This is a genomic window from Avibacterium gallinarum, from assembly GCF_002921135.1.
Taxonomy (GTDB): Bacteria; Pseudomonadota; Gammaproteobacteria; order Enterobacterales; family Pasteurellaceae; genus Avibacterium; species Avibacterium gallinarum.
Genome location: NZ_PQVJ01000011.1, coordinates 346,030 through 386,831, shown reverse-complemented (window position 1 = coordinate 386,831; position 40,802 = coordinate 346,030). Strand labels below are relative to the sequence as shown.

At 41.2% G+C, this 40,802-nt stretch carries 41 protein-coding genes (1 of these 41 running past the window's edge); 26 read left to right on the top strand and 15 right to left on the bottom strand.

What is annotated here, in order from left to right:
* Positions 1 to 369: 369 nt before the first annotated feature.
* Positions 370 to 1,335, bottom strand: a complete 966-nt coding sequence (gene cmoB / locus C3007_RS05375) for a tRNA 5-methoxyuridine(34)/uridine 5-oxyacetic acid(34) synthase CmoB (protein WP_103853460.1) — start codon at positions 1,333 to 1,335, stop codon at positions 370 to 372.
* 133 nt (positions 1,336 to 1,468) lie between these two features.
* Between cmoB and rng the strand changes: the two genes are divergently transcribed.
* Both rng and tldD read left to right on the top strand, forming a co-directional pair.
* Positions 1,469 to 2,944 (top strand): ribonuclease G, encoded by a 1,476-nt coding sequence (rng, locus tag C3007_RS05370; protein ID WP_103853459.1) that lies wholly within the window; start codon positions 1,469 to 1,471, stop codon positions 2,942 to 2,944.
* Between the two features lie 131 nt (positions 2,945 to 3,075).
* Positions 3,076 to 4,524: a metalloprotease TldD gene (tldD, locus tag C3007_RS05365; protein WP_103853458.1), complete on the top strand. Its 1,449-nt coding sequence runs from the start codon at positions 3,076 to 3,078 to the stop codon at positions 4,522 to 4,524.
* Between the two features lie 46 nt (positions 4,525 to 4,570).
* On the opposite strand, the gene C3007_RS05360 is transcribed toward tldD, so the two are convergent.
* A complete protein-coding gene (locus tag C3007_RS05360) occupies positions 4,571 to 4,906 on the bottom strand; it encodes a carboxymuconolactone decarboxylase family protein (protein WP_103853457.1) in 336 nt (111 codons plus the stop codon).
* Between the two features lie 153 nt (positions 4,907 to 5,059).
* Between C3007_RS05360 and C3007_RS05355 the strand changes: the two genes are divergently transcribed.
* The 3 genes from C3007_RS05355 to rsmC all read left to right on the top strand — a co-directional run bounded on the left by C3007_RS05355 (position 5,060) and on the right by rsmC (position 7,607).
* The gene (locus tag C3007_RS05355) at positions 5,060 to 5,968 is read left to right on the top strand and encodes a helix-turn-helix domain-containing protein (protein ID WP_103853456.1); all 909 of its coding nucleotides are present in this window, start codon (positions 5,060 to 5,062) and stop codon (positions 5,966 to 5,968) included.
* Positions 5,961 to 6,467, top strand: coding sequence for a DUF2301 domain-containing membrane protein (locus C3007_RS05350; RefSeq protein ID WP_103853455.1), 507 nt, complete (start codon positions 5,961 to 5,963; stop codon positions 6,465 to 6,467). Before C3007_RS05355 ends, C3007_RS05350 begins: the two co-directional genes overlap by 8 nt.
* Positions 6,468 to 6,614: 147 nt before the next feature.
* On the top strand, positions 6,615 to 7,607 hold the full coding sequence (gene rsmC / locus C3007_RS05345; RefSeq protein ID WP_103853454.1) for a 16S rRNA (guanine(1207)-N(2))-methyltransferase RsmC: 993 nt from the start codon (positions 6,615 to 6,617) through the stop codon (positions 7,605 to 7,607).
* 94 nt (positions 7,608 to 7,701) lie between these two features.
* Here the strand turns inward: rsmC and fbpC are convergent, their stop codons facing one another.
* Genes fbpC through C3007_RS05325 form a run of 4 tightly spaced genes read right to left on the bottom strand, consistent with a single transcriptional unit; the run spans position 7,702 to position 12,938 of the window.
* A complete protein-coding gene (fbpC, locus tag C3007_RS05340) occupies positions 7,702 to 8,751 on the bottom strand; it encodes a ferric ABC transporter ATP-binding protein (protein ID WP_103853453.1) in 1,050 nt (349 codons plus the stop codon).
* 12 nt (positions 8,752 to 8,763) lie between these two features.
* The gene (locus tag C3007_RS05335; RefSeq protein WP_103853452.1) at positions 8,764 to 10,821 is read right to left on the bottom strand and encodes an ABC transporter permease; all 2,058 of its coding nucleotides are present in this window, start codon (positions 10,819 to 10,821) and stop codon (positions 8,764 to 8,766) included.
* Between the two features lie 21 nt (positions 10,822 to 10,842).
* Complete coding sequence (locus C3007_RS05330; RefSeq protein ID WP_103853451.1) at positions 10,843 to 11,871, bottom strand: ABC transporter substrate-binding protein; 1,029 nt, start codon at positions 11,869 to 11,871, stop codon at positions 10,843 to 10,845.
* A gap of 26 nt (positions 11,872 to 11,897) precedes the next feature.
* Entirely contained in the window at positions 11,898 to 12,938 is a 1,041-nt protein-coding gene (locus tag C3007_RS05325; RefSeq protein WP_103853450.1) for an ABC transporter substrate-binding protein, read from the bottom strand.
* A 270-nt stretch (positions 12,939 to 13,208) separates the two neighbouring features.
* Here C3007_RS05325 and udk point away from each other — a divergent pair, with 270 nt between their 5' ends.
* The 4 genes from udk to C3007_RS05305 are packed head-to-tail and all read left to right on the top strand — an operon-like array spanning position 13,209 to position 17,005.
* Complete coding sequence (udk, locus tag C3007_RS05320) at positions 13,209 to 13,850, top strand: uridine kinase (RefSeq protein WP_103853449.1); 642 nt, start codon at positions 13,209 to 13,211, stop codon at positions 13,848 to 13,850.
* A gap of 8 nt (positions 13,851 to 13,858) precedes the next feature.
* The gene (dcd, locus tag C3007_RS05315; protein WP_103853448.1) at positions 13,859 to 14,443 is read left to right on the top strand and encodes a dCTP deaminase; all 585 of its coding nucleotides are present in this window, start codon (positions 13,859 to 13,861) and stop codon (positions 14,441 to 14,443) included.
* A 3-nt stretch (positions 14,444 to 14,446) separates the two neighbouring features.
* Positions 14,447 to 15,757, top strand: coding sequence for an AsmA-like C-terminal region-containing protein (locus C3007_RS05310; RefSeq protein WP_103853447.1), 1,311 nt, complete (start codon positions 14,447 to 14,449; stop codon positions 15,755 to 15,757).
* Between the two features lie 57 nt (positions 15,758 to 15,814).
* Entirely contained in the window at positions 15,815 to 17,005 is a 1,191-nt protein-coding gene (locus C3007_RS05305) for a sugar transporter (RefSeq protein ID WP_103853446.1), read from the top strand.
* A gap of 71 nt (positions 17,006 to 17,076) precedes the next feature.
* Here C3007_RS05305 and der read toward each other — a convergent pair whose 3' ends face one another.
* On the bottom strand, positions 17,077 to 18,606 hold the full coding sequence (gene der / locus C3007_RS05300; RefSeq protein WP_103853445.1) for a ribosome biogenesis GTPase Der: 1,530 nt from the start codon (positions 18,604 to 18,606) through the stop codon (positions 17,077 to 17,079).
* A gap of 291 nt (positions 18,607 to 18,897) precedes the next feature.
* Between der and C3007_RS05295 the strand changes: the two genes are divergently transcribed.
* From C3007_RS05295 to C3007_RS05280, 4 genes are all read left to right on the top strand, one after another.
* On the top strand, positions 18,898 to 20,493 hold the full coding sequence (locus tag C3007_RS05295) for a lactate permease LctP family transporter (protein ID WP_103853444.1): 1,596 nt from the start codon (positions 18,898 to 18,900) through the stop codon (positions 20,491 to 20,493).
* 75 nt (positions 20,494 to 20,568) lie between these two features.
* Complete coding sequence (locus C3007_RS05290; protein WP_103853443.1) at positions 20,569 to 21,300, top strand: (Fe-S)-binding protein; 732 nt, start codon at positions 20,569 to 20,571, stop codon at positions 21,298 to 21,300.
* A gap of 1 nt (position 21,301) precedes the next feature.
* Positions 21,302 to 22,714, top strand: coding sequence for a LutB/LldF family L-lactate oxidation iron-sulfur protein (locus tag C3007_RS05285; RefSeq protein ID WP_103853442.1), 1,413 nt, complete (start codon positions 21,302 to 21,304; stop codon positions 22,712 to 22,714).
* Positions 22,714 to 23,415 carry a LutC/YkgG family protein gene (locus tag C3007_RS05280; protein WP_103853441.1) on the top strand — a complete coding sequence of 234 codons (702 nt, stop codon included), beginning with the start codon at positions 22,714 to 22,716 and terminating at the stop codon, positions 23,413 to 23,415. Before C3007_RS05285 ends, C3007_RS05280 begins: the two co-directional genes overlap by 1 nt.
* Before the next feature lie 195 nt (positions 23,416 to 23,610).
* Here the strand turns inward: C3007_RS05280 and typA are convergent, their stop codons facing one another.
* Positions 23,611 to 25,461, bottom strand: coding sequence for a translational GTPase TypA (gene typA / locus C3007_RS05275; protein WP_103853440.1), 1,851 nt, complete (start codon positions 25,459 to 25,461; stop codon positions 23,611 to 23,613).
* 315 nt (positions 25,462 to 25,776) lie between these two features.
* Here typA and glnA point away from each other — a divergent pair, with 315 nt between their 5' ends.
* Positions 25,777 to 27,195 (top strand): glutamate--ammonia ligase, encoded by a 1,419-nt coding sequence (glnA, locus tag C3007_RS05270; protein ID WP_103853439.1) that lies wholly within the window; start codon positions 25,777 to 25,779, stop codon positions 27,193 to 27,195.
* Positions 27,196 to 27,267: 72 nt separating this feature from the next.
* Here glnA and C3007_RS05265 read toward each other — a convergent pair whose 3' ends face one another.
* The 3 genes from C3007_RS05265 to arsC all read right to left on the bottom strand — a co-directional run bounded on the left by C3007_RS05265 (position 27,268) and on the right by arsC (position 28,275).
* Complete coding sequence (locus tag C3007_RS05265) at positions 27,268 to 27,561, bottom strand: DUF5377 domain-containing protein (RefSeq protein WP_103853438.1); 294 nt, start codon at positions 27,559 to 27,561, stop codon at positions 27,268 to 27,270.
* Positions 27,533 to 27,844, bottom strand: coding sequence for an alternative ribosome-rescue factor A (locus C3007_RS05260; RefSeq protein WP_103853437.1), 312 nt, complete (start codon positions 27,842 to 27,844; stop codon positions 27,533 to 27,535). The genes C3007_RS05265 and C3007_RS05260 overlap by 29 nt, the downstream gene beginning before the upstream one ends.
* 80 nt (positions 27,845 to 27,924) lie before the next feature.
* Positions 27,925 to 28,275, bottom strand: coding sequence for an arsenate reductase (glutaredoxin) (gene arsC / locus C3007_RS05255; RefSeq protein WP_103853436.1), 351 nt, complete (start codon positions 28,273 to 28,275; stop codon positions 27,925 to 27,927).
* Between the two features lie 73 nt (positions 28,276 to 28,348).
* Here arsC and C3007_RS05250 point away from each other — a divergent pair, with 73 nt between their 5' ends.
* From C3007_RS05250 to C3007_RS05240, 3 genes are all read left to right on the top strand, one after another.
* Positions 28,349 to 29,416, top strand: coding sequence for an AI-2E family transporter (locus C3007_RS05250; protein WP_103853435.1), 1,068 nt, complete (start codon positions 28,349 to 28,351; stop codon positions 29,414 to 29,416).
* 231 nt (positions 29,417 to 29,647) lie between these two features.
* Positions 29,648 to 30,628, top strand: a complete 981-nt coding sequence (dcm, locus tag C3007_RS05245; protein ID WP_103853434.1) for a DNA (cytosine-5-)-methyltransferase — start codon at positions 29,648 to 29,650, stop codon at positions 30,626 to 30,628.
* A gap of 3 nt (positions 30,629 to 30,631) precedes the next feature.
* Positions 30,632 to 31,420, top strand: coding sequence for a PDDEXK family nuclease (locus C3007_RS05240; RefSeq protein ID WP_103853433.1), 789 nt, complete (start codon positions 30,632 to 30,634; stop codon positions 31,418 to 31,420).
* On the opposite strand, the gene C3007_RS05235 is transcribed toward C3007_RS05240, so the two are convergent.
* Together C3007_RS05235 and C3007_RS05230 are read right to left on the bottom strand one after the other, a co-directional pair.
* The gene (locus C3007_RS05235) at positions 31,401 to 31,706 is read right to left on the bottom strand and encodes a hypothetical protein (protein ID WP_103853432.1); all 306 of its coding nucleotides are present in this window, start codon (positions 31,704 to 31,706) and stop codon (positions 31,401 to 31,403) included. The genes C3007_RS05240 and C3007_RS05235 overlap by 20 nt on opposite strands.
* Complete coding sequence (locus C3007_RS05230; protein ID WP_243397666.1) at positions 31,699 to 32,703, bottom strand: DNA cytosine methyltransferase; 1,005 nt, start codon at positions 32,701 to 32,703, stop codon at positions 31,699 to 31,701. The genes C3007_RS05235 and C3007_RS05230 overlap by 8 nt, the downstream gene beginning before the upstream one ends.
* A 173-nt stretch (positions 32,704 to 32,876) precedes the next feature.
* Here C3007_RS05230 and artP point away from each other — a divergent pair, with 173 nt between their 5' ends.
* Genes artP through artM form a run of 4 tightly spaced genes read left to right on the top strand, consistent with a single transcriptional unit; the run spans position 32,877 to position 35,708 of the window.
* Positions 32,877 to 33,614 carry an arginine ABC transporter ATP-binding protein ArtP gene (gene artP, locus C3007_RS05225; RefSeq protein ID WP_103853474.1) on the top strand — a complete coding sequence of 246 codons (738 nt, stop codon included), beginning with the start codon at positions 32,877 to 32,879 and terminating at the stop codon, positions 33,612 to 33,614.
* Positions 33,615 to 33,625: 11 nt separating this feature from the next.
* A complete protein-coding gene (locus C3007_RS05220) occupies positions 33,626 to 34,348 on the top strand; it encodes a lysine/arginine/ornithine ABC transporter substrate-binding protein (protein WP_103853430.1) in 723 nt (240 codons plus the stop codon).
* 5 nt (positions 34,349 to 34,353) lie between these two features.
* On the top strand, positions 34,354 to 35,025 hold the full coding sequence (gene artQ, locus C3007_RS05215) for an arginine ABC transporter permease ArtQ (RefSeq protein ID WP_103853429.1): 672 nt from the start codon (positions 34,354 to 34,356) through the stop codon (positions 35,023 to 35,025).
* Positions 35,025 to 35,708, top strand: coding sequence for an arginine ABC transporter permease ArtM (gene artM / locus C3007_RS05210; RefSeq protein WP_103853428.1), 684 nt, complete (start codon positions 35,025 to 35,027; stop codon positions 35,706 to 35,708). Before artQ ends, artM begins: the two co-directional genes overlap by 1 nt.
* A gap of 138 nt (positions 35,709 to 35,846) precedes the next feature.
* On the opposite strand, the gene grcA is transcribed toward artM, so the two are convergent.
* On the bottom strand, positions 35,847 to 36,230 hold the full coding sequence (gene grcA, locus C3007_RS05205) for an autonomous glycyl radical cofactor GrcA (RefSeq protein ID WP_103853427.1): 384 nt from the start codon (positions 36,228 to 36,230) through the stop codon (positions 35,847 to 35,849).
* A gap of 281 nt (positions 36,231 to 36,511) precedes the next feature.
* On the opposite strand from grcA, the gene ung reads away from it, so the two are divergent.
* From ung to pfkA, 5 genes are all read left to right on the top strand, one after another.
* Entirely contained in the window at positions 36,512 to 37,180 is a 669-nt protein-coding gene (gene ung / locus C3007_RS05200) for a uracil-DNA glycosylase (protein WP_103853426.1), read from the top strand.
* 21 nt (positions 37,181 to 37,201) lie between these two features.
* Positions 37,202 to 37,978, top strand: coding sequence for a peroxide stress protein YaaA (yaaA, locus tag C3007_RS05195; protein ID WP_103853425.1), 777 nt, complete (start codon positions 37,202 to 37,204; stop codon positions 37,976 to 37,978).
* A gap of 34 nt (positions 37,979 to 38,012) precedes the next feature.
* Positions 38,013 to 38,573 (top strand): hypothetical protein, encoded by a 561-nt coding sequence (locus C3007_RS05190; protein WP_172459849.1) that lies wholly within the window; start codon positions 38,013 to 38,015, stop codon positions 38,571 to 38,573.
* Complete coding sequence (locus tag C3007_RS05185; RefSeq protein WP_103853423.1) at positions 38,573 to 39,487, top strand: cation diffusion facilitator family transporter; 915 nt, start codon at positions 38,573 to 38,575, stop codon at positions 39,485 to 39,487. The genes C3007_RS05190 and C3007_RS05185 overlap by 1 nt, the downstream gene beginning before the upstream one ends.
* A gap of 113 nt (positions 39,488 to 39,600) precedes the next feature.
* Complete coding sequence (gene pfkA / locus C3007_RS05180; protein WP_103853422.1) at positions 39,601 to 40,566, top strand: 6-phosphofructokinase; 966 nt, start codon at positions 39,601 to 39,603, stop codon at positions 40,564 to 40,566.
* A gap of 70 nt (positions 40,567 to 40,636) precedes the next feature.
* Here the strand turns inward: pfkA and ndk are convergent, their stop codons facing one another.
* Positions 40,637 to 40,802: the 3' end of a nucleoside-diphosphate kinase gene (gene ndk / locus C3007_RS05175; RefSeq protein WP_103853421.1), read on the bottom strand. Its footprint extends 260 nt past the window's final position; the window shows 166 of its 426 coding nt (coding positions 261-426); its start codon lies off the right edge, out of view; its stop codon occupies positions 40,637 to 40,639.

The window sequence follows — 40,802 nt, the reverse complement described above, 5'->3', positions numbered from 1 at the left end:
TTTTAAATGAAAGAAGAACGCCATTGAGGGAACTTGATGGCGTTTTTTTATTTGCTTTATTTTATATCTCCTATTTTGGGTTTTATTTTGGGGCGTCTTTTTTCGCTTAATTTAATCTTGGCTATCTTAATTTATCTTCTCTTTCGTTTTTTTGTTGGTTGAATAATGATGTCAGTGAATTTTACCATTTATGCTGTAAGCAAGAATAAAATTAAATAAGACAGAAAACATATAAAAACTTAGTAAAATTACACCGCACTTTGGTTTTATGCTTTTTAAGAGAGAGCCTTAGTAAGCGATAAATAAGAATGAAGCATTTTCACTCTTATTTATATTTTTGCATTATTGTAAGCGCGGTATTTTTTCTAATTATTTATTCGCCAAAATCACTGCTCTTTTTGGTGCAGGATAGCCTTCAATGGTTTTGCTATGATCGTTTGGATCAAGAAAATCAATTAAGCTTTCATTTTCTAGCCATTCGGTTTTACGCTGTTCTTCAAGGCTGGTTACTGCTACATCTACACAGCGCACATTGTGGAATCCGCTTTTTTCTAGCCATAAAATCAAGGCCTTGACCGAAGGGATAAAATACACGTTTTTCATTTTGGCGTAGCGATCTTGTGGCACAAGCACGGTGTTTTCATCACCATCAATAACTAAGGTTTCAAGCACCAATTCACCGCCTGCTCTTAACTGATTTTTCAATTGCGCAAAATGTTCAAAAGGCGATTTTCGATGATACAGCACGCCCATTGAAAACACGGTATCAAACACGCCTAAAGGCTGCATTTGCTCAATGCCAAGGGGAATTAAATTGGCGCGTCGGTCATTATTTAGTAATTTACGCACCGCTTCAAACTGGCATAGAAATAATTCAGTAGGATCGATGCCCACCACCATTTTTGCGCCTTCGCCCACCATTCGCCACATATGATAACCACTGCCGCAGCCCACATCTAAGATTACGCGATCTTTGAGTGGGGCAAGGTGTGGTAGCACGCGATCCCATTTGAAATCAGAACGCCATTCGCAATCAATATGAATGCCATAAAGATGATAAGGCCCTTTGCGCCAAGGCATTAATTGCTTGAGATGATAAATAATGCGCTGACGCTCGCCTGCGCTGAGTTCAAAATCGCCCTCAGATTGCACCGCACTTTTTAAATTAATCTGATTGGCGTGCAAATCAGGCAGAAAATCCACAATTTTTGCCCATTTGGCGTAATCGCCGTGGGTTTGCTTTTCCCACTGTTTAAGTTGAGCGGGTAGTGTTTCGAGCCAAGCAGAAAGCGGGCTAGTTGCAATTTGTTGATAAAAAGGACGAAAATCGATCATAATTTATAAACTGAACATTCCAAAAGAAATGGTTAAAATTTGAGAAAGGTCATATTTTACCTGATTTGGTACTGTTATTCTATTTCCCTTTTCGCTAGACTAGCCAGCAGAAAAATAAGCAAATAAGATTAATATGGAAACCGTAGAATTATTAGTTAATGTAACGCCAAGTGAAACCCGCATTGCCCTTGTGGATACGGGGATTTTGAAAGAAGTGCATATCGAACGCCAAGCCAAACGTGGCATTGTTGGTAATATTTATAAAGGGCGAGTAACGCGCGTGCTGCCCGGAATGCAATCGGCTTTTGTGGATATTGGCTTGGAAAAAGCGGCCTTTTTGCACGCTTCTGACATTGTTTCGCATACAGAATGTGTAGATGAAAACGAGAAAAAACAGTTCATCGTCAAAGACATTGCGGAGCTTGTGCGTGAAGGGCAAGATATTGTGGTGCAAGTGGTGAAAGATCCTCTTGGCACGAAAGGTGCAAGGCTGACCACGGACATTACGCTGCCTTCTCGCTATCTCGTGTTTATGCCAGAAAACAGCCACGTTGGCGTGTCTCAACGGATTGAAAGCGAAGAAGAACGTGCGCGCTTAAAAGATCTGGTATTGCCATTTTGCGATGAATTAGGCGGCTTTATTATTCGTACTGCGGCGGAAGGGGCGCGAGAAGAAGATCTGCTGCAAGATGCCGAATTTTTAAAACGCTTATGGCGCAAGGTAATGGAGCGCCGCGCAAAATATCCAACACGTTCAATGCTTTATGGAGAACTTGCACTTCCGCAGCGTATTTTGCGCGATTTTATTGGGGTCGATTTAGAAAAAATCCGCATTGATTCCCATCTTTGCTTTGATGAAGTGAAGCAATTCACCGAAGAATTTATCCCAAGTTTGACGGACAAGTTAATGTTGCATTCAGGCAAGCAACCTCTGTTTGATGTCTATGGGGTGGAAAATGCTATTCATACCGCATTAGACAAGCGTGTTAATCTTAAATCGGGCGGCTACCTCATCATAGAACAAACGGAAGCAATGACCACCATTGACATCAATACTGGCGCATTCGTGGGGCATCGTAACCTTGAAGAAACTATTTTCAATACCAATATTGAAGCCACCAAAGCCATTGCGCAACAGCTTCAGCTACGCAATCTCGGCGGCATTATCATCATTGATTTTATTGATATGCAAAAAGAAGAGCATCAAACCCGCGTGCTGGAATCCTTACAAGAAGCGCTCGCGAAAGATCGCGTAAAAACTAGCGTGAATGGCTTTACTCAGCTCGGTTTGGTGGAAATGACGCGCAAACGCACCCGCGAAAGTTTAGAACATATTCTATGTGATGAATGCCCTGAATGTAGCGGACGTGGACGGGTGAAAACCGTAGAAACCATTTGCTACGAAATTATGCGTGAAATTATCCGCGTACACCACCTTTTCGACAGCGAAAAATTTGTGGTGTATGCTTCAAGAGCCGTAGCGGATTATTTGATCAACGAAGAAAGCCACGGACTTGTGGCAGAATTAGAAGTGTTTGTCGGCAAACAAATTCAAATAAAAACTGAAGTGTATTACCACCAAGAACAGTTTGATGTGGTAGTAATGTAAAACTTCACCAAAAAACACCGCACTTTGTTTGAGAGTAGATTAAGGCAGATCAAAGTGCGGTCGAAATTTTAGAGATTTTTTAACTAGGGCGAGCAGTCTTGTTCGCCCCTTAATTATTTATAGAGAAAACAATGCTAAATAAAGTAACCCAATCCCTACTTGCGCCGAGTCAGTTGGCAACGCAAGATTTAATGAATGTGTTTAACCTAATGGATCACCGCAATATTGATTATGCGGACTTATATTTCCAGCTTAGCCAAGATGAAAGTTGGGTGTTAGAAGACGGTATTATTAAAGAAGGTGGTTTTCATATTGATCGCGGTGTGGGCGTGCGTGCGGTGAGTGGTGAGAAAACAGGTTTTGCTTATGCGGATCAAATCAACTTGGCGAGCTTGCAGCAATGTGCCAATGCAGTGAAAGGCATTGCGCAGCCTACGCAACAAAGTTTTATTTTGCCACAGCCGTTCACGCCAGTTTCTGCGGTGCAACGCTATGCGGCGATTAATCCACTGGAAAGCCTTAGTAAAGAAAAGAAAATTGAATTATTGCATTTGGTGGATCGTACCGCGCGTTCGGCTGATCCGCGTGTTACCAAGGTTTCTGCTAGTTTAAGCGCAATTTATGAAGAAGTGTTGATTGCTGCCACTGATGGCACATTAGCTGCGGATATTCGCCCTTTAGTACGTTTGTCTATTTCTGTTTTGGTGGAAGAAGATGGTAAGCGTGAGCGTGGTGGCGCAGGCTGTGGCGGACGCTTTGGATTAGATTGGTTCTTTGAGATAGACAATGGCGAAATGCGCGCAGTGGCGTTTGCAAAAGAAGCGGTGCGACAAGCTTTGGTGAATCTTAATGCGATCCCAGCACCTGCTGGATTAATGCCTGTTGTGCTTGGTGCGGGCTGGCCGGGCGTGCTATTGCACGAAGCGGTCGGACACGGTTTAGAAGGGGATTTCAATCGTAAAGAAAGTTCCTTATTTACGGGCAAAGTGGGGGAGCTGGTAACTTCACCGCTTTGCACCATTGTTGATGACGGCACATTGCCAAATCGCCGTGGCTCGCTCACCATTGATGATGAAGGCGTGCCAAGCCAATGTAACGTATTGATTAAAGACGGCATTTTGCAAGGCTATATGCAAGACAAAATGAATGCGCGCTTGATGGGCGTTGCACCTACGGGCAATGGCCGCCGTGAAAGTTATGCCCATTTGCCAATGCCAAGAATGACTAATACTTATATGCTTGCAGGAAAAAGTAAATTTGACGATTTAATTGCTTCCGTAGATCGTGGCATTTTTGCACCGCACTTTGGGGGCGGGCAAGTGGACATCACTTCAGGCAAATTTGTGTTCTCAACCTCTGAGGCCTATTTAATCGAAAACGGCAAAATCACCAAACCAGTCAAAGGCGCAACCCTTATCGGCAGCGGCATTGACGTGATGCAAAATATCTCAATGGTGGCCGACAGCGTAGAAATCGACCACGGCATCGGCGTATGCGGCAAAGAAGGCCAAAGCGTCCCCGTTGGCGTTGGGCAGCCCGCATTAAAAATTGAAGAAATTACAGTGGGTGGGACGAGTTAGTTTACTTTTGTAAAAAACCTAGCACTATCGCTAGGTTTTTTATTAATTATTTATTAACGTTAAACGCCTCTAAAGCTCTTAATGAATAAGTATAGGCAGCGCCAGCGTTGAGGGCAATTGCCGTAGCTAATGCTGCGGCAACTTCTTCTTCCGTTGCGCCTGCTTTGACAGCTTCATCTGCGTGTACTGCAATGCAGCTTTCGCAGCGTGTGGTTACGGCAACGGCAAGAGCAATGAGCTCACGGGTTTTGGCATCGAGTGCGGAGGCTTCCATTGCACTTGATAATGCGCCATATGCCTGTAGCATTTTCGGGTATTTTTTGCCAAGTTCACCGAACGATTGTTTAACGTGGGCCTTTTCTTGTTTCCAGTCTTTAAACATTGTTTACTCCTATTTAATCAACAAATCATAGCTGTTTAACTTGTGTTATTATGAGATGATTTGTTAGAGTTATCTTGCAAAATCATCTCAAGTTTTGGTTAAAAAAGTCTAACAAAATACGTTATGATGCTGGTTTAGCATAAGGAGAAAGCATTGGATATTTTGGATCATTTAATTGAACTGGCTCAAATTGAAGGGGAAATTCACACCCATTGTTTGTTTCAGGGGGATTGGCAGTCGCTACAACCAAGTGCGGGGCAAAATATGGGCGTTTTTCATATTATTGTGCGCGGTGAGTGTGAAGTTATTGTCAATAAAGAAAAAATTTTGCTGAAAGCGGGAGATATTTTCTTTTTACCTGAGGGGGATTTGCACTATATTCAAAGCCGAAAATTTGCGGAAAATACACAAACCTTAATTGATAAGCGTCAAAATGGACTATTTCAAGTGGCGAGCAATAGTGTAGAAAAAAGTGATTTTGAAATGTTCTGTGGGGCGTTTTATTACGATAAGCAGTCTATTTTATTCAAAATTCTGCCGCATATTTTGCATTTTTCGATGTATCAAACGCCGATTGAGCAACTTGTTGCATTATTCCGTATTGAAGCTGAAGGGAAAGCGCAATTTGCAGGCAGATCTATTATTAATGCCCTTTCATCGGTGCTATTTTCCTACATTTTACGGCATTATATTGAAAAGCACGAAAGCAAAATGGGGCTGCTTGCGGTGCTACAGGACAAGCGTTTAGCGGTAGCGGTGCGAGCAATTTTGCAGAATCCAGAGAAAAATTGGAATATGGAAACCTTGGCAGAAATAGCGAATATGTCGCGTGCCAATTTTATTCGAGTTTTCCAAAAGAAAATGGATACGACACCCGGGAAATTTCTTTCCCAAGTTCGTATGCAGCAGGCATCAATGCTATTAAAAACAACGCAGAAAAACATTCTTACCATTGCTTTGGATATTGGCTATCAGTCAGAGGCTTATTTTAGCCGCGTCTTTAAGCAATATTACGGCATTTCGCCAAATCAATATCGTAAACAAGGAGAAACAGATGGCTGATCCACATATTCAATCACCGATGGATTGGTGTGATTATTTTACTGTCATCATTTATCGTTTAGGTTTTGTCTTAGCGGCAATAATGACAGCGCTTTTGCCTTATTATCCAGAGGTGGCTTATTTAGGATTACTCAGTGCGGCGTTATGTTGTGCTTCATCATTACATATTTATTTGAAAAATATCCGTTTTCTACTGCAATTTGGCACTTGGGCGGCATTGTTATGCCATTTATATGGAATGCCGCAACTGGCTATGGGCGGCGCTTTGCTGACACTTGGCGGTTTGGCATTTAAAGAATATTTTTGTTTTCGCATTTGGGGATTAAATTGGCAACCTGTTTTTCTTGCTTTATTGTGGTTTGCAAAAGTGCTGAATTATTCCTTATTTCTCAATGGATTATCAGTGATTTCTGGATTACTTTTTGCCGTGCTTGCGATCCAAAAATGGCGAATGCCGTTACATTTTGATATTGGCGATAAGCGTAAATATCAAATTTAATTGCCAGCAAAATCAAATGCAGGGAAAAATTTTATTTACAAAGAGATTATTGTCTTGGCTGATTTCGCATTATAGAATTCAGCAGTTTCATTCCTGCTTTTATCAACGTAGGACTTTATTGATATTTTTTAAGAATAGGATAAACCCGTGATTTCACCTGAAAGCCAAGTGCTAGAACGCCATCTTTCTTTATTTGAAAATCGAAATGTATTATTTGCTGGTGCGTTGAATGATGATTTTCCACAGCAATTACGCAACAAAGCGCAATCAGTCCATTGCTGGACTTGGTATTTTGACTATGCTGAAAACAAAAGTGCGGTGGATTTTTGCGTAGATTTTGTGCCAAAGGCAGATTTAATCGTTTATTATTGGACGAAAAATAAACAAGAAAATCAGTTGCAATTAATGCAGCTTTTATCACAATGCGCGCCTGAGCAAGAAGTACTGATTATTGGTGAAAATCGCAGCGGCGTACGTTCAGCGGAAAGAATCCTTTCTCCGTTTGGTGAGATTGGCAAAATTGATAGTGCAAGACGTTGTGGGCTTTATCATTTTTGTTTGAAAAATCCACCGCACTTTGATTTAGCCAAATATTGGAAATCTTATCAGCACGCGCAACTTGGTGATTTGACGATTTTCAGCTTGCCGGGAGTATTCAGCGCAGCGGAATTAGATGTGGGAACGGCATTATTGCTTTCAACATTAGATCGTCCGATCAAAGGTCGTGTGCTAGATATGGGCTGCGGTGCAGGTGTGATTGGAAGCTATATTAAACAGCATAATCCAAGTGTGAATCTTGTGATGACGGATATTCACGCTTTAGCTATTGCTTCAGCAGAGCGTACTTTGATAGAAAATCAACTTGAAGCAGATGTGTTAGCAAGTAATGTATTTTCACAAATAGAGGGCAAGTTTGACTTGATTATTTCTAATCCGCCTTTTCACGATGGCGTAGATACTGCGTTTCGCGCAGTGTCTGAGCTTATTCAGCAAGCCAAATGGCATTTAAATGAAGGGGGTGAGTTACGCATTGTTGCTAATGCTTTCTTACCTTATGCGGATTTGTTGGATCAGCATTTTGGCTCGCACCAAGTGTTGGTCAAAACCAATAAATTTAAAGTGTACTCAGTGCATTATTAAGATAAATAAAGTGCGGTGGTTTTTTGCTAAATTTTAACAGATTTTCCACCGCACTTTTTTAATCGGCTGTTGTAAGCCATTGCAACGAAATGCACTATTCTTTTTTCAGCAAGAACACGCCATAGTCAGCAAAATGCACATAGGCTTGTTTGATAGAAGGATCAAAACTATCAGGTTGGCAGTTGATGAGTAGCGGTTTGCCGCCCCATTGCGCTACAATTTCCCAGTGATTGCCCATATACACCGCGCTTTGAATTTCACAGCGTTGAGCCGCATCGCCTTGCGCTGAAAGGCGTACCGCTTCAGGGCGAATGCCGACTAAACATTCTCCGTCTTGCAAACCGAAGGATTGCACATTTGGCAAGGTGAACGCATATTGATTAACTGTTATCGTGCCGTTTTCAAGTTTGCCGTCAAAGATGCTACTTTCCCCCATAAAATTCGCTAAAAACAACGAGTTAGGGTGCTGATAAAGTTCTTTTGCAGAAGCCTTTTGCATAATTTTACCTTTGTGCATTACGATCACTTCATCAGACACGGCGAATGCTTCGCTTTGATCGTGGGTAACATAAAGGGAAGTGATGCCAAGGCGTTGTTGCAGCTCGCGGATTTTCTCACGCATACTACGGCGTAAATTCGCGTCAAGGTTGCTCAGTGGTTCGTCAAACAATAGTACTTTAGGTTTTAGCACCAGCGCACGCGCCAAAGCGACACGTTGTTGCTGACCACCTGAGATTTGATCCACATAGCGATCTTCAAAACCCGCCAAATCCACCAATTCCAAGGCTTCTTTAACTCGCTGTTTGCGCTCTGCTGATCCCACGCCCTGCATACGCAAACCGTAGCCCACATTATCTCCAATCGACATATGCGGAAACAGCGCATAAGACTGAAACACGATGCAAATATCACGATTTTGAATGGAGGATTTAGTGACATCTTCTCCATCAATAAAAATCTGCCCAGAAGTAGGGCTTTCTAGCCCTGCTACAAGGCGTAGCACGGTGGTTTTTCCGCAACCAGAAGGCCCGAGCAGGGTAACCATTGAGCCTTGTTTAATGGAAAGATTCAGATCATCGATCACCACCGCTTTACCAAAGGATTTGGTCACATTTTTTAACACTAAAAAATCATTATTCTTCATTTTTACAACCTATTAATTCATTTTTTTCGCTTTAGAACGAGCAATTCGCGTGTCGCCCACCAACCAGTCAAATAGCAAAATAATTGCCATCATTACCACGATTAAAATTGAGCCATAAGCAATGGCAACGCCGTATTCGCCGTCTTCTACGCGGTTTAGAATATAAGAAGTGGCAACCCTTGTATCTGCAGTAACTAAGAAGACAATGGCGCTGACTGTGGTCATTGCGCGCACAAAACTGGTTACCAACGCGGAGAGCAACGCGGGCTTAAGCAGTGGGAAGACAATATACCAAATGGTTTTTAACGAGCTGCCTTTGAGTGAAAGCGAGGCTTCATCAAGGGATTTATCAAGCTGCCCTAAACCCGCCACCGCAGCACGCATACCCACAGGCATATTACGCATTACCATTGAAAGCACGATGATGATGCTTGTCCCCGTGATATAAATTGGCGCATTGTTAAAGGCGAGAATATAGGAAACCCCTGCCACCGTTCCCGGTACGGCAAAGCAAAGCAAGGTTAAAAATTCAAGGGTTTTCTTGCCTTTAAAATCACGGCGCACGGTGATGTAGGCAATCAATAAGCCAAAAATCGCTGTAATCGGGGCTGCAGTAGCGGCAAAAATCACCGTATGAATCAGCGATGGCCAAGCGCCGTCACTAAAGCCTTGCCCGAATAAGGTGAGATAATGTTTAAAGGTGAAAGTGTAATCCACGCCCCAGTTCATTGTAAAGCTACCGTAGAAAATACTGCCGTATAGCACCGCATTAAACAGCACCCAGAAACCAAGGGTAAAAATAATGAAAAATTTCATCGCACTTGGCAAATCTTGCACATCACCGCGATAAGATTTGCCTGAAACGGTAACATAAGAGCGATTGCCGATCCATAAATATTGGATCACAAAAATCGCCAAAGAGAAGATCAGCAAAATACTGCCTAAGGTGCTGGCCGAAGCGTAATCTAACTGCGAGCCTGCAATGTAGAAATAAATTTGCGAAGAAATCACATCAAAGCTACCACCTAGCACAAGTGGGGTACTAAAATCGGCTAAAGATTGGATTGCCACCACTAAAAAGGCATTGGCAAGCGCTGGTTTGAGCAAGGGGAAAATAATATTGAAAAAGGCTTGATAGCGGTTTGAGCGTAGCGTATATGCCGCTTCTTCAATAGATGGATGAATGGATTTTAACGCCCCTTCTAAAATCATAAAAGCCATTGGCGTTAGCGCAAGCGTGTGGGCGATGATAATCCCAGTAAAACCATATAACCAGTTGCTGCTAAAGCCAAAATATTGCACTAAAAACTCCGTAACATAACCTGAACGCCCAAGCATTAAGGTTACCCCTAACCCTACCACAAAAGGCGGAGTTACAATCGGCAAAATGGAGAACATTTTTCCGATCACCGCGGTGCGTTTAGCAATGCGTGTGGTGTAAAGAGCAAAAATCAAACCAAATAATGTAGCTAAAATGCCCACCGTAATTGCTACACTAAGGGAATTACCGATAATCCGAATGATGTAAGGTTTTTCGACAATGCTGATTACTTGGCTTGGCACAAATTCCCCGTTGTCATAAAACATCGAGATAAAAATCGCCAAGGTGGGATACACAATGAAAAAGAAAATCAGCAAGACAATGCTAATGAGCGAGGCGATGATGAATTTATCCCCTTGCATCACCTTCATTTTTGCCAAGCCTTGAGTGGCAAGGGCAATCAGGCTCAACATTAGGACAAAAACGGAATAGCCGAGATTGAATTTTTCTATTGTGGCAGAAATAAACACAAATAGGAAAATCGCCAACACCGCCAGAAATTCTGCCAGACCTTGCTGCCGTTCCCCTTTCCCTTTGAAAACAGCAGACAAAATTGGCACAAAGGCTAATGCAGCAAACCAAAACCAACTTAAATTAAAGCTCGCCCAGCCCATTGCTTCATAAATTTCATCAGGCGTGGATTCCGCCAAACCATAATACAACGCCATAGAAGGCAAACAGATAAAGCCCAACAACGCGAGCAAAATCCAAAATAGGCGACTATTAAACATCTGTGACAGCTTTTTCATAACATCTCCGTGAAACACCGATTATTTCGCCAATTTTACTTCATTCACCCATCTGTCAATAAGATGACGGCGTGTTTCGTTTGAACCAAATTTATCAAAATTATAATCGATCAAATTCAAATCAGCAGGTTTGAGTGCGTAAGGTGAAGGCTCGGCATTAATGTTTGTGGCAACGTGATGAGATTGCGCTTCTTTCCACGACAATTCTTGCGCCTCTTTTGACATTACCCAATCAGCAAATAATTGTGCATTTTTTAAGTTACGCTCATTTTTAATAACGCTTACGCCACCAAGCTCATAACCTGTGCCTTCGCAAGGTACGACAAGTTCAATGGGCGCACCTTGTTGTTTTTCAAAAGAATAATTTTGTAAAAAACCGATACCAATCGCAGTTTCGCCCCTTGCTGTGTTGCGTGATGGGGCTGTTCCTGCTTTTGGATATTGTGAAATATTTTGATGGATTTGTTTTAGGTAATCAAAGGCTTTATCTTCTCCCCAAAGTTGCGTGAAAGTGGCAATGGCGGTGTAAGCCGTGCCAGAACTTTGTGGATCCGCAATTTGCACTTCATTTTTTAAGCGAGGATCTAATAGATCTTTCCAGCATTTTGGTGTTTCTGTAATACCCAGTTTTTTCAAACGTTCTGTATTAACGCCAAAACCTAAAACGCCCATATAAATAATAGAACTTTTTCCATTGCCAAGTTTTTGGAATTGTGTCATCACTTCATTGCGTTTCGGGAAATCATAAGACGCAATTAAGCCTAACTCGCCTGCTTGGAGGTGGGTATCAAAAGGGCCGCCAACCCAAACATCTGCTTGAGGATTATTTTTCTCAGCTTCCATTTTGGCAAGGGTACTGCCAGAACTATTACGAATAAAGGAAGTTTTTACATTGTATTTTTTCGCAAATCCTTGCACTGCCTTTTCGCATACAATATTCTGCGCGCTACAATAAACCACCAATCGCCCTTCAGCGAAAGCCATATTAGAAAGACTTAATCCTGCTAATAATAGACTAGATAAAATTAGATTGGACGTTACTTTTTTCATTACCCACCTCACTATGACAAAACTATTTACTGCGCCAATTTCACTTCATTAACCCATTTGTTAATCAAGCGTTTGCGTTCTTCTGATGCACCGTATTTCTCAAAATCATAATTGATGAGATTAAGTTTGGTTGGATCAAACGCAGTGGGTGATTGTTCGGCTGTGGTGTTGGTTAGTGTTTGGAAAGCGCGGCCTTTTTTCCACGCTAATTCTTGGCCTTCTTTTGATAATGCCCAATCCACGAATAATTTGGCGTTGTCTAAGTTGCGTGCGCCTTTTAAGATGCTCACACCACCGAGTTCATAGCCTGTTCCTTCGCAAGGCACGACTAATTCAATTGGCGCGCCCTGTTGTTTTTCAAGGGCGTAATCGTGTAGGAAGCCAATTCCTACTGTGGTTTCACCTCTGGCTGTGTTGCGTGAAGGGGTGATGCCCGATTTAGTATATTGAGAAATGTTCGGGTGAAGTTGTTTGAAGAAATCAAAGGTTTGATCTTCGCCCCATAATTGCACAAAGGTAGCAATGGCGGTGTACGCGGTGCCTGAACTTTGTGGATCAGCCACTTGAATTTCGCCTTTTAAGCGTGGATCGGTTAAGTCTTTCCAGCATTTTGGCACCTCTGTGATGCCTAATTTTTTCAAGCGTTCCGTATTTACCCCAAAACCTAGAATCCCCATATAAATGGCAGATGTGTAGTTGCCTTTAACTTTGGCAGGATCTTGGAATCTTGGCATAATTTGATCGACATTTGGCGAGCGGTAGGCTTCTAACAAGCCAAGTTCGCCAGCTTGAGATTGTGGATCGAGCGTGCCGCCATACCATACGTCAGCTTGCGGATTTTTCTTTTCTGCTTCAATTTTCGCAAAGGTACTGCCTGAACCATTACGGATAAAAGACGTTTTTACATCATATTTTTTGCCGAAAGCTTGGGTTTCAGCTTCACACATTTCATTTGTGGCGCTGCAATATACCACCAAGCGTCCTTTGGCTTGTGCTTGCACACTGAAGATTAAGGCAGAAGTGGCAAGTGCGGTGGAAATTGCGAGAGAAATTGCTTTACATTTCATTGTGGTACTCCTTATGGTTTGGCGGAAAATCGCCTAGATCATTGATTAATCTCAATTAAATGAGCCTAATCCTATCCGAATGGAGTAAAAAATGCTGTGAACCACTTCACAAAATGGAAGATTTCTTTCGTTTTATTTCATTAAAAGGGGGGAATTATTAGAGGCTGTTGATAACTCAAATGTCAAATGAATTATCAACAGCCCCTATAAAAAACAAAATTTTTCTTTATAATCCTACAATCACTGTAACTCGTCTAGTTGAGCCATATTATGTCAGATCAAGATTGCATTATTATCGCTATCGCAGGGGCTTCCGCCTCAGGAAAAAGCCTTATTGCCTCCACCATTCATAAAGAACTTCGTGATGAGCTAAGTTGCGAAGACATTGGCATTATTTCCGAAGATAGCTACTACAAAGATCAAACCCACCTTGCTTTTGAAGAGCGCATTAAAACCAATTATGACCACCCAAATTCAATGGATCGCGATTTGTTGTTACAACATTTGCGCGCCTTAAAAGCAGGGCAGGCGGTGGATATTCCCGTTTATAGTTATGTGGAACATACACGTACGGGTGAAACCACCCATTTTAAACCGAAAAAAGTGATTATTTTAGAAGGCATTTTGTTGCTCACGGACGAACGCATTCGCCAAGAAGCGAGTATTTCTGTATTTGTGGATACGCCGTTAGATATTTGTTTTATCCGCCGTTTAAAACGTGATATGGAAGAGCGTGGGCGTTCTTTGCAATCGGTAGTGGATCAATACCGTGCCACCGTGCGTCCAATGTTCTTACAATTTATTGAGCCGTCTAAACAATATGCCGATATTGTTGTTCCACGCGGTGGGAAAAACCGTATTGCAATCAATATGTTAAAAGCACAAATTAGACACCTGCTGAAAAGCAAATAGGGGGAAAAATGAGATTGTGTGATACCGACATTGAACGTTATTTAGATGAAGGCATTATCAGCTTAACGCCGCGCCCAGATAACGACAAAATCAATGGTGCGACCGTTGATGTGCGCTTGGGCAATTCTTTCCGCGTGTTTCGTGAGCATACCGCGCCTTACATTGATTTAAGCGGCAAAAAAGAAGAAGTTTCCGCTCAACTTGAAGCGGTGATGAGCGATGAAATTCTCATTGATGATGGCGAAGCCTTTTTTCTCCACCCTGGTGAACTAGCGCTTGCCACCACCTTTGAAGCGGTATCCTTGCCTGCCAATATTATCGGTTGGCTAGATGGACGTTCTTCCCTTGCTCGCTTAGGATTAATGGTACACGTTACGGCACACCGTATCGATCCGGGTTGGAATGGGCGTATTGTGCTGGAATTTTACAATTCAGGTAAGCTGCCTTTGGCATTGCGTCCGAAAATGGTGATTGGTGCGTTGAGTTTTGAAGTGCTAAGTGGTGAGGCAGCGCGTCCTTATAATCGCCGTCAAGATGCTAAATATAAAGATCAGCAAAATGCGGTGGCCAGCCGTATTGATAAGGATAAATAAACAATGAAAAAGAAAGCAATATGGCTAATCGCACTGTTGTGCGTGGGGCTGTGCTTTCTTTTTTGGCAGAAATCCCGTTTAACGGCGCAGCTTTCTGAGCGCCTTGCGCAGCAGCATATCCAAGTGGCACAAGTGGAAAGCCAGCTTTTCCCCACTCAATTATCCTTACATAATGTTAAGTTTCAACAAAAAGCGCGGTGGTTTTTCTTTGAAAAAATCGTGCTTGAACTCAATTCTACCGCGTTGCTTAGCGGTGAACTTAAGCTGAATGAAATTCAACTACACAACGGCAATATTGCTAACGCCCAATGGCAAAGGCTAAATTTTAGCCTAAAACCCACCGCACTTTCTTGGCAGGACATTGCCCATTTACTCAATGCCTTACCACAAAATGCCCCATTGAATTTACAGAAACCAGTGCAAATGGCGTTCAGCGCGCAGGCAACACGCGTAGCAAGCCAGATCCAGTTGCAAGGCAATGTGCAACTTTCTCATAATGGCTTAGTGTTTGAACAACTTACAGGGCAATGGCAGTTTGAACGCCCCCTTTATGGTGATGTGAAAACAATGGCGCTGCAGTTAAAACAAGGGTATTTACGCAGTGAAATGCAAGGCGAAACGAACCGCTATCAGCTTGATTTCACGGATTTGAGCATTAACCAAGTTCCCTTTTCGCAAGGCAAAATTTTGCTTGAATTTCAACCGCACTTTATTGATGGCAAACTTGCCTTGGCACCGCAAGGAAATGTGGATTTCCAATTTTATCAACAACCCGAGCGTATGCAGTTTTCCGCGCAAAATATCGCCATAGAACAATGGCTTGCCTTGTTTAAGTTGCCTGTGCTAGCAACGGGACAGGCGCAATTAAAAGGGGAAGTGGCATTTGTTGATCAACAAATTGAGCAAGGGCAGGCAAGCCTACAAATCGCCAATGGTAAGGTGAAAAATGTGAATTTGTTAGCCATTGTGGCACAACGTTTGCCGATTAATTATGATTCAGCGCGTTTGCAAAATATGGATTCACCCTTTGAAAGCCTTACCGCCCAGCTAATTTGGGATCAGCAAAAAATGCAATGGCAGAATTTGCAATTACGCGATCCTTACTTTCAGCTCGTAGGCGAAGGCACAGTGGATCAAGTGAGCCAACAATGTGATTTTCTCGTTAATCTCAATTTGCGTGAGAAAAAATATCAAAACTTCCGCTTGCCGTTGCATTTCTTCGGTGATTGCCATTCGCCGCAATATAAAATTGAGTCCACCCAAGGCTTAAAAAAACAGCTCAAAGATTTATTCAAACAACGCCTTTCTCGTTGAGCAAAATCTAAACTTCTGTGCTAGAATAGCCCACTTTTTTGCTAACCCTAATTTAAAATGTTATCTCCCAAAATTGTTCGCCGTGTAAAATTATGGCGTGTTATTTGTATGGCGTTTTCCGCCTTTATTTTCAACACGACTGAATTTATCCCTGTGGCGTTGCTTTCCGATATTGCCGAAAGTTTCCAAATGCCAGTCAGCCAAACAGGGCTGATGATCACCATTTATGCGTGGATTGTTTCTTTGCTTTCCTTGCCCTTTATGCTGCTCACCGCCAAGCTAGAGCGGCGTAGTTTGCTGATTAAGCTTTTTATTCTCTTTATTGTGAGTCATATTTTGTCTTGCGTGGCGTGGAATTTCCAAGTTCTTCTGATTTCTCGTATTGGCATTGCCATTTCTCATTCTGTATTTTGGGCGATCACTGCTTCGCTCACCGTTCGCCTCGCGCCAAAAGATAAAAAAGCACAAGCGCTCGGCTTGTTAGCAATGGGCAGCGCCTTGGCAATGGTGTTAGGCTTGCCGTTAGGGCGTATTATCGGGCAATGGCTTGGCTGGCGCACCACCTTTGGCGTGATTGGTGTGGTGGCGTTTATCGTACTGATTTTTCTGTATAAATTATTACCGCACTTAGTGAGCAAAAACGCCGGCACATTAAAAAGTGTTCCGCTATTATTCAAACGTCCGTTGTTGGTGGGGTTATTTGTTCTCACCGCCACTGTTATTTCTGCCCATTTCACCGCATACAGTTATGTTGAACCTTTTATGATTCAAGAAGTGAGCATCGCACCAACGGAAACCACCTTGATTTTATTGCTATTTGGCTGCGCAGGAATGATCGCCAGTATGCTATTTAGCCGTTTTCACCGCTTTGGGCCAGCAAAATTTCTACTGATTGCAATGAGCAGTCTAGCTCTTTCGCTCTTTGCTTTAGTGCTATTAAAAGGCCATTCCGCCTTTACTTATCCGTTGGTGCTATTGTGGGGCATTGGCATTGCAGGCATTGGTTTGAGCTTGCAAATTCGCATTTTACAACTCGCACCAGATGCCACGGATGTAGCAATGGCGATTTTCTCAGGCATTTATAATATCGGCATTGGCGGCGGCGCATTGCTCGGCAATCAAGTAATGCAACATTTGGGGTTGTCTTATATTGGAATGGTGGGCGGTATTTTTGCCTTGGTTAGCATTATGCTGTTTTTGGCGATTCATCTACGCTATCGGCATTTACCGCTACAAGCCGTGCAATAATGAAGTGCGGTGGAAAAATAGAAAGTTTTTGTGTGGGTAATAAAAAAGGCGATATTAAATCGCCTTTATTTTTATTTTTTAGATTTCTTAATAAATTTCATCAAACGTTTACGCTTACGCAGCTGATTTGGCGTGAGTTTATTGCGTTTGCCCGAGAATGGATTGCTGCCTTCTTGGAACATCAAACGAATTGGCGAGCCAATAATTTTCAGGCTGCGGCGATAATAGTTTGATAAATAACGTTTATAGCTATCTGGCAAGCGGTTAATTTGGTTGCCGTGTACCACAATAATTGGCGGATTATAGCCACCAGGGTGAGCGTATTTCAATTTAATACGGCGACCGCTAACCATTGGCGGTTGATGTTCGTCCGTTGCCATTTGCAGAATGCGTGTGAGCATTGAAGTCGTCATTTTTTGCGTAGCGCAAGCATAGGCTTCTTTAATAGAATCAAACAGATTGCCCACGCCACTGCCGTGCAAGGCAGAAATAAAATGGACGCGAGCAAAATCAATGAAGTCTAAACGGCGATCTAATTCTGATTTCACGCGATCTTTTACTTCTTGATCTAAGCCGTCCCACTTGTTCACCACGATTACTAAAGAACGCCCTGCATTTAGGATAAAGCCGAGCAAGGAAAGATCTTGATCGGAAATGCCTTCACGCGCATCAATGGTGAGTAGCACCACATTGGCTTCTTGAATGGCTTGTAAGGTTTTGATCACAGAGAATTTTTCCACCGTCAAATGCACCTTACCGCGTTTACGCACGCCCGCCGTGTCGATAATGGTGTATTGCTGACCATCACGTTCCATTGGAATGGAAATACTATCGCGCGTTGTGCCGGGGAGATCGTAAACCACCACGCGATCTTCGCCTAAAATGCGGTTAGTGAGGGTGGATTTCCCTACGTTAGGACGGCCTACAATGGCGATTTTGATGTTTTGCTCTTGCTCGCTTTCTTCTTCCGCAAGGGCTTCATCTAATAGCTGGCCATCTTCTTCGTTATTAAAATCAAATTCGTGATCCCATTCATCTTCTTGATTTTCTTCGTTATTTTGTACCGCACTTTGGTTTTGCTCGGCCTCTTTTTCAGCATTTTGTTCAGCAAGTGGCGCAAGCACTTGTTCCATTAAGGCGTTCACACCACGGCCCTGTGAGGCGGCGATTTGTACCACTTCGCCTAAACCAAGCTGATAAAATTCCGCACAATGGGAATCTGCATCAATACCGTCTGTTTTATTGGCAACCAGCACGGTGGTTTTATTTTGGCGTTGGCGTAAATATTGGGCGATGCCAATGTCGGCGGAAGTCAGCCCTGCGCGTGCGTCCACCAGAAATAACACGATGTCAGCTTCTTCAATGGCAAGCAAGGATTGCTCTGCCATTTTTTCTTCTACGCCTTCTTCTGTGCCATCAATACCGCCAGTGTCAATTACGATAAAATCATAGCCAGCGATATTGGCTTGGCCATATTTGCGATCGCGAGTTAAGCCGGGGAAATCGGCTACAAGGGCATCACGGGTGCGCGTTAGGCGATTAAATAAGGTGGATTTTCCCACATTTGGGCGACCCACAAGGGCAACTACGGGAGTTGTCATAAAAACCTCTATATTCGTTAGGGCAAATTTTCACAGCAAAAACAAAGTGCGGTGAAAAAATAATAAGTTTTTTGCAAAATTGGCTAATTATAGCGGATTTTGCCCTTAATGAGAAATGGCTTATCAGATTAACGCGGGGATAACTATAAGGAAGTATTTTTAGCAAAATGTTAAAAATTTTTGTGATCACCGTCATAATTTCTTAACAAATGTTTTACTAAAACGTTTAAATCAGCATAGAATGGCGCTCTCATTTAAGTCATAACATTAATTATTGATGGAGTAGTTTGTATGGCTCTTTTTCTTAGTATTTTTCCGATTGTTTTATTAATTTATTTAATGGTAAAACGCAATGCGTTGCCATCTTATGTGGCATTGCCGTGGATTGCGGTAGTGGTATTAATTATTCAATTTATTTTCTTTGGCACAGATATTTCTATTGTGAGTGCCAATGTAACAGCCGCATTGGTGGCGGTTCAAACGCCAATTACGGTAATTTTTGGTGCGATTTTATTTAACCGTTTTTCTGAAATCTCAGGTGCAACGAATACCTTGCGTAAGTGGTTAGGTAATATTAATCCAAACCCTGTTGCACAAATTATGATTATCGGTTGGGCATTTGCCTTTATGATTGAAGGGGCGAGTGGCTTCGGGACGCCAGCAGCGATCGCTGCGCCGATCTTAGTGGGCTTAGGCTTCCCGCCATTAAAAGTGGCAATGCTTGCCTTAATTATGAACTCTGTACCGGTTTCCTTTGGAGCAGTAGGGACGCCAACTTGGTTTGGTTTCGGCCCATTAAATTTAACGGATAACCAAATTCTTGAAATTGGTTCAATGTCAGCGCTTATTCACTCTTTTGCCGCATTAATTATTCCATTAATGGCGTTACGTTTAATCGTAGGTTGGAGTGAAATTCGTAAAAACCTTGTGTTTATTTATATCAGCATTTTCGCTTGTGTTGTGCCTTATTTCTTATTGGCCCAAGTGAACTATGAGTTCCCATCATTAGTGGGTGGTGCAATTGGTTTATTGGTGTCTGTGTTTGTCGCAAATAAAGGCATTGGTTTAGCCAAAGTAGAAAATAACCTTGACGATAACGCAGTAAGCACAGGGCAAGTAGTGAAAGCCTTATTGCCAACAGGGTTATTAATTGCGATTTTAATCGTAACACGTTTACAACAGTTACCATTCAAAGCAATGATGAACGATGCGACAACTTGGTTTAGCGTACAATTAGGCTCGTTAGGTTTATTTGAAATTAGCCACGGTTTAATTTTCAGCTTAAAACAAATTTTTGGTACACCGGTGAATGCAAGCTATAAATTGCTTTATGTGCCAGCATTAATTCCATTTGTGGTAACGGTATTAATTTCAATCCCATTATTCGCATTATCAGCAAGTAAAACCAAAGATATTTTTATGGGCAGCTTAAGACAAACTCGCACCCCATTCTTAGCCCTTGTTGGTGCGTTAATTATGGTGAACTTGATGCTTGTGGGTGGCGATAATTCAATGGTGAAAATTATCGGTAGAAGTTTTGCGGAAGCCACAGGCGAATATTGGACATTATTTGCGTCTTACTTAGGGGCGGTGGGTGCGTTCTTCTCTGGTTCAAACACCGTTTCTAACTTAACCTTTGGTAGCGTTCAGCTTTCCACTGCGGAAATTACTGGTCTTTCCGCGACCCTTGTACTTGCCCTGCAATCTGTTGGCGGCGCAATGGGGAATATGGTGTGTATCAACAACATCGTTGCGGTAAGTTCGGTATTAAATATTGATAAACAAGAAGGCACAATCATTAAGAAAACCATCGTTCCAATGATCGTTTATGGTATTATTGCCGCACTTGTTGCACTCTTTATTATTCCACTTTTCTTTAACGTTTAGTGTGAATTATTACAAATCAGGCGGAGGCAACTTTGCCTGATTTCTCATTTCTATTTGATTATGTTGGAGTAATTTATGAACGTAAATTTTTACGTTACTTGTATCGCTGATGTGGTAAAAGCAGGCGTTGCAAAAAACACCGTATTATTACTAGAAAAGCTCGGCTGTAATATTGTATTCCTTGAAAAGCAAGGTTGCTGCGGTCAGCCTTCCCTGAATAGTGGTTATACCAAACAAGCCCTAGCTGGAATGAAAAACTTGGTAGAAACCTTTGAAGTCAATGATTATCCGATCGTTGCCCCTGCGGGTTCTTGTGTTTATGCGATTAAAACCTATCCTGAATATTTTAACCGTTTTGATGAGCCTGAATGGGCAGAACGCGCGCAGAAAGTGGCTGATCGTTTTTATGATTTAACGGATTTTATCGTCAATAAATTAGGCGTAACCAATGTAGGCGCGACTTTAACAGGAAAAGCGGTATATCATCCATCTTGTAGCTTAAGCCGTAAATTAGGCATTGTGAACGAGCCTTTAACCTTATTACAAAATGTGAAAGGGCTAGAATTATTGCCAATTCACAACCAAACAACTTGTTGCGGTTTTGGTGGAACATTCTCGGTGAAAATGGCGGAAATTTCTGGTGAAATGGTAACGGAAAAAGTGGAACATATCACGGAAGTTCACCCTGATTATTTAATCGGAGCTGATGTCAGCTGTTTGCTCAATATTGGTGGACGTTTAAGTCGTGAAGGCAAAAAAGTGAAAGTGATGCACATTGCCGAAGTATTAATGCAGGAGGGAAAATAAGATGTCATTAAAAACCAGCAATCTTGCATTTAAAAAACGTGTGGATAATGAAATTCACAACGACATTATGCGTAAAGCCATTGTAATGGCACAAGAACGCATCGGCACAAATCGCCAAAAAATGGTGGACGAACTTGGTCATTGGGAAGAATGGCGTGATGAGGCAAAGCATATTCGTAACCACGTTTTAGCTAATCTTGATGCTTACTTATATCAATTAAGCGAAAAAGTGACTGAAAATGGCGGGAAAGTGTATTTTGCTGAAACCGCTGAAGATGCCACCAATTATATTCGCCAAGTTGCCCTTGAGAAAAATGCCAAAAAAATCGTGAAATCCAAATCAATGGTAACCGAAGAAATTGGTATGAACGAAGTGCTGGAAGCCGAAGGTATCAAGGTGATTGAAACGGATTTAGGGGAATATATCCTACAAATTGCCGGGGATCGTCCTTCTCATATCGTTGTGCCAGCCATTCATAAAGATCGCCATCAAATTCGTAAAGATTTACACGAAAAATTAGGCTATGACGGCCCAGAAACGCCAGAAGCAATGACCTTGTTCATTCGTGAAAAAATCCGTCAAGATTTCTTGGAAGCAGACATCGGTGTGAGTGGGTGTAACTTTGCGGTGCCAGAAACAGGCAGCCTTTGCTTGGTTACCAACGAAGGAAACTTACGTCTTGCTACCACTGTGCCAAAAACGCACATTGCAGTAATGGGAATGGAGCGTATTGCACCCACTTTTGAAGAAGTGGACGTGTTAATCACAATGCTTGCCAGAAGTGCCGTTGGGGCAAAATTAACTGGTTATAACACTTGGCTCACAGGCCCACGTCTTGCAGGCGAAACGGACGGTCCTGAAGAATTTCATTTGGTTATCGTGGATAACGGACGTTCTAAAATTCTCGAAAGCGAATTTAAAGAAGTATTGCGTTGTATCCGTTGTGGTGCGTGCTTAAATACTTGCCCAGCCTATCGCCAAATTGGTGGACACGGCTATGGATCAATTTATCCCGGTCCAATCGGCTCGGTGATTTCACCCTTATTAGGCGGTTATGAAGACTTCAAAGAATTGCCGTATGCCTGCTCGTTATGTACTGCCTGTAACTCTGTTTGCCCAGTGAAAATTCCATTGGCACAGCTCATCTTAAAACACCGTGAGCATATTGCCCAAAGTGGTATGACACCAACCGCAGAGCGTTTATCTATCTTTGGTTTCAACTTTGCCAACTCTCACCCAACCTTATGGAAAGTGGGCGTGAATGTAGGTGCGAAAGTGGCAAGCAAATTCATCAAAAATGGTAAAGCACCGCTTGAATTTGGCGCATTGGCCGAATGGACAAAAGCGCGCGATCTGCCAAGTGCTGATGGCGAAAGTTTCCGTGAATGGTTTAACAAAAGAGAGGCAAAATAATGGACGCACAAAATAGAGAAAACTTCCTAAACAAACTTGCGGAACGCATGGGGCGTCCACGCCAGCTTGTGCCAGAGCCAATGCCTGCGCCGCTAAATGATTACGCCACAACGCGTTTAACCGATCTTGATCCGCAAGCCTTATGCCAAACTTTTATTGAATCGGCAAAAGCGATGATGGTTGATGTGATCGAAACCAACGAAGCGGAAGCAAAAAGTGCGGTGCTTTCTGCCTGCGAAAAATATGGCGGTGGGTCAATTATTCTTACTGGCGATGAACGCTTAGAGCAACTTGGCATTACACAAGATGTACAAGCCAATTATGATGCGGATATTTGGTTACCACAGAATGGCGAAGAAAACTTAAAACACGCAGAACAAGCCAATATCGGCATTAACTATGCAGAATATGGCTTGGCTGAATCAGGTGGTGTCGTGCTATTTTCGGGCAAAGACAAAGGTCGTTCAGTGAGCTTATTGCCAGAAAAATCCATTGTTGTGGTGCGTAAAAGCCTTGTTTTACCGCGTGTGGCACAGCTTGCCAAAATTCTTCACGACAAAGCCGTGTTAGGGGAAAGAATGCCATCTTGCGTAAACATCATCTCAGGCCCAAGTTCCACCGCGGATATTGAGCTAGTTAAAGTAGTAGGTGTGCACGGCCCGACAACGAAAGTGTATGTAGTGATTGACGATCTTGCTTAATCGCGACTGAACGATGATAACAAGCCGAATGGATTTCCGTTCGGCTTTTTTGTTTAACCTGAGTTTGAGGTTTAGTAAAGATTGCTTTAGAAAAAATGGGGAAGAATAGCAGAGTTTGTAATAAGAAAAGAGCGGTGGGAATTTGCTAAAAATTCAGCAAAAAACCACCGCACTTTTTATTAGTAATAATCAGAATTAATGGGTGCTTGTGCTAGTTGTTGTACGGTTAGCACGTTTGCGTTCCATTTCAGTGAGTAATTTCTTACGAATACGCACTGATGTTGGGGTAACTTCTACTAATTCGTCATCATCAATAAATTCAATGGCTTGCTCAAGAGAGAAGCGCACAGGCGTGGTTAGCGCGATAGCATCGTCTTTTCCTGAAGCACGCATATTGGTGAGTTTTTTCCCTTGTAAGCAGTTTACCGTCAAATCGTTTGAACGGCTGTGAATACCGATGATTTGTCCTTCATACACTTCCACACCGTGATCGATCATCAGCTTACCACGTTCTTGTAAGCCCCATAGCGCATAAGCGAGGGCTTTGCCCGTACCGTTAGAAATCAACACGCCGTTTTTGCGCTGACCGATTTCACCTGGTTTTACATCGTCATAATGGCTGAATGTGGAGTAGAGTAAGCCTGTTCCTGACGTCATTGTCATAAATTCATTACGGAAACCGATTAAACCGCGGCTTGGGATAATATATTCTAAACGGGTGCGTCCTTTGCCGTCTGGAATCATATCTTTCACTTCACCTTTGCGGATACCCAAGGCTTCCATTACCGCACCTTGATGTTGCTCTTCAATATCAATGGTTACTTGCTCGAATGGCTCTTGTTTGCGACCGTCTTCTTCTTTAAAGATAACTTTCGGACGCGATACCGCAAGCTCATAGCCCTCACGGCGCATATTTTCGATTAATACAGAAAGGTGCAATTCACCACGTCCTGAAACACGGAATTCATCTGGGTTTTGGGTTTCTTCCACACGCAATGCCACATTATGCACAAGCTCTTTGTTTAAGCGCTCTAAAATTTGGCGTGAAGTGACGAATTTCCCTTCTTTACCGCAGAATGGGGACGTATTTACGCAGAAGAACATCGTTACCGTTGGTTCATCAACGCTCAAGGCTGGTAAGGCTTCTACATTGTTTACATCACAAATGGTGTCAGAAATATTGAGTTCGCCTAAACCGGTGATCGCCACAATATCCCCCGCTTGCGCAAGATCTTCTTCATAGCGTTGTAAACCTAAATGACCTAACACTTGGCCGATTTTGCCGTTGCGTGTTTTGCCTTCGCTATCAATAATAGTTACCGCTTGGTTTGGTTTTACCGTACCACGTTTGATACGACCAATCCCGATTACGCCCACATAGTTGCTGTAATCAAGCTGGGAAATTTGCATTTGGAATGGTGCATCGAGTTCTACTTTTGGCGGCTCAACGTGTTGTACAATGGCTTCAAATAATGGCGTCATATCTTGTGCCATATCTTCGTGTTCTAAGCCTGCCACGCCATTTAGCGCAGAAGCGTAAATAATAGGGAAGTCGAGTTGTTCGTCTGTTGCGCCAAGATTCACGAATAAATCGAACACTTGATCCACCACCCAATCAGGGCGTGCGCCTGGTCTATCCACTTTGTTAATCACCACGATAGGTTTTAAGCCGTGAGCGAAAGCTTTTTGCGTTACGAAACGGGTTTGTGGCATTGGGCCGTCAAAGGCGTCCACCACTAACAATACGCTATCCACCATAGAAAGCACGCGCTCTACTTCACCACCAAAATCGGCGTGTCCTGGGGTATCTACAATATTTATACGGTAATCGTTCCAGTTAATTGCGGTATTTTTTGCAAGAATGGTAATGCCACGTTCTTTCTCAAGATCATTGGAATCCATCACGCGTTCGTCCGCGTCTGCACGGCTTGCTTCAAGCGTGCCTGACTGCTGTAATAATTTATCAACAAGCGTGGTTTTTCCGTGGTCAACGTGAGCAATAATTGCGATGTTACGCAATTTGTTAATATCAATGGTATCTGTCATTTGAAAAGTCTTTTGTTATCAATAATGATGTTTGAATAATGTGCAATGTTGTTAGCAAGATTGCACGAAAAGGTTGCAGATTATACAACGTTTTGCCACATTGAGCTATGAATAATTGGAAATAAGTGGATTTCTATCTTTTGGAGAGAATTTCACAAAGTGCGGTGTAAAAATTCATGATTTTTTTACCGCACTTGAGTGAAATTAAAATCACGCTCGCCCCTTGAATTTTGCAGGTGATGTGATATTTTAGCCAGCGTGCATCAAGCACACAGCATCTCAACTCTAGCAATCATATTTATGAGGATTATCACTATGTCAAATGAAGCGGCCGTTGCCAATGTGTTTAAGTTAATCGAAGAAAATGACATTAAGTTTGTTCTTCTTCGCTTTACCGATATTAAAGGAAAAGAGCACGGCGTATCCTTACCTGTTAACCTAATTGATGAAGATTTATTTGAAGACGGTAAAATGTTTGACGGTTCATCGGTGGAAGGTTGGAAAGCCATTAATAAAGCAGATATGTTATTAATGCCAATCGCTGAAACCGCCGTAGTAGATCCTTTCGCACAAATCCCAACCTTATCCCTTCGTTGCAGTATTTATGAACCAACCACAATGCAAAGCTATGATCGCGATCCGCGTTCTATTGCGATCCGAGCAGAAAATTATATGCGCTCAACAGGCATTGCAGACGATGTGTTTTTCGGCCCAGAACCTGAGTTTTTCTTATTTGATGATGTTCGTTTTGGCTCGGCAATGAATGGCAATTCTTATGTGGTCGATGATATTGAAGGCGCGTGGAATACCAACAAAATTTATGAAGGCGGCAACAATGGTTATCGTCCACTCACCAAAGGCGGTTATTGTGCGGTTGCGCCAAATGATACCGCGCACGATATTCGTTCAGAAATGTGCTTATTGCTAGAAGAAATGGGCTTGGTGATTGAAGCTCACCACCACGAAGTGGCCACCGCAGGACAAAATGAAATTGCCACCAAATTTAACTCGCTCACCTTAAAAGCGGACGAAACGCAAATTTATAAATATGTGGTGCAAAATGTGGCGGCAGAACACGGCAAAACCGCCTGCTTTATGCCAAAACCAATCACAGGCGATAACGGCTCAGGAATGCACTGTAATATGTCCTTAAGCAAAGACGGCAAAAATATTTTCCAAGGGGATAAATACGCAGGGCTGTCTGAAACCGCACTTTACTACATCGGCGGGATCATCAAACACGCCAAAGCCTTGAATGCCTTTACTAACCCTTCAACCAACTCATACAAACGCTTAGTACCGGGCTTTGAAGCGCCTGTATTATTAGCTTACTCAGCAAGTAACCGTTCGGCGTCAATCCGTATCCCAGCGGTAACTAGCCCGAAAGCGATTCGTATTGAAGCGCGTTTCCCTGATCCAATGGCAAACCCATATTTAGCTTTCTCGGCATTATTAATGGCTGGCTTAGATGGTATTGTGAACAAAATTCACCCAGGCGATGCAATGGATAAAAACCTGTATGATTTACCACCAGAAGAATTAAAAGAAATTCCAGCCGTAGCAGGATCATTGGAAGAAGCATTAAACGCATTGGAGAAAGATTGCGAATTCTTAACCCAAGGCGGTGTGTTCAGCAAAGATTTCGTTGATGCCTTTATTGCGATTAAACGCAAAGAAGTGGAACGCTTAAATATGACGCCACACCCAGTGGAATTTGAAATGTATTATGCGTAAAAGCAAATAGTGCTTAACAGTAAATAAAAAAGAGCGGTTGAAAAATCGCTCTTTTTTTAGTTATCAATCAGATTAAGCTTTCACCCCTAAATTCCCAATTTTTACGCCTAAGAATCCTAGCGCCACAGGGTCAAGGTATTCGCCTAAAAATTTGAATAATTCGGTTAAATCAGTAAAAGTGCGGTTGATTTTTACTTGATCTTCCACTTTGCGGGTGAATTCATAGGTGATCTTTTCCCCGTCAATATGGGCATCAAGCGTGATATAAATTTTCTCAAAAAAATGACTGTGCGCGCCTTCCTCACCAGGATCGCTAATTCGTACGTTCCATTCGTTGCTAAATAAACATTCTGTTCTGATTGACATAATGACTTCCTCTATTTGCTATTTTTGTTAAGAAAAACCCGATTATAAAATCTCTGTTGCCAAAAACTTGATAATCGGGCTTTTCAAAATATTTCCCTTGATGTTTCGCTTTTCGCTGATAACTGCCTTTACCTTTTCGTTTCTTTTCAATGCGTTGGCGAAATAATTTGTCGGATAATAATGCCTGAATGGCGTTATCTCGGATTGTCCCTTTATTATGCTGATAGGTGGTGCAACCTTGCACATCAGCAACGGGCGCAAAAGATTTTTTCTTTTTCATCATTGCCTCTCAATAAATAAAATGGGGAAAAATAATGCCCGCTCAATGATTATGGCGGAGCGGGCGTTATTATAGCGAAGAAATTATAAAATTGCTAAAACACTTTCTGGCGGGCGGCCAATTTTGGCTTTTTCGCCATTCACCACAATAGGGCGCTCAAGCAAGGCAGAATGCTGTGAAATAGCTTTGAGCAACTGTTCTTCGGTGAGTTCAGGATTATCAAGCTGCAAAGTGCGGTATAAATCGTCCTTAGTTCTCATCATTTCTCGCACGCTGTTAAGCTGCAACTTTTGCGCAAGCTGTTGCAAGAACTCAACGGAATATTGCTTTTCTAAATAAAGCTCGATTTCAGGCTCAATCCTCTGCTGTTGTAATAAGGCAAGGGTTTCGCGGCTTTTGGAACAACGTGGGTTGTGATAAATTTTAACAGTCATAGAAAATTCCTTGTATTAAATCAGCTTCATTTTACCTTATAATCAGCACAAATTCTCGCCGAAAGGAGCTTTTATGTTAGAAATGTTGAAAAATTGGTATAAGCGCCGATTTAGTGATCCGCAGGCAATGGCATTACTCGCCATTTTGCTGTTTGGCTTTATCGCCATTTATTTTTTTAGTGATTTACTTGCGCCGTTATTGGTGGCCATCGTACTGGCTTATTTGCTGGAAATGCCAATCCGCGTGTTAAATGAAAAACTCAAATTCCCCCGCTTACTAGCCACCATTTTAGTGCTTGGCGGCTTTATTAGTATTGTGCTGATTATCGCGTTGGTACTCATTCCGACACTGGTTAACCAAACCATTAATTTATTCAGTGAATTGCCACATATGTTTAATTCGCTCAATGACTGGCTACTTTCCTTGCCTGAGCATTATCCTGAAGTGGTGGATTACCAAATGATTGACAGCTTCTTCACCAGTGTGAAAAGCAAAATTTTAGGCTTTGGTGAATCAGCGCTCAAACTCTCAATTTCGTCTATTATCAGCCTTGTGAGCCTAGGCATTTACGCTTTCCTTGTGCCATTAATGGTATTTTTCTTATTGAAAGATAAACAAGAATTACTCACTTACATCAGCGGATTTCTGCCACGCAACCGCAAACTGGCCGATAAAGTTTGGCAAGAAATGCAAAAACAAATCGCCAATTATATTCGCGGCAAAATTATTGAAATTCTAGTGGTTGGGGTGATTACTTATGCAATCTTCCTCTTTTTCGATCTTCGCTATGCCTTGTTGCTCGCTGTTGCCGTGGGGTTATCCGTGCTAGTGCCTTATGTGGGGGCGGTGTTAGTCAGCATTCCCGTGGCGTTAGTGGCAATGTCGCAATTCGGCATTACACCGACTTTCTGGTCATTAATCGCCGCATATGTGATAAGTCAAATTTTAGACGGAAACTTGCTTGTGCCATTTTTATTCTCTGAAGCGGTAAACCTTAATCCGCTGACCATTATTGTCGCCGTGCTGATCTTCGGTGGATTATGGGGCTTCTGGGGCGTGTTCTTTGCGATCCCGCTTGCTACCTTAGTCAAAGCCGTAGTGCATTCTTGGCCTTCCGATGAAAGTGCGGGGCAAAATTAAGGGATTTTTATCTCAAAAACGCCCATACAAAAGTGCGGTGAAAATTTTTATATATCTTATGAGAGTTATCGCACTTTATTACTTTGCTACAATATGGATAAGCAGCAATACAGAATACTGCCCCTCAAATAAAAGGCTATTAGTTTTTATCCATTTGATTTCATATAAGATCTTCTTTATCCTACTAACTCTCGAAATAGTTTATCACACGTCATAAGGAATCAATAATATATGCATAAAATCCGTACTTTCTTAGATCTTTGTTCGGGTATTGGTGGAGGTCGCTTAGGTTTGGAGCTAGCTGGACTAAAAAGCATTGGTTATTCGGATACAAGTAAACTTGCTGTTCGTACTTATAAATTAATGCACGATACAACGAATGAACCTTACTACTATAATTTAAAAAGAATCAATACCGAGAAATTACCACTTTATGATTTATTAATTGCTGGATTCCCATGTCAAACATTCTCTGTTATAGGTAGAAAAGAGGGATTCTCAGATAATAGGGGACAAATCATATTCCATATAGTAAGAATACTCGAAAATACACAACCAAAATGTTTTCTTTTAGAAAATGTTAAAGGTTTAGTTACCCATGACAAAGGAAATACAATAAAGATAATTATCGATGAATTAAACAGGGTTGGATACGATGTAGTCTATAAGGTTCTTACAAGTCTTGAGTATGGGGTCCCTCAAATGCGTCAAAGAGTTTATTTTATTGGTGTAAGAAAAGATTTAGGAAAAGATATATCAGACTTCAAATGGCCTGAGCCAATTGAAAAGCCACCTTTATCTAATTTCTTAATTGATAATAATATAGCAACTTCAGAAAGACTGGAAATTCTCTCTTACTATTTAAAGAATCCTGTAAATAACGGAAGATATACCGTAAATGATATTAAGAATATGGAGGGGAAAATAATTGATACTCGAATGAATGATCTTAGGATTTATTGCGATCGTTGTCCCACATTAAGAGCACAACGAGATGGTGTTCTATATGTGAAGGAACACACTATATATCAACTAACAGGTTATGAAGCATTACTTTTGCAAGGGTTTCCAAAAGAGTACGCAGATAAAGTAAAAAATGAAGTTTCTGATCGACATCTTTTGATGCAAGCCGGAAATGCCATGACCGTAAATGTAATTCACATGCTTGGTAACTCAATAAGAAGTTTTTTTCAAGATACAACAGAGGACTAAACAATGACAACCTGGGAAAAATTTGAAGAACAATGTACAAATTTTCTTAATAAAGAATTTGGGGCTTATGCAAAGTTTACTCGTAGAGGAGGTACAGACTCAACCATTCCTGATATTTTAACTAAAACAAATTCGGGAAATTTATTTTATATTGAAGCAAAACACTCACCAGCTCAATGTGGACAGTTTGTTTTAATACCAGATTTCAAAAATAAAATATTTGAATATAGTCAACGTAATATAAATCCTATAAATGAATATTCTAAAATGATAGTGAATTATATGAATGTTCATTTTGAGAAATTTAGTAAAGCAGGTACAGCAGGCCAGGATATTAATATACCGAATGGTTCTGATATATTTTCAAACTGGATCATTCATACGTACAAAAAGAAAAATGTTAGATTTTTTATTACAAATAACTATACTATTTTTCCTATTGATTGTTTGAAAGAGCACTTTGAAGTAACAGCTAAATATCGCATAAAGAGAAGTGGCTCAACAAATGTAGGAAAACTTTATATAAATGATGTAATGAAGTATGTAATCCATAACTATAAAATAACGAATCACCGTACTGAAAACGGTAAGCTATTCGTTATTTCTTCACAAGATTTAGACAAATGTAAATTTAAAATTTTTGAAACAGAATATATGTTTTCTCCTCGAGGAAGTGAATATGAAATTCGTAAGTTATCTAACACTAATAACGCAAATGTTATTTTTTCAGTTACACAAAAAGCATCTATAAAAGGCATGCCTAAAGCTTTATTTATAGATTCTTTGAAGTAACATCATCTAAAAATTGAATATACTGTTTGAGGGCTAAACGATATGTACTCATGTAATATTTCCCAATTGGAAATTGGGCATTTGGGTACATTTTCATTTCATTATTATTCCCCATATTCAAGAATAATTTTAGTAGGTGATCACATTTATCAATGCGATATTGTTCATCAATATCGCAGTTTTTAATTTCACGCTCAACTCTTTTTAATCTTGAAATAGTATCTCCTACAACCTTCAACTTTACATTTTTCTTGGTAAGCCAATTCCTAAATTCAACCTCATTCATTTTTCTTGTCCTCTAAAACTGTTCCTATTTCGATAGAAATATATTGTAATACATCAATTACTACTGAGTTTCCAAATTGCTTATAGGCTTGATTTGCATTATTACAAATTTTATAAGAATCTGGATACCCCATAATTCTAGCACATTCGCGAGGATGTAATTTTCTTGTTTTTCCATTAATTAAGTAACCGCCTGTCTTAGCAAAAACACCTCCGCCATAAGCTGATAATGTAATTGCAATTCCTTTGGTACTATATATTCTCTCACCTTGCCCACCTTTATTTACAATTCCTAAACGGATTGATTTATTACTATATTGAGTATCTTCAACACCATTATAATAAGTATCTACCCTATCCACATATAAATCCCTAACCATACTCTCATCATCAAGTAAGAAATCTTCAACATGGCGAGTTAATTCGAAAGGCTTAGGATATTTAAAATTATCAATTTTTAAATCATTTCTAAAACAGACCATGTAAATTCTTTCTCGTTTTTGAGGGACTCCATAGTTAACAGAATTTAGTACTTTTTGGTAAAAGGTATACCCTAACTCTTCCATAGTTCCTTTTACAACCTCTAAGGTTTTACCCCCATCATGTGTAGCAAAATTCTTTACATTTTCCATAAAAACAACTTTTGGTCTTTTTGCTTTTACGATTCTTGCAACATCAAAAAATAAAGTTCCTCTACTATCTTCAAATCCCCGTTGTTTTCCACTAATAGAAAAAGCTTGACAAGGAAATCCTGCACAAAGAATATCATGGCTAGGAATTGTATTTTCATTGATTTGAGTAATATCACCTTCAGGAATATCCCCAAAATTCTCCTCGTATACTTTTTGGACTGGAACATCCCACTCACTAGAGTATATGCACTTCGCTCCTAAAGATTCTAATGCTAATCTGAATCCACCTAAACCTGCAAATAAATCAATAAATGTATAATTAGTTAGTAATTTTTTTTCTATTGGGATCATCTTTAATAACTCCATTGCTCATCACTTACAACACAAATTATAGCGCACAGCGCTAAAAGATCAAGATAAAAAGTAAGCGATTTTATTCTAAACCAAAGTGCGGTGAAAATTTTTTGACTTTTTATTTGCATAGTTATGCAAAAAACATTAATATTATTTCAACTTTAAATTTAGAGCTAACAACCAAAATGACCATTAGTGTAAAAAATCTCAATTTTTTCTACGGTTCATCGCAAGCCCTGTTTGACATTAATTTAACAGCGGAAGATAGCGATACCGTGGTTTTATTAGGGCCAAGTGGTGCAGGGAAAAGTACGCTGATTCGTACCTTAAACTTATTAGAAGTGCCAAAGTCTGGTGAGTTGGTGATTGCCAACAATAAATTTGATCTTTCTGCGGCAACGGCAAATCCAAAACAAATGCGTCAATTACGCCAAGATGTGGGAATGGTATTCCAGCAATACAATCTATGGCCGCATTTAACAGTTATTGAAAATTTAATCGAAGCACCAGTAAAAGTGCTTGGATTAGATAAAGAAACGGCGAAAAAACAAGCCCTTGAATTACTTGCCCGTTTACGTTTAGAAGAATTTGCTGATCGCTTTCCATTGCATCTTTCTGGTGGACAGCAGCAGCGTGTGGCAATTGCCCGAGCATTAATGATGAAACCGCAAGTTTTATTATTTGATGAACCAACCGCCGCGCTCGATCCTGAAATTACGGCGCAAGTGGTGTCCATTATTCAGGAATTACAAGAAACAGGCATTACCCAAGTGATTGTTACCCACGAAGTTTCTGTAGCACAGAAAGTGGCGACCAAAGTGGTGTATATGGAAAAAGGCCATATCATCGAAATGGGCGATGCAAGCTGTTTTATGCAGCCTAAAACAGAACAATTTAAACAATATTTATCTCATTCACATTAAGGAATTACACAATGAAAAAATTACTTTTAGCAACCCTTTTAGCAAGTTCAGCGGCAATGGCGCAAGCACAAGATATTACTTTTGCAATGGAGCCAAGCTATCCGCCATTTGAATTAACCAATGAAAAAGGTGAAATCGTTGGTTTTGATGTGGATATTGCCAACGCAATTTGTAAAGAAATCGAAGCCACTTGTCATTTCAAAAGCCAAGCTTTTGACGCGTTAATTCCAAGCTTAATTAAAGGCCGTGGGTTTGATGCTGCAATTTCTGCTATTGATATTACCGAAGCGCGCGCAAAACAAGTGGCATTCAGTCAACCTTACTACGAAAGTTCAGCAAGTTTCATCGCAGTCAAAGGCAAAGCAGATTTAGCTACGGCGAAAACCGTGGGCGTGCAAAATGGGACAACTTACCAACAATATGCTAACGCAGAAGCCAAACAATACACGGCAAAATCTTACGCAAGCTTGCAAGATGCCATTCTTGACTTAAAAAATGGGCGTATCGATTTGATTTTCGGTGATACTGACGTATTGCGTGATATGTTCGAGAAAAACCCTGAATTAACTTTCGTGGGCGAGCGTGTTACGGATAAACGTTACTTCAACAACGGTTTAGGCATCGCGGTAAATAAATCTAACACTGCGTTAGTAGAAAGCCTAAACAAAGGTATCGAAGCCATTAAAGCAAACGGCGAATACCAAAAAATTTACGACAAATGGATGACTAAATAATCGCTATGTTTGTGGATTATCTTCCTTTAATGTACACCGCAACCCTAATGACCTTAGGGTTAGCGGTGTGTTCCTTATTATTAGGGCTCGTTTTATCGCTCATTTTTGTTAGCCTAGAAATGAGCAAATGGCAATGCGTGCGTAAACCGAGCGCCGTTGTCATCACCCTTTTACGTGGCTTGCCTGAAATTTTGGTGGTTTTCTTAATTTATTTCGGCATTCCTGAAGTGTTGGAATTAATCACTGGAAAATATTTGGAACTTAGCCCATTCTTTTGTGGGGTGTTGGCGTTATCCATTATTTTTGCCGCCTATGCTTCGCAATCCTTGCGTGGCGCCATTCAAGCCATTCCCCTTGGGCAATGGGAATCAGGCGCGGCCCTTGGTTTAAGCCGTAGCTACACCTTTTTGCATATCATTATGCCGCAAGTTTGGCGACACGCCTTACCGGGTTTGAGCAATCAATGGTTAGTGTTATTAAAAGATACCGCCCTCGTTTCATTGATTGGGGTACACGATTTAATGCGTCAAGCAGAATTAATTAATACCAGAACCCACGAACCTTTCACTTGGTATGGCTTTGCCGCATTGATGTATTTAGTGATTACGCTTATCAGCCAAGTGCTAATCCGTAAGCTCGAATGGCGTTTTACCCGCTTTGAAAGAGGAGTGGAATAATGATTCACGATTATTTCATCACCATCGCACAGGGGATTCCAACAAGCCTATTGCTTACGGTTTCTGCGCTCTTTTTTGCGTTTATTTTGGCCATTGCTTTAACCTTTATTCTTGCGATGGAAAATAAACTGCTAAAAAGTGCGGTGAATATTTTCCTAACTTTATTCACTGGCACACCACTATTAGTGCAATTTTTCTTAATTTATTACGGCCCAGGACAATTCCAATGGATCGTAGAAAGCCCCACGTGGGCGCTATTGTCTAATGCGTGGTTTTGCGCAATGCTCACCCTTGCGCTAAACAGTGCAGCTTATTCCACACAATTATTTTACGGCGCAGTGAAAGCGATCTCAAAAGGACAATGGGAAAGTTGCGCCGCGCTTGGTTTAAGCCGTTGGCAAACGCTGAAAATCTTAATTCCTTATGCCTTAAAACGCGCCCTGCCGTCTTACAGCAATGAAATCATTTTGGTATTTAAAGGCACATCGCTTGCTTCAACTATTACCATTTTAGATATTATGGGCTACGCAAGACAGCTTTACGGCACAGAATATGACGCACTCACCATTTACGGCATCGCAGGTGTCATCTACCTTGCCATTACAGGCATCGCCACATTATTACTACGCAAACTAGAAAATAGAGTGTTGGTGTTTGAAAGATTGGAAGTGGAGCGTTCTTAGTATTTAAATAGTAAGGATAAGATATTTTTTATCCCTTAAATTTTGTTGAGAATTACCTGAAAACAATATGATTGCATAAAAAAATCGCCCGATAGCTAAGGGCGATTTTTTTATAGTCTAAACTACTAATTGGAGAAATTATAAACTTTCAGTGAAAGTACGAGTGATTACATCACGTTGTTGTTCTGGAGTTAATGAGTTAAAACGTACTGCATAACCAGAAACACGGATAGTTAATTGTGGATATTTTTCAGGGTTTTTCACCGCATCTTCTAAGGTTTCACGGCGTAAAACGTTTACGTTTAAGTGCTGACCACCTTCTACTTTTACTGTAGGGGCAACATCAACTGGTAATTCACGATATTCGATTTGACCTAATTCGCTTACTGCTACGATTTGATCTTCTGTGAAATCACCTTTTGCACATAAGCAACGTGCTTCACCTTTTTCACTGTCTAATAACCAAAATGAATTTAATAAGTTGTCATTTGCAGCTTGAGTGATTTGGATACCTTTAATCATAAGAACTCCTAAATTTGTTTGTTAATTAATCATAAGTTGGTAGGGATTTTATCAAAAAATTTGACCAATTCAATTATTTTGATATGGATCAGATTGAATTTATCAAACAAAAATAGCGAAATTGATACATATCAAAAATAAAACAAATTCATTATTTCAAGTTTAACAATTTATTAACATCTTTATAAAGATTAATTAAACATTAAATTGGAATAGAGGCTGTTAATTTGAGGTGAGGTTCTTTATAATCTTAGCCTAGGTTTAACGCTGAGGAAAACAAAATGAAAACATGGAAAGATGTGATTGGTGGCGAGAAAAGCCAGCCCTATTTTCAGCAAATCTTACAGCAAGTCCAGCGTGAAAAAGCGGCGGGCAAAATTGTCTATCCGCCGAGCAATGAGATTTTCAATGCCTTCAAATTAACCGAGTTTGATCAAGTGAAAGTGGTGATTTTAGGGCAAGATCCTTACCACGGGCCAAACCAAGCGCACGGTTTATCTTTTTCGGTGAAACCCGGTATTGCGCCACCACCCTCGTTAGTCAATATTTATAAAGAATTAGCCAATGATGTGGGCTTTCAAATTCCTCAGCACGGTTATTTAGTGAGCTGGGCAGAACAAGGCGTGCTGCTGTTAAATACGGTTCTAACCGTGGAACAAGGCAAAGCCCATTCCCATTCAAACTTTGGTTGGGAAACTTTTACCGATCGGGTGATTTCCGCCTTGAATGAACAACGCGAAAATATTGTTTTTCTATTATGGGGCAGCCACGCGCAGAAAAAAGGGCAATTTATTGATAGACAAAAACATTGCGTGCTAACTGCGCCGCACCCTTCGCCCTTATCGGCACATCGCGGATTTCTCGGTTGTAAGCATTTTTCGCAAACGAACGCTTATTTACAACAGCATCAATTAGCGCCGATAGAATGGCAACTGCCCTTAACGCTTTAAAGAATTTATAAGGATTTCATTATGTTAGCAATTATCTCTCCCGCCAAAACCCTTGATTTTGAAAGTGCGGTGGAAAAATTTGATGTTTCTCAGCCTGATTTAACGGAATATAGCGAACAGCTGATTGAGATTTGTCGTCAGCTTGCGCCGCAAGATGTTGCCTCTCTAATGTCCATTAGCGATAAATTAGCGGCATTAAATGTGGCGCGTTTTGCTGAGTGGAATAAGGCTCACAATGAACAAAACTCGCGCCCTGCGATTTTTGCATTCAAAGGTGATGTTTATACGGGGCTAGATGCCGCACATTTATCGCGTGATGATATTTTATTCGCGCAGCAGCACTTGAGAATGTTGTCGGGCTTATATGGTTTGCTACGTCCTTTGGATTTAATGCAGCCTTATCGTTTAGAAATGGGAACAAAATTAGCCAACCCGAAAGGCAAGGATTTGTATCATTTTTGGGGCAATATTATCACCGCGGCGGTGCAACAAGCCTTGGATCAGCAAGGGGATAATGTGTTAGTCAATCTTGCCTCCGATGAATACTATAAATCCGTTAAGGAAAGTGAGTTGAAGGCGCATATTGTAAAACCAGTCTTTTTAGATAATAAAAATGGCAAATATAAAGTGATCAGCTTTTATGCGAAAAAAGCACGCGGTTTAATGTGTCGCTACATCATTCAACATCGACTCACTCAAGTGGAACAATTAAAAGATTTCGATCTCGGTGGCTACTGGTTTGATGCCACTTCATCAACAGACAAGGAATTCGTGTTTAAACGCGATTTAAGTGAATAAAATGAAACAATGGATTGAAAGAAACCAAAGTGCGGTGCAAAAAATTGCCGTTTTTCTCACCGCACTTATTTTGACGGCTTGTAGCACTTCACCGCAATTAGCGGTGTCTGAGGTAATTAACCACAGTGGGCAAAGCTATTATCTTGCTTCGCAACAAGATTTAGGCACTATTGCTCGTTACGTTTATGTACCAAAAGGCGAAACTGCCGAACAGTGGCATAGCGCGATTGAACTGTTGCAAGATAGAAATTGGCAGCAGCGAACCTTGGAGGAGCGCATTGCCTTGCGCAAACGGGTTTATCGTAATACCGGCGTAGAGCATTTTGATATTTATAGCAAAAAAAATGAGCTGTTTGCGTTTGTGATTTACGATCCGACCGAACAAAATCCCGATTGGCAGGTGAACGTGGCGCGGGGTAAAGACATTCCATTTTGCGGTTTTGTGCAATATCAATATTCTGTGAAAATTGCCAAAGATCGCAAATTAATGAATATGAAACATAACCGAGTAATTCGTTATTTGAAGAAATATGTGGTGGATAAAGAAATGCAAAAATTAAACAATGGGCATTTCACTTGGAGCTGTAATCCCTAATGCAAGAAGTCTATTCTAAACAGGTGAAACGGGCGGCGAATTGTGCCATTTTCACCGCCTTGCTGTTGATTTTAATCAAAGGCTTTGCGTGGTGGAAAACGGACTCCGTCAGTATGCTAGCGTCCATTACGGATTCTACGCTGGATTTATTAGCCTCTTTTATGAATATGCTGATCTTGCGTTTTGCCCTAATGCCAGCGGATCACAACCATTCTTTTGGACACGGCAAAGCGGAATCACTTGCTTCACTTATTCAAAGTGCGTTTATTTCTGGTAGTGCGATCTTCCTTTTATTACAAGGGATTTACCGTTTAACTTCACCGCAGCCGTTAAATCAAACCTATCTTGGCATTATGGTTACGCTATTTTCCATTGTGGCAACTTTGCTGCTAGTGCTGTATCAAAGCCATATCATCAAGCAAACAGATAGCCCTGCGATTAAGGCGGATCGCTTGCACTATCAAACGGATTTGCTGATGAATATTGCCATTTTATGTTCCTTAGGCTTGAGTTTATGGGGGGCGCTGTGGGCTGATGCGATTTTTGCTATTTTGATTGCTTTATATATTTTATGTAATGCGGCAAAAATGTTTTACGATGCTATTCAGTTATTGCTCGACCAAGCCTTGCCGCCAGAAGAAATTGCGCAAATTGAACAGGTGATTCAATCGCAGCCGAATATTTTAGGCTTTCACGATTTGCGTACACGCCGTTCAGGGGCAATTCGCTTCATTCAATTTCATTTAGAACTCGATGATCATCTCTCTTTTGTCGAAGCGCATCAAATTACCGATCATCTTGAACAGCGTTTACGCCAATGTTTTCCCCGCGTGGATATAGTAATTCATCACGAACCAACCAGCGTGGTGCAGATTGAACAAGCTCAAGCTGATAGCTTACAGCCAAATACTTAACCTAAATCAAAATGTGATAGAATTCACGAAATTTTTCTAGAGCGGATTTGGCGAATAGTGTAAGCTACGCACAGTTTTTATATTATTAACTTTGAATAAAGGTATTAACGATTATGATTAAAAAAATTGCCGTATTAACAAGTGGTGGGGACGCCCCTGGAATGAATGCTGCGATCCGTGGCGTGGTTCGTTCAGCATTAGGTGAAGGCTTAGAAGTTTATGGGATCTATGATGGCTACCATGGACTTTATAACAATAAAATTAAGCAATTAACACGTTATAGCGTATCAGATATTATTAACCGCGGCGGAACATTCCTTGGTTCAGCACGTTTCCCAGAATTTAAAAACCCAGAAGTGCGGGCGAAATGTGCGGAAATTTTACGTTCCCACGGTATTGATGCGCTCGTTGTTATCGGCGGAGACGGTTCTTATATGGGGGCAAAATTGCTTACCGAAGAACACGGCTTCCCTTGCGTGGGTATCCCCGGCACTATTGATAACGATGTAGCAGGAACAGACTACACCATCGGCTATCAAACCGCATTAGAAACGGCGGTAACGGCCATTGACCGCTTGCGTGATACCTCAAGTTCGCACCAACGTATTTCAATCGTGGAATTAATGGGCAGACATTGTAGCGACTTAACCATTTCAGCGGGGATTGCAGGTGGCTGTGAATACATTGTAGCGTCAGAAGTAGAATTTGACCGCGAAGCCTTAATTCAACAAATCGAACGTAGTATTTTGAGAGGTAAACGCCACGCAATCATTGCAATGACAGAGCATATTTGTGATGTGAATGAGTTAGCCAAAGAAATTGAAGCCCGTGTAAAACACGAAACTCGCGCAACCATTTTAGGGCATATCCAACGTGGTGGTACACCTTGCGCCTTTGACCGTATTTTAGCTTCACGTATGGGTGTTTATGCAGTAGATCTGCTTTTACAAGGCAAAGGTGGTTACTGCGTGGGCATTCAAAACGAACAACTTGTTCATCACGATATTATTGACGCAATCAATAATATGCGCCGTGAATTTAAAGCTGACTGGCTCAAAATGGCAGCCCGTTTGGATTAATTTTCTATTTTTTATGCTTATAAAAAAGAGCCAATTTTTATTGGCTCTTTTGCTTTAAAAAAGCACGAAATTACTCTGCTCTTGGGCAAATTTCTTCGCCAGCAAAGAAATAAGCAATTTCACGGGCAGCACTTTCTGGGCTATCAGAGCCGTGAACACAGTTTTGTGTTTTGCTTAAAGCAAATTCTTTGCGCAATGTGCCTTCATCGGCTTCTTCAGGGTTAGTTTTGCCCATT

Coding starts and splice junctions, on each gene's coding strand:
- C3007_RS05295 (WP_103853444.1), top strand. CDS start 18,898: ATGGCTCTTTTTCTTAGTATTTTTCCGATTGTTTTATTAATTTATTTA.
- artP (WP_103853474.1), top strand. CDS start 32,877: ATGACCATTAGTGTAAAAAATCTCAATTTTTTCTACGGTTCATCGCAA.
- C3007_RS05310 (WP_103853447.1), top strand. CDS start 14,447: ATGAAAAAGAAAGCAATATGGCTAATCGCACTGTTGTGCGTGGGGCTG.
- artQ (WP_103853429.1), top strand. CDS start 34,354: ATGTTTGTGGATTATCTTCCTTTAATGTACACCGCAACCCTAATGACC.
- C3007_RS05285 (WP_103853442.1), top strand. CDS start 21,302: ATGTCATTAAAAACCAGCAATCTTGCATTTAAAAAACGTGTGGATAAT.
- C3007_RS05330 (WP_103853451.1), bottom strand. CDS start 11,871: ATGAAAAAAGTAACGTCCAATCTAATTTTATCTAGTCTATTATTAGCA.
- pfkA (WP_103853422.1), top strand. CDS start 39,601: ATGATTAAAAAAATTGCCGTATTAACAAGTGGTGGGGACGCCCCTGGA.
- tldD (WP_103853458.1), top strand. CDS start 3,076: ATGCTAAATAAAGTAACCCAATCCCTACTTGCGCCGAGTCAGTTGGCA.
- C3007_RS05220 (WP_103853430.1), top strand. CDS start 33,626: ATGAAAAAATTACTTTTAGCAACCCTTTTAGCAAGTTCAGCGGCAATG.
- C3007_RS05185 (WP_103853423.1), top strand. CDS start 38,573: ATGCAAGAAGTCTATTCTAAACAGGTGAAACGGGCGGCGAATTGTGCC.
- fbpC (WP_103853453.1), bottom strand. CDS start 8,751: ATGAAGAATAATGATTTTTTAGTGTTAAAAAATGTGACCAAATCCTTT.
- rng (WP_103853459.1), top strand. CDS start 1,469: ATGGAAACCGTAGAATTATTAGTTAATGTAACGCCAAGTGAAACCCGC.
- cmoB (WP_103853460.1), bottom strand. CDS start 1,335: ATGATCGATTTTCGTCCTTTTTATCAACAAATTGCAACTAGCCCGCTT.
- C3007_RS05230 (WP_243397666.1), bottom strand. CDS start 32,703: ATGGAGTTATTAAAGATGATCCCAATAGAAAAAAAATTACTAACTAAT.
- C3007_RS05250 (WP_103853435.1), top strand. CDS start 28,349: ATGTTAGAAATGTTGAAAAATTGGTATAAGCGCCGATTTAGTGATCCG.
- C3007_RS05265 (WP_103853438.1), bottom strand. CDS start 27,561: ATGTCAATCAGAACAGAATGTTTATTTAGCAACGAATGGAACGTACGA.
- dcd (WP_103853448.1), top strand. CDS start 13,859: ATGAGATTGTGTGATACCGACATTGAACGTTATTTAGATGAAGGCATT.
- C3007_RS05350 (WP_103853455.1), top strand. CDS start 5,961: ATGGCTGATCCACATATTCAATCACCGATGGATTGGTGTGATTATTTT.
- C3007_RS05305 (WP_103853446.1), top strand. CDS start 15,815: ATGTTATCTCCCAAAATTGTTCGCCGTGTAAAATTATGGCGTGTTATT.
- C3007_RS05290 (WP_103853443.1), top strand. CDS start 20,569: ATGAACGTAAATTTTTACGTTACTTGTATCGCTGATGTGGTAAAAGCA.
- glnA (WP_103853439.1), top strand. CDS start 25,777: ATGTCAAATGAAGCGGCCGTTGCCAATGTGTTTAAGTTAATCGAAGAA.
- yaaA (WP_103853425.1), top strand. CDS start 37,202: ATGTTAGCAATTATCTCTCCCGCCAAAACCCTTGATTTTGAAAGTGCG.
- C3007_RS05325 (WP_103853450.1), bottom strand. CDS start 12,938: ATGAAATGTAAAGCAATTTCTCTCGCAATTTCCACCGCACTTGCCACT.
- C3007_RS05335 (WP_103853452.1), bottom strand. CDS start 10,821: ATGAAAAAGCTGTCACAGATGTTTAATAGTCGCCTATTTTGGATTTTG.
- dcm (WP_103853434.1), top strand. CDS start 29,648: ATGCATAAAATCCGTACTTTCTTAGATCTTTGTTCGGGTATTGGTGGA.
- grcA (WP_103853427.1), bottom strand. CDS start 36,230: ATGATTAAAGGTATCCAAATCACTCAAGCTGCAAATGACAACTTATTA.
- udk (WP_103853449.1), top strand. CDS start 13,209: ATGTCAGATCAAGATTGCATTATTATCGCTATCGCAGGGGCTTCCGCC.
- C3007_RS05260 (WP_103853437.1), bottom strand. CDS start 27,844: ATGATGAAAAAGAAAAAATCTTTTGCGCCCGTTGCTGATGTGCAAGGT.
- artM (WP_103853428.1), top strand. CDS start 35,025: ATGATTCACGATTATTTCATCACCATCGCACAGGGGATTCCAACAAGC.
- C3007_RS05360 (WP_103853457.1), bottom strand. CDS start 4,906: ATGTTTAAAGACTGGAAACAAGAAAAGGCCCACGTTAAACAATCGTTC.
- C3007_RS05235 (WP_103853432.1), bottom strand. CDS start 31,706: ATGAATGAGGTTGAATTTAGGAATTGGCTTACCAAGAAAAATGTAAAG.
- ung (WP_103853426.1), top strand. CDS start 36,512: ATGAAAACATGGAAAGATGTGATTGGTGGCGAGAAAAGCCAGCCCTAT.
- C3007_RS05280 (WP_103853441.1), top strand. CDS start 22,714: ATGGACGCACAAAATAGAGAAAACTTCCTAAACAAACTTGCGGAACGC.
- C3007_RS05240 (WP_103853433.1), top strand. CDS start 30,632: ATGACAACCTGGGAAAAATTTGAAGAACAATGTACAAATTTTCTTAAT.
- typA (WP_103853440.1), bottom strand. CDS start 25,461: ATGACAGATACCATTGATATTAACAAATTGCGTAACATCGCAATTATT.
- der (WP_103853445.1), bottom strand. CDS start 18,606: ATGACAACTCCCGTAGTTGCCCTTGTGGGTCGCCCAAATGTGGGAAAA.
- arsC (WP_103853436.1), bottom strand. CDS start 28,275: ATGACTGTTAAAATTTATCACAACCCACGTTGTTCCAAAAGCCGCGAA.